Annotated in this window: 47 protein-coding genes and 8 tRNA genes (2 of these 55 cut by a window edge); 42 read left to right on the top strand and 13 right to left on the bottom strand. The window is 74.8% G+C overall.

Annotation, left to right across the window (positions count from 1 at the left end; genetic code table 11):
• A protein-coding gene (locus ABZW14_RS09890; RefSeq protein ID WP_355342714.1) for a hypothetical protein crosses the window boundary here: on the bottom strand, positions 1-1,123 show its 5' portion. Its footprint begins 329 nt before the window's first position; 1,123 of the gene's 1,452 nt are visible here — the first part of the coding sequence; it begins with the start codon at positions 1,121-1,123; its stop codon lies beyond the left edge, outside the window.
• A 138-nt stretch (positions 1,124-1,261) separates the two neighbouring features.
• Here ABZW14_RS09890 and ABZW14_RS09885 point away from each other — a divergent pair, with 138 nt between their 5' ends.
• From ABZW14_RS09885 to ABZW14_RS09860, 6 genes are all read left to right on the top strand, one after another.
• On the top strand, positions 1,262-1,945 hold the full coding sequence (locus ABZW14_RS09885) for a DUF305 domain-containing protein (protein ID WP_355342711.1): 684 nt from the start codon (positions 1,262-1,264) through the stop codon (positions 1,943-1,945).
• A gap of 172 nt (positions 1,946-2,117) precedes the next feature.
• Complete coding sequence (locus ABZW14_RS09880; RefSeq protein WP_355342708.1) at positions 2,118-2,654, top strand: hypothetical protein; 537 nt, start codon at positions 2,118-2,120, stop codon at positions 2,652-2,654.
• Between the two features lie 109 nt (positions 2,655-2,763).
• Entirely contained in the window at positions 2,764-4,008 is a 1,245-nt protein-coding gene (locus ABZW14_RS09875; protein WP_355342705.1) for a histidine kinase, read from the top strand.
• Positions 4,005-4,670, top strand: coding sequence for a response regulator transcription factor (locus tag ABZW14_RS09870; protein WP_355342702.1), 666 nt, complete (start codon positions 4,005-4,007; stop codon positions 4,668-4,670). Before ABZW14_RS09875 ends, ABZW14_RS09870 begins: the two co-directional genes overlap by 4 nt.
• 148 nt (positions 4,671-4,818) lie before the next feature.
• Positions 4,819-5,583 carry an ABC transporter ATP-binding protein gene (locus tag ABZW14_RS09865; RefSeq protein WP_355342699.1) on the top strand — a complete coding sequence of 255 codons (765 nt, stop codon included), beginning with the start codon at positions 4,819-4,821 and terminating at the stop codon, positions 5,581-5,583.
• A 5-nt stretch (positions 5,584-5,588) separates the two neighbouring features.
• On the top strand, positions 5,589-8,069 hold the full coding sequence (locus ABZW14_RS09860) for an FtsX-like permease family protein (protein WP_355342696.1): 2,481 nt from the start codon (positions 5,589-5,591) through the stop codon (positions 8,067-8,069).
• A 142-nt stretch (positions 8,070-8,211) separates the two neighbouring features.
• On the opposite strand, the gene ABZW14_RS09855 is transcribed toward ABZW14_RS09860, so the two are convergent.
• The gene (locus tag ABZW14_RS09855) at positions 8,212-9,615 is read right to left on the bottom strand and encodes a serine/threonine-protein kinase (protein WP_355342693.1); all 1,404 of its coding nucleotides are present in this window, start codon (positions 9,613-9,615) and stop codon (positions 8,212-8,214) included.
• A 557-nt stretch (positions 9,616-10,172) separates the two neighbouring features.
• Here ABZW14_RS09855 and ABZW14_RS09850 point away from each other — a divergent pair.
• The 8 genes from ABZW14_RS09850 to ABZW14_RS09815 all read left to right on the top strand — a co-directional run bounded on the left by ABZW14_RS09850 (position 10,173) and on the right by ABZW14_RS09815 (position 17,346).
• Positions 10,173-10,805: an RNA polymerase sigma factor gene (locus ABZW14_RS09850; RefSeq protein ID WP_355342690.1), complete on the top strand. Its 633-nt coding sequence runs from the start codon at positions 10,173-10,175 to the stop codon at positions 10,803-10,805.
• A 16-nt stretch (positions 10,806-10,821) separates the two neighbouring features.
• Positions 10,822-11,655, top strand: a complete 834-nt coding sequence (locus ABZW14_RS09845) for a hypothetical protein (protein WP_355342687.1) — start codon at positions 10,822-10,824, stop codon at positions 11,653-11,655.
• Positions 11,656-11,821: 166 nt separating this feature from the next.
• Positions 11,822-13,057: an ergothioneine biosynthesis glutamate--cysteine ligase EgtA gene (gene egtA, locus ABZW14_RS09840; RefSeq protein ID WP_355342684.1), complete on the top strand. Its 1,236-nt coding sequence runs from the start codon at positions 11,822-11,824 to the stop codon at positions 13,055-13,057.
• On the top strand, positions 13,054-14,391 hold the full coding sequence (gene egtB, locus ABZW14_RS09835) for an ergothioneine biosynthesis protein EgtB (protein ID WP_355342681.1): 1,338 nt from the start codon (positions 13,054-13,056) through the stop codon (positions 14,389-14,391). The genes egtA and egtB overlap by 4 nt, the downstream gene beginning before the upstream one ends.
• A gap of 16 nt (positions 14,392-14,407) precedes the next feature.
• A complete protein-coding gene (egtC, locus tag ABZW14_RS09830; RefSeq protein WP_355342678.1) occupies positions 14,408-15,154 on the top strand; it encodes an ergothioneine biosynthesis protein EgtC in 747 nt (248 codons plus the stop codon).
• Positions 15,155-15,196: 42 nt separating this feature from the next.
• Entirely contained in the window at positions 15,197-16,162 is a 966-nt protein-coding gene (gene egtD / locus ABZW14_RS09825) for an L-histidine N(alpha)-methyltransferase (protein ID WP_355342675.1), read from the top strand.
• Positions 16,163-16,389: 227 nt separating this feature from the next.
• On the top strand, positions 16,390-16,977 hold the full coding sequence (locus ABZW14_RS09820; RefSeq protein WP_355342673.1) for a TMEM165/GDT1 family protein: 588 nt from the start codon (positions 16,390-16,392) through the stop codon (positions 16,975-16,977).
• 162 nt (positions 16,978-17,139) lie between these two features.
• Positions 17,140-17,346, top strand: a complete 207-nt coding sequence (locus tag ABZW14_RS09815) for a hypothetical protein (protein WP_355342670.1) — start codon at positions 17,140-17,142, stop codon at positions 17,344-17,346.
• A gap of 76 nt (positions 17,347-17,422) precedes the next feature.
• Here ABZW14_RS09815 and nhaA read toward each other — a convergent pair whose 3' ends face one another.
• A complete protein-coding gene (gene nhaA, locus ABZW14_RS09810; protein ID WP_355342667.1) occupies positions 17,423-18,724 on the bottom strand; it encodes a Na+/H+ antiporter NhaA in 1,302 nt (433 codons plus the stop codon).
• Between the two features lie 333 nt (positions 18,725-19,057).
• Between nhaA and ABZW14_RS09805 the strand changes: the two genes are divergently transcribed.
• A complete protein-coding gene (locus ABZW14_RS09805; RefSeq protein WP_355342664.1) occupies positions 19,058-20,512 on the top strand; it encodes a polysaccharide biosynthesis tyrosine autokinase in 1,455 nt (484 codons plus the stop codon).
• On the opposite strand, the gene ABZW14_RS09800 is transcribed toward ABZW14_RS09805, so the two are convergent.
• Positions 20,493-21,080 (bottom strand): low molecular weight phosphatase family protein, encoded by a 588-nt coding sequence (locus tag ABZW14_RS09800; protein ID WP_355342661.1) that lies wholly within the window; start codon positions 21,078-21,080, stop codon positions 20,493-20,495. The two genes, ABZW14_RS09805 and ABZW14_RS09800, sit on opposite strands and share 20 nt — an antisense overlap.
• Before the next feature lie 144 nt (positions 21,081-21,224).
• Here ABZW14_RS09800 and ABZW14_RS09795 point away from each other — a divergent pair, with 144 nt between their 5' ends.
• The 8 genes from ABZW14_RS09795 to ABZW14_RS09760 all read left to right on the top strand — a co-directional run bounded on the left by ABZW14_RS09795 (position 21,225) and on the right by ABZW14_RS09760 (position 31,336).
• Complete coding sequence (locus ABZW14_RS09795; RefSeq protein WP_355342658.1) at positions 21,225-22,442, top strand: glycosyltransferase family 4 protein; 1,218 nt, start codon at positions 21,225-21,227, stop codon at positions 22,440-22,442.
• 127 nt (positions 22,443-22,569) lie between these two features.
• Entirely contained in the window at positions 22,570-24,354 is a 1,785-nt protein-coding gene (locus ABZW14_RS09790; protein ID WP_355342655.1) for a DUF4012 domain-containing protein, read from the top strand.
• Between the two features lie 13 nt (positions 24,355-24,367).
• Positions 24,368-24,988, top strand: a complete 621-nt coding sequence (locus tag ABZW14_RS09785; RefSeq protein ID WP_355342652.1) for a hypothetical protein — start codon at positions 24,368-24,370, stop codon at positions 24,986-24,988.
• A gap of 95 nt (positions 24,989-25,083) precedes the next feature.
• Complete coding sequence (locus ABZW14_RS09780) at positions 25,084-25,503, top strand: protein-tyrosine phosphatase family protein (RefSeq protein ID WP_355342649.1); 420 nt, start codon at positions 25,084-25,086, stop codon at positions 25,501-25,503.
• 23 nt (positions 25,504-25,526) lie between these two features.
• Positions 25,527-26,789 (top strand): serine hydrolase, encoded by a 1,263-nt coding sequence (locus ABZW14_RS09775; RefSeq protein WP_355342646.1) that lies wholly within the window; start codon positions 25,527-25,529, stop codon positions 26,787-26,789.
• Between the two features lie 167 nt (positions 26,790-26,956).
• Entirely contained in the window at positions 26,957-29,302 is a 2,346-nt protein-coding gene (locus ABZW14_RS09770; protein ID WP_355342643.1) for a lysylphosphatidylglycerol synthase domain-containing protein, read from the top strand.
• A gap of 40 nt (positions 29,303-29,342) precedes the next feature.
• Complete coding sequence (locus tag ABZW14_RS09765; RefSeq protein WP_355343148.1) at positions 29,343-30,581, top strand: glycosyltransferase; 1,239 nt, start codon at positions 29,343-29,345, stop codon at positions 30,579-30,581.
• The gene (locus ABZW14_RS09760; RefSeq protein WP_355342640.1) at positions 30,578-31,336 is read left to right on the top strand and encodes a polysaccharide deacetylase family protein; all 759 of its coding nucleotides are present in this window, start codon (positions 30,578-30,580) and stop codon (positions 31,334-31,336) included. The genes ABZW14_RS09765 and ABZW14_RS09760 overlap by 4 nt, the downstream gene beginning before the upstream one ends.
• 24 nt (positions 31,337-31,360) lie before the next feature.
• Here the strand turns inward: ABZW14_RS09760 and ABZW14_RS09755 are convergent, their stop codons facing one another.
• Positions 31,361-32,398 carry a HAMP domain-containing sensor histidine kinase gene (locus tag ABZW14_RS09755; RefSeq protein WP_355342637.1) on the bottom strand — a complete coding sequence of 346 codons (1,038 nt, stop codon included), beginning with the start codon at positions 32,396-32,398 and terminating at the stop codon, positions 31,361-31,363.
• A 4-nt stretch (positions 32,399-32,402) separates the two neighbouring features.
• Positions 32,403-33,056 (bottom strand): response regulator transcription factor, encoded by a 654-nt coding sequence (locus ABZW14_RS09750; RefSeq protein WP_355342634.1) that lies wholly within the window; start codon positions 33,054-33,056, stop codon positions 32,403-32,405.
• 262 nt (positions 33,057-33,318) lie between these two features.
• Between ABZW14_RS09750 and ABZW14_RS09745 the strand changes: the two genes are divergently transcribed.
• From ABZW14_RS09745 to ABZW14_RS09720, 6 genes are all read left to right on the top strand, one after another.
• The gene (locus ABZW14_RS09745; protein WP_355342631.1) at positions 33,319-38,451 is read left to right on the top strand and encodes an IPT/TIG domain-containing protein; all 5,133 of its coding nucleotides are present in this window, start codon (positions 33,319-33,321) and stop codon (positions 38,449-38,451) included.
• 71 nt (positions 38,452-38,522) lie between these two features.
• Positions 38,523-39,782, top strand: a complete 1,260-nt coding sequence (locus ABZW14_RS09740; protein ID WP_355342628.1) for a multicopper oxidase domain-containing protein — start codon at positions 38,523-38,525, stop codon at positions 39,780-39,782.
• 13 nt (positions 39,783-39,795) lie between these two features.
• Positions 39,796-41,097: a multicopper oxidase domain-containing protein gene (locus ABZW14_RS09735; RefSeq protein ID WP_355342625.1), complete on the top strand. Its 1,302-nt coding sequence runs from the start codon at positions 39,796-39,798 to the stop codon at positions 41,095-41,097.
• Between the two features lie 20 nt (positions 41,098-41,117).
• Positions 41,118-44,087, top strand: coding sequence for a multicopper oxidase domain-containing protein (locus tag ABZW14_RS09730; RefSeq protein ID WP_355342622.1), 2,970 nt, complete (start codon positions 41,118-41,120; stop codon positions 44,085-44,087).
• A gap of 56 nt (positions 44,088-44,143) precedes the next feature.
• Positions 44,144-44,611 (top strand): hypothetical protein, encoded by a 468-nt coding sequence (locus tag ABZW14_RS09725; RefSeq protein WP_355342619.1) that lies wholly within the window; start codon positions 44,144-44,146, stop codon positions 44,609-44,611.
• Positions 44,608-46,533 carry a copper resistance CopC family protein gene (locus ABZW14_RS09720; protein WP_355342616.1) on the top strand — a complete coding sequence of 642 codons (1,926 nt, stop codon included), beginning with the start codon at positions 44,608-44,610 and terminating at the stop codon, positions 46,531-46,533. Before ABZW14_RS09725 ends, ABZW14_RS09720 begins: the two co-directional genes overlap by 4 nt.
• A 195-nt stretch (positions 46,534-46,728) precedes the next feature.
• Here the strand turns inward: ABZW14_RS09720 and ABZW14_RS09715 are convergent, their stop codons facing one another.
• Positions 46,729-47,754, bottom strand: coding sequence for a LacI family DNA-binding transcriptional regulator (locus ABZW14_RS09715; RefSeq protein WP_355342613.1), 1,026 nt, complete (start codon positions 47,752-47,754; stop codon positions 46,729-46,731).
• 140 nt (positions 47,755-47,894) lie between these two features.
• On the opposite strand from ABZW14_RS09715, the gene ABZW14_RS09710 reads away from it, so the two are divergent.
• Positions 47,895-48,731, top strand: coding sequence for a M15 family metallopeptidase (locus ABZW14_RS09710; protein WP_355342610.1), 837 nt, complete (start codon positions 47,895-47,897; stop codon positions 48,729-48,731).
• A 37-nt stretch (positions 48,732-48,768) separates the two neighbouring features.
• Here ABZW14_RS09710 and ABZW14_RS09705 read toward each other — a convergent pair whose 3' ends face one another.
• Complete coding sequence (locus ABZW14_RS09705) at positions 48,769-49,806, bottom strand: M36 family metallopeptidase (RefSeq protein ID WP_355342607.1); 1,038 nt, start codon at positions 49,804-49,806, stop codon at positions 48,769-48,771.
• Positions 49,807-49,911: 105 nt separating this feature from the next.
• Complete coding sequence (locus tag ABZW14_RS09700; protein ID WP_355342604.1) at positions 49,912-50,688, bottom strand: alpha/beta hydrolase family protein; 777 nt, start codon at positions 50,686-50,688, stop codon at positions 49,912-49,914.
• A 164-nt stretch (positions 50,689-50,852) separates the two neighbouring features.
• Here ABZW14_RS09700 and ABZW14_RS09695 point away from each other — a divergent pair, with 164 nt between their 5' ends.
• From ABZW14_RS09695 to ABZW14_RS09650, 10 genes are all read left to right on the top strand, one after another.
• Positions 50,853-51,245: a hypothetical protein gene (locus tag ABZW14_RS09695; RefSeq protein ID WP_355342600.1), complete on the top strand. Its 393-nt coding sequence runs from the start codon at positions 50,853-50,855 to the stop codon at positions 51,243-51,245.
• A 146-nt stretch (positions 51,246-51,391) separates the two neighbouring features.
• Complete coding sequence (locus ABZW14_RS09690; protein WP_355342597.1) at positions 51,392-53,398, top strand: translation factor GTPase family protein; 2,007 nt, start codon at positions 51,392-51,394, stop codon at positions 53,396-53,398.
• Between the two features lie 92 nt (positions 53,399-53,490).
• On the top strand, positions 53,491-53,613 hold the full coding sequence (locus ABZW14_RS09685; RefSeq protein WP_355342594.1) for a hypothetical protein: 123 nt from the start codon (positions 53,491-53,493) through the stop codon (positions 53,611-53,613).
• Positions 53,614-53,688: 75 nt separating this feature from the next.
• Positions 53,689-53,760, top strand: a tRNA-Trp gene (locus ABZW14_RS09680).
• Positions 53,761-53,862: 102 nt separating this feature from the next.
• Positions 53,863-53,935, top strand: a tRNA-Pro gene (locus tag ABZW14_RS09675).
• A gap of 31 nt (positions 53,936-53,966) precedes the next feature.
• Positions 53,967-54,039, top strand: a tRNA-Glu gene (locus ABZW14_RS09670).
• A gap of 30 nt (positions 54,040-54,069) precedes the next feature.
• Positions 54,070-54,143 (top strand) — tRNA-Gly (locus tag ABZW14_RS09665).
• A gap of 30 nt (positions 54,144-54,173) precedes the next feature.
• A complete protein-coding gene (locus ABZW14_RS09660; RefSeq protein ID WP_355342591.1) occupies positions 54,174-55,373 on the top strand; it encodes an RtcB family protein in 1,200 nt (399 codons plus the stop codon).
• Positions 55,374-55,414: 41 nt separating this feature from the next.
• Positions 55,415-55,487: transfer RNA gene (locus ABZW14_RS09655), tRNA-Arg, on the top strand.
• Between the two features lie 24 nt (positions 55,488-55,511).
• Positions 55,512-55,584: transfer RNA gene (locus ABZW14_RS09650), tRNA-Gln, on the top strand.
• Positions 55,585-55,590: 6 nt separating this feature from the next.
• Here ABZW14_RS09650 and ABZW14_RS09645 read toward each other — a convergent pair.
• From ABZW14_RS09645 to ABZW14_RS09635, 3 genes are read right to left on the bottom strand one after another with little or no spacing between them, the layout of a single operon-like run.
• Positions 55,591-55,755: a hypothetical protein gene (locus tag ABZW14_RS09645; protein ID WP_355342589.1), complete on the bottom strand. Its 165-nt coding sequence runs from the start codon at positions 55,753-55,755 to the stop codon at positions 55,591-55,593.
• On the bottom strand, positions 55,752-55,973 hold the full coding sequence (locus tag ABZW14_RS09640; RefSeq protein WP_355342586.1) for a helix-turn-helix transcriptional regulator: 222 nt from the start codon (positions 55,971-55,973) through the stop codon (positions 55,752-55,754). The genes ABZW14_RS09645 and ABZW14_RS09640 overlap by 4 nt, the downstream gene beginning before the upstream one ends.
• Positions 55,973-56,452, bottom strand: a complete 480-nt coding sequence (locus ABZW14_RS09635; protein ID WP_355342583.1) for a DUF2975 domain-containing protein — start codon at positions 56,450-56,452, stop codon at positions 55,973-55,975. The genes ABZW14_RS09640 and ABZW14_RS09635 overlap by 1 nt, the downstream gene beginning before the upstream one ends.
• 57 nt (positions 56,453-56,509) lie before the next feature.
• Between ABZW14_RS09635 and ABZW14_RS09630 the strand changes: the two genes are divergently transcribed.
• Positions 56,510-56,582: transfer RNA gene (locus ABZW14_RS09630), tRNA-Arg, on the top strand.
• An 11-nt stretch (positions 56,583-56,593) separates the two neighbouring features.
• Positions 56,594-56,667: transfer RNA gene (locus ABZW14_RS09625), tRNA-Cys, on the top strand.
• A 26-nt stretch (positions 56,668-56,693) separates the two neighbouring features.
• Here ABZW14_RS09625 and ABZW14_RS09620 read toward each other — a convergent pair.
• Positions 56,694-56,891 carry the 3' end of a Gmad2 immunoglobulin-like domain-containing protein gene (locus ABZW14_RS09620; protein ID WP_355342580.1) on the bottom strand. 693 nt of this gene lie beyond the right edge of the window, so the window shows 198 of its 891 coding nt (coding positions 694-891); the start codon falls outside the window, past its right edge — the gene reads right to left on this strand; its stop codon occupies positions 56,694-56,696.

Here is a 56,891-nt window from a genome sequence, read left to right as displayed (position 1 = left end):
AGTTCTCGGTGTCGGCGTTCGCCCGGGGGATCTTGTAGTAGCTGCGGAACGCGAGCCGCCGGTCGTCGCCGCGCCCGGTGATGTCGTAGATGGCGTCCGCGCCGCGGTTCGGCCCGGTGGCCTCGTTGCAGGTCGCGGCGCCGCCGCCGCCCAGCTCGTCGGTGAAGACGACCTTGGTGCCGGAGTTGTTGAAGGTCGCCGAGTGCCAGAAGGCGAAGTTCTCGGTGTCCCGGACCCGCTCGATCACCCGGGGCGCCTCGCGGTCGGCGATGTCGAGCAGGATGCCGTCGCCCATGCAGGCGCCGGCCGCGATGTCCTTCGCCGGGTACGCGGTGATGTCGTGGCAGCCGGTGGTGGCCGACTTCTCACCCGGGATGCCCGGGTAGCCGCCGTCGGGGAACAGGTTCGGGGTGGCCACCACGGCGGCGTCGGTCGGCGACCGCAGCGGCACCTTCACGATCGAGATCGAGTCGTGCGGCGGCTGACAGTCGGGGAACTCGGCCCGCGGGCTGTACGACGACACGTACAGGTAGACGGTCCCGCGGTCCTTGCCCGGCACCAGCGTGTGGGTGTGCGAGCCGCAGGCGGTCTCCACCGACTTGACGTAGCGCGGGTTGCGCTTGTCGCCGATGTCGAAGATCTTGATGCCCTCCCACGACGCGGCCTCCGAGGCGGGCTGGGCGACGCTGCTGCAGGAGTCGTCGCTGCGGGACGAGTCGGTGGACAGGAACAGCAGGTCACCGTGGACGGAGACGTCGTTCTGGGAGCCGGGGCAGAGCACCTGGGACACGATTGTCGGGGCGCTCGGCCGGGAGACGTCGTAGATGACGAAGCCGTCGTAGTTGCCGACGAAGGCGTACCGGCCCTGGAACGCGATGTCGGTGCCGAACGACGTCGAGGTGTCGAACGGCGCCTGCTTCGGCAGGTTGGCGACCTGCCGCAGGTTGGGGCTGCTGGAGATCTCGTCGACACCGGGGACGGCGCTGTCCACGGCGGCCGGCGCGGCCTGTGCCCGGGGGATCTCCTGGGCGCTGCTGGCCGGTGCGGTGACGACGCCGGCGACGAGCAGGGCGGCGGCGGCGAGGCTGACGATCCGGGTTCGGGACGTGCGGATGCTGATCATCGGCGGCACCCTCCGAAAGGGGATGATGATTTTCCACACCTTACCGGCCGATCACATGCATCAATGTGATGCCGGTCACATGTAGGCAGGTTTGTCTATGGATAGGATCGCTGTCACCTCGACCGGAGGGAGTGCCGTATGACCGGCCGGCAGGGACGTGTGTGGCTCGCCGTCACAGTGCTGGTGGTGCTCCTGGTCGTCGGCGCCGTGGCGCTGGCCGGGCGGGGGGAGGGCCGCCCGGCGGTCGCCTCGGCCAGCCCGTCCGTCACCGCGTCACCGGTCGACGCGCCGCCGGTCGTCGTGCCCGGCCGGCCGGGGGAACCGGCGGCCACCCGTCCCGCCCAGGAGGTCCGGGACGCCGCACCACCGCGCTACAACGGCCTCGACGTCTGGTATGTCCGGATGATGATCCCGCACCACCAGCAGGCGGTGGAGATGGCGACCCTCGCCCCCGACCGGGCCGCCGACCCCCGGGTGCGCGCCGTCGCCGACCGGATCCGCGCCGCCCAGGGGCCCGAGATCGGGGTGCTGCGCGGCTGGCTGGGCGAGCGCGACCTGCCCGCCGAGGTCCCCGGGCACGACCACGGCTCGATGCGCGGGATGCAGTCCGCGGAGGCGATGCGGCAACTCGCCGCGGCGCGGGGCGCGGAGTTCGACCGGCTCTTCGTGCGGATGATGACGGCGCACCATGAGGGCGCGGTCATCATGTCCACCGATCTGCTCAAGGTCGGCGCGGACCAGACCCTCCAGGAGTTCGCCAACGCCGTCGCCGTCGAGCAGTCCGCCGAGATCGCCCGCCTCCGCGAGCTGATCGCCGCCTGAGCCGCCGGCTCCCGCGACGGCGCGCTTCGCCCGGTCGCGGGCCGGTGAATCTTGGCGAGTTGTCGTTCGCCGCGAACGGTAAGTCCCCAAGATCGCACCGGTGCCGCCTCGCGACCGTGGCGACCCGCGCATCGATCAGTCCAATTGACACTGGCGACTGCGCGATGTGACGATGGCCGCCACCTCCGACCAAGATCCAGAGAGGATGCCGTTCTTGAGAAACCTGACGACGGTCCTGACGGGACTCGCGCCTGCTCGGCGCGCGGCCAGCGCGGTTCTCGCTCTCGTGACCGCGGTGGCCGTGGTGTTCGCCGCGCCGGCGCCGGCCATGGCCCAGGGGGACGACTTCGCCAACGTCTGCGCGTCTCCCTATGTCAGTTGCCGCAACGGTGTCGAGGCCGGACTGGTGGAGGGCCAGTGCATGACGGCGAACGGCACGGGCAACTACACGCAGGTCTGCGTCAGGTACGACGGTGACTACGTCTACGTCCGGGACGGCCAGGCCGACGGGCACGCGGCGATCGGGGAGATCGCCGGCGGAGACGGAAACATCATCACCCGGCTCTGTCGCAACCCCTTCGGATACGGCACCTGGGCCAAGTGCAACTTCGACTGGACCGAGTCGGGCACCAAGTTCGTCACCGGCGGCTACTTCGAGAACCGGAATCAACTCGCCGGGCAGTTGCTGTGGCAGTTCTCCGGTAACTGAGACGCCCTTTCCCGTCTCTCCCCGGTGGCCGCGGGAGTCCGTCGGTGTCCTCGGCGCCGATCGGGCGTGACTGGGTGAACATCGACGTGGGCACCAGCCCGTACGCTGGGTGACCGTGGATCGCATCGTCTTCGGCCGCCCGCTGCGCAGCGTCGCGTTCGACGCCGCCGTGTCGGGCCTGGTGGCCCTCTTCGCCGTCCTGGGGATCTTCGCCCAGCCCGGCGGCGTGGCGGCCTCCGCCGTCGGCGTGGTGATGGCGGCGGTCCTGCTGTTCCGGCGGATCCACCCGTCGGCGGTGGCCGCCGGCGTGGCGGTGCTCGCGCTGCTCCAGGTGGTCGTCGGCTGGGGCCCGCTGGCCTACGACATCGGCGTGCTCATCGCGCTCTACAGCGTGGTCAAGTACGCCGACCGGCTGCGCGACGGCATCCTGGCCGGGATCGTCGCCGCGATCGGCGTGGCGCTCGCCGCCGCCCAGATGCCCGCGCAGGCGCCCTGGTGGGCCGGCGCGCTCTACTACGGCCTGGTCACCGGCGCGGTCTGGCTCGTCGGGCTGAACGTGCGCACCCGTCGGCTCTACGTGGTCAGCCTCGAGGAGCGGGCCACCACCCTGGAACGGGAGCGGGAGGCCGAGGCCCGGGCGGCCGTCGCCGAGGAACGTACCCGGATCGCCCGCGAGCTGCACGACGTCGTGGCGCACAGCATGGCCGTCATGATCGTGCAGGCCGACGGGGTGCGGTTCACCATCGACCGCGATCCGGCCACCGCGCGGGAGGCGGCCAAGGTGGTGGCGGACACCGGCCGGCAGGCGCTGGAGGAGATGCGGCGCCTGGTCGGCGTACTCCGGGAGCCGAGCCGGCCGGAGCCGGCGGACGCGCCGGCCGCGGCGGGCGAGCCCGACGGCGGCCTGTCCGCCGAGCCCGTGCACCGCCGGCCGGCGCTGGTCGAGCTGCCCGAGCTGCTGGACCGCTTCCGCGCCGCCGGCCTGCGGATCACCGACACCACCACCGGCACGCCGGTAGCCCTGCCGCCCGGCCTGGAGCTGACCGTCTACCGGGTGGTGCAGGAGAGCCTGACCAACGCGCTCAAGCACGCCGGCGTGGGCGCGGCGGTCGAGCTGCGCCTCGACTGGTCCGCGGACACCGTCGTGGTCCGGGCGGTCGACGACGGGCGCGGCCGTCCGGTGGTCCGGCCGGCGCCGTCCGGGGGGCACGGCCTGGTGGGCATGCGCGAGCGGGTCGGCGTGTACGACGGCAGCCTCGCCGCCGGCCCCACGCTGGGCGGTGGCTGGCGGGTCGAGGCGCGGCTGCCGCTACCGTCGGCGTCGGGCAGCGAGGAAGGGAAGGCGGCGGCATGACCGTGCGGGTGGTGATCGTCGACGACCAGGCGCTGGTGCGCGCCGGGTTCCGGATGGTGCTCGACTCCCAGCCCGACCTCGCCGTGGTCGGCGAGGCGATCGACGGCGCGGACGCGCTGCGGGTGCTGGACCGGGTCGAGGCCGACGTGGTGGTGATGGACCTGCGGATGCCGACCATGGACGGCGTGGAGGCGACGAAGCGGATCTGCGCCCGGCCGGCCGGGAACCGCCCCCGGGTGCTGGTGCTCACCACCTTCGACACCGAGGCCGACGCGTTCGCCGCGCTGCGCGCCGGTGCCAGCGGCTTCCTGCTCAAGAACGTCCCGCCCGAGGACCTGCTCGCCGCGATCCGGGTGGTCGCCGAGGGCGACTCGGTGGTGGCTCCGTCGATCACCCGGCGGCTGCTCGACCGGTTCGCCGGGCAGCTCGGGCCGGCGCCCACCGAGGACCCGCGGCTGGCCCAGCTCACCGAGCGGGAACGGGAGGTGCTGCTGCTCGTCGCGCAGGGGCTCTCCAACGCCGAGATCGCCGCCCGGGTGCACGTCGCCGAAGCGACGGTGAAGACCCACGTGGGCCGGATCCTGGCCAAGCTCCAGCTCCGCGACCGGGTCCAGGCCGTGGTGCTCGCCTACGAGAGCGGGCTGGTCACCCCGGGCGGCTGACCCGGTGTACGACCTGAGTCGTACGGGTCGACCCGGTCGGGGGCGACCACCGGCGTACCGAGGTCGAGCGCGCAGGTGGAGATCATCCACGGGGTGCCGCGCATAGCGTCGGATGAGTCAGATGACCCTGTCCGACAGGAGCACCACGTTGTCCGCAACCGCCACCACAGGCGTCGCCGTCACCGCTCGTGAGCTGCGCAAGGAGTACGGCTCGGGGCTGTCCCGGGTCGTCGCCCTCGACGGCGTCGACCTCGACCTGGCCGCCGCCCGGTTCACCGCCGTGATGGGCCCATCCGGCTCCGGCAAGTCCACCCTGCTGCACTGCCTCGCCGGTCTGGACCGGCCGTCGGCGGGCAGCGTCCGCATCGGCGACGCCGACCTGGCACGCCTGGACGACCGCCGGCTGACCCGGCTGCGCCGCGACCGGATCGGCTTCGTCTTCCAGAAGTTCAACCTGCTGCCCACCCTCACCGCCGAGGAGAACATCGTGCTGCCGCTGGCCATCGCCGGCCGGCGGCCCGACCCCGGGTGGCTGGGCCGGGTGGTCGCCGCCGTGGGCCTCACCGACCGCCTCCGGCACCGGCCCGCCGAACTGTCCGGGGGCCAGCAGCAGCGGGTCGCCGTGGCCCGGGCCCTGATCACCCGGCCCTGGGTGATCTTCGCGGACGAGCCCACCGGCAACCTGGACTCCCGCTCCGGCGCGGAGGTGCTGCGGCTGCTGCGCGAGGCGGTCGACACGCTCGGCCAGACCGTGGTCATGGTGACCCACGACCCGAAGGCCGCCGCCCACGCCGACCGGGTGGTCTTCCTCGCCGACGGGCGGCTGGTCGATGAGCTGCACGCCCCGACCGCCGGTCAGGTCCTCGACGCGCTCACCCGCCTCGAGGCCGCCGCGCCGCTGGTGGGGCGGTGACCGGGATGCTGCGCCTGACCCTGCGCCAGGTCCGCGCCGACGGGCTGCGCCTGCTGCTCTCCTCGCTGGCCATCGTCCTCGGCGTCGCCTTCGTGGCGGGCACCCTCATGTTCACCGACGGCATGCGCGCCGGGGCGTACGAGCGGGCCGGCGCCTTCGACCGGCACACCGACCTGGCCGCGTACGCGGGCACCGCGCCGCTGCCGCCCGCCCTGGTCGACCGGGTGCGCACGGTCGACGGGGTGGCGGCCGCCGAGGGGGAGCTGACCGGCACCGCCGGGGTGGTGGGCGCCGACGGGCGGCCCGTGCTCGGTTACGCCGTGCTCGCCGCGATCCCCACCGACGCGGCCCTCCAGTCGTACGACCTGGTCGCCGGCCGGCTGCCGCAGCGGACCGGCGAGCTGGTGCTCGACGAGGAGACCGTGGCCGACCAGCACTTCACCCTCGGCGGCCCGGTACGGGTCGGCGGGAACGGCGGGCCGGCCCGCCCGTACACCCTGGTCGGCGCCGTCGACGTGGCCGGCAGCTCGCGCGACGTCGGCGGACCCTTCATCGGCCTGGCCGGCCCCGACGCCCTCGCGGTCAGCGGACAGCGCGGCTACGACCGGATCATGGTGGCCGCGCGGCCCGACGTCGACCGGGCGGCGCTCGCCGACCGGGTCCGCGCGGCGGTCGGGCCGAAGATCGCGGTCCGGGACCGCGCGGCGATCCTCGACGAGGCGGTGGCGGACGCGGTCCGCGACCGGCGGCAGTTCGAGCTGTTCCTGGGCACCTTCGCCGCGGTGGCGGTGGTGGTCGCCGGCTTCGTGATCGCCAACACCTTCGCCATCGTGCTGGCCCAGCGGTCCCGCCGCACCGCGCTGCTGCGGCTGGTCGGCGCCACGCGGGGGCAGGTCTACCGGGCCACCCTCGGCGAGGCGGCGCTGACCGGGCTGCTCGCCTCGGCGGCCGGGGTGCTGGCCGGGGTGGGAATCGCCGCCGGCCTGGGCGCGCTGCTGTCGGCCCTGGACGCGCCGGTCGCCGGCACCGTCACCGTCACGGCCCGGACGGTGCTGCTCTCGCTCGGCCTCGGCACGCTGCTGACCGTGGTCGCCGCCGCCGTGCCGTCCTGGCAGGGCACCCGGGTCGCGCCGGTGGCCGCGCTGACCGACGCGGCCGTGCAGCCCGCCCGCCGGGCCGGCCGGGTCCGGCTCGCGGCCGGCGCGCTGGTCCTCGCCGCAGGCGTCGCCTCGCTCGTCGGTGCCGGGGTCGTCGGCCAGGTGCCGCTGGTCGCCGCGGGCGGTGTGCTGGCCTTCCTGGGCATCGTGCTGTTCGGCCCGGTGCTGGTGCCCGCCCTGATCCGGGTGCTCGGCCTGCCGGCCCGCCGCCTGCTCGGCGTCCCGGCCGGGCTGGCCGTGGCGAACGCCGTGCGCAACCCGCGCCGGGCGGCGTCCACCGCCACCGCCATGGTGATCGGCATCGGCCTGGTGTCCGCGTTCGTGGTCGGCGCGGGCAGCGCGAAGGTCGGCATCGAGCGCGCCGTGGACGCCGAGATCGGGGTGGACTTCCTGGTCACCGGGATCGGCGGGGACCTGCCGGCGCCGCTGGCCGGCGAGCTGGCCGCCCGGCCGGAGCTGGGCGTGGTGCACGAGCAGCGCAGCCGCGTGGTGGACGGGATCGAGGTGCGCGCCGCTCACCCGGCGCTGGTCCGCCGGACGCTGTCCGCCGTGGACGCCGGTGACCCGGCCGCCCTGGGTCCGGGCACGGTGCTGGTGCACCGCGAGCTGGCCGCCGCCCGCGGGTGGTCGGTGGGCAGCACGGTCCCGCTCGCCGGCCGGTCGTTCCGGGTTGCCGCCGTGGTGGCCGACGACAACCCCACCCTGGCGGGCAGCCCGGTGCCGGCCGGGCACGTGGTGGACGTCGCCGACGCCGACTTCGCCCGCCTCTTCCCGGCCGAGCGCGGATATCTCGCCGAGGTGGACCCCGCAGACGGGGTCTCCACCGACGCCGCCCGGGCCGCCGTCGAGTCGGTGCTCACCCGGTATCCGACGGTCAACCTGCTGGACCAGGCGGCCTACAAGAAGATGCTCACCGGAACCGTGGACCTGGTGCTCGGACTCGTCACGGCGCTGCTCGGCCTGGCCGTGATCATCGCCCTGGTCGGCGTGGCGAACACGCTCACCCTCTCGGTGGTCGAGCGCACCCGGGAGAACGGGGTGCTGCGCGCCGTCGGCCTCACCCGGGGCGGGATGCGGGCCGTGCTCGCCGTCGAGGCGGTGCTCACGGCGCTGGTCGGCACGCTGCTCGGCATCGCGCTGGGCACCGGGGTGGCGGCCGGCGGGATGGCCGTGCTGGCCCGGATCGGCGGGGACTTCACCCTGGTGCTGCCGTGGGAACGGCTCGGCCTGATCGTCGCGGTGGCGGTGGTCGCCGCGCTGGCCGCCTCGGTCCTGCCGGCCCGGCGGGCGCTGTCCCGGCCGGTGGTGGCGGCCCTCGGGGCGGAGTGAGCGCCGGACGCCCGAGACGCGTCGGGCCGGTCCCGCGACAGCCGCGGGGCCGGCCCGACCGGGCATGGGTGCGGCGGGTCGACGGCCGCCCGGGCACGGATGCGGGCGGGTCGGCGGCCAGACGGGTGGGTGGGCCCGCGGGTCAGCGGGCCGACGCCGGCTGGACGCCGCCGCCGTCGGCCCCGCCCTCGCCGCCACCGGCGGGAGCGGTCGTGGTCGTCGTGGTCTCGGTCGGCGCGGTGGTCTCCGCCGGCGGCGAGCTGGTGGTCGGACCCGTGCTCGGCGGGGTCGGCTGGGTCGACGGGACGCTCGACGGGGTCGGCTCGGTGGATCCGCTCGCCGAGGGGCTCGGCGTCGCCGACGCCGAGGCCGACGGCCGCCCGGTGGGGCCCTGCGGGCGGTAGCTGTGGCCGCCCGCGTCCGTCGGCGGCGCCTCGGTGACCGCGGCGTCCGCGACGGAGTTGCTCGGGGCAACCGCCGGTGCCGTCGTGTCGATGTGGGTGGCCGGCGCCTCGGCGTTCTTCGCCGCGCCCAGGGCGGCGCCCAGCGCGGTCAGCGCCACCAGCACCGCGGCCGCCGCGCCGACCAGCGTGCCCCGGCGACCCCGACGGCGGGCCGGTGCCACGAGGGCCCCCTGCGCGGCGGCGGGCAGGTCGTCACGGGTGCGGCTGGACCCGGTCGCGGCGCGCAGCGCCACCGGCACCAGCGCGGTGGGCGACTCGGAGGCGGCCGCGCGGGCCGCGTCGGCCATGGCGGCGGCGGTGGGGAAGCGGTCCGCGGGGTCCTTGGCCAGGGCACGGGCCACCAGGTCCCGGACCGGCTGCGGGATCTCCACCGGCAGCTCCGGCGGCTCGTCGTCGAGGTGCCGGACCGCCACCTGCAGCGGGTTGTCCCCGGTGAACGGCGGGCTGCCGGTGAGGCAGCAGTAGGCCACGGCGCCGAGCGCGTAGATGTCGGTGGCGCCGGAGACCGGCCGGCCGGCGGCCTGCTCGGGGGCCATGTAGAGGGCGGTGCCGGGCACCGCGTTCGTGCTGGTGATGCTGGTGACGTTGGTCGACCGGGCCACCCCGAAGTCCACCAGCACCACGGTGCCGTCGTCCTGCACGAGCAGGTTGCTGGGCTTCACGTCCCGGTGGACGATGCCGCGGGTGTGCGCCGCGTGCAGGGCCTGGGCCACCTGTGCCACGATCGACATCGTCTCGCCGACCTCGAGCTGCCCGGCCGCCTCGATCCGGCGGGAGAGCGGCTCGCCCGCCACGAACTCCATGACCAGGTAGTCGGCCCGGCTGCCGTCGGGCAGCTCGTCCTCGCCGCAGTCGAAGACCTGGACCACGCCCGGGTGGCGCAGCGACGCCATGATCCGCGCCTCGGCGCGGAAGCGGGCGATGAAGTCGGGGTCGGAGACCAGTGCGGGCAGCAGGACCTTCACCGCGACCGGACGGCCGAGCACCAGGTCCGTGGCACGCCAGACGTCGCCCATGCCGCCGGTGGCGACACGGTCATCCAGGCGGTACCGACCGCTGAGTACGACGTCGGAAGTCAACACGTCAATACCGTACCCAGTCGGGCCGCGGAGTATTTCCCGCGATCTCTCCCGTCGCGGCTGGCGGGTGGCCCGACGCGCCTGGGCCGAACGGTCAGCCGCCCCCGCGCCGATCGGCTTACCGTGACGAATCGCGTACGATCGGGCAGGAAAATGTGTCCGGAGGTTCATCTGTCCGGCTCTGGGTAGGTGTTTCGTCCCGGTTAACCGGTCGCGGGGCGCATACGAGGCAAGATTTGTTACGCCGACGCGCCGAGCCCGGCTGTAGACAATTTTCACTCTTTCTCCGGCGCGCGGGACCTTGTCGAACGCGCCGTCCGCTCCTAGGCGTCGGCCCCACTCCCGCCCGCCCCGTGACGCCGGTACGGTATGTCCGCCGACGGCCGTCCTCTCACGGCGGTTCCATACGCGCGCCCGCACCCGCGGTGCTGGTGCCGATCAGGTCAGCGGGGGACTGATGGTGCGGGTGGAGGTCCGGTCGTCCGACCGGGCGGGCGTCGGGCACACCGGCACCGACGGGCGCCGGTCCGGGGCGACGGCACGGCGGGAACGGCGGATCCATGACCGGTGAGCTGAGCGAGGCGGTCACCGCCGCGCAGGACGGCGACGAGGAGGCGTTCCGCTTCCTCTACCGCAGCCTGCAGCCCGGCCTGCTGCGCTACCTCACCGCCCTGGTCGGCGCCGACGCCGAGGACGTGGCCTCGGAGACCTGGCTCCAGATCTCCCGCGACCTGCCCCACTTCACCGGCGGCGAGTTCCGCGCCTGGACGGTCACCATCGCCCGCAACCGGGCCATGGACCACCTGCGCCGGCAGCGGCGGCGACCCGCACTGCCGGTGCCCGTGCAGGCGCTCAGCGAGCTGGCCGGCGACGCGGACACCGCCGAGCGGGCCGGCGAGACCATCGGCACCGAGAGCGCGCTGGCGCTGATCGCCAGCCTGCCGCCCCGCGAGGCGGAGGCCGTGCTGCTGCGGGCCGTGATCGGGCTCGACGCGGAGACCGCCGGGCGGGTGCTCGGCCGGCGGGCGGGCGCGGTGCGTACCGCCGCGCACCGGGGGCTGCGGCGCCTGGCCGCGATGCTGGAGCGGGCCGACGCGGACCAGCCGGCCGACCGGGCCGGGGGAGCGACGCCGCCCCGTCCCCGTGCCGGGCGGGGCCGGCAGGCGCCCAAGGCCGAGCCGGCGGACGGTTGACGTGAGGGGAAACGGGATGAGTGCTGGCCGGTCCGACGGACCCGCCGACCGGGCGGAGTCGGAGCGCCTCCTCGACGCGGCCCGTGCCGGGGCGCGCCCGGAGGTGGCGGCCGATCCGCTCGCGCACCTGCTCGCCGCGGCGGCCGCCCCGGGCACCGCGGCGGAGCTGTCCGGCGAGGAGCAGGCGCTCGCCGCGTTCCGGGCCGCCCGGGCGCACCCGGCCCCGGCCGTCGTACCGCGGCCGCGGCACCGCTTCCGGGTCGGCGCGGTGCTGGCCGGGCTCGCCGCCACCGCCACCGCCGGGGTCGCGTTCGCCACGGTGAGCCTCGACCGGGGGCCCGAACCGGCGCCGCCGCCGGCCCCGACCACGCCGGGCGACGGCACCGGTGGCCCGAGCAGCGCCACGAATGACCCGGGCACGCCGACCGGCCCCGGCCTGACCCCGCCCGGCGGAGCCTCCGGCGGCGTTCCGTCCACCGCGCCGACGCCCGGCAGGTCCGGCGGGCCGGCGAGCGCCGGGAGGCTCGAGGGGCAGTGCGGCGCCTACCTGGCCAAGTCCGACGCGCAGCGGGCCAGGGCGCTGGAGAGCCCCGGGTTCGCCGACCTCGTGGCCGCCGCCGGTGGCGCCGACCGGGTGGAGGGCTACTGCCTGACGCTCGTTCCGGAGAAGTCCCCGAAACCGAAGGGCCCGCCGACGCCGACGTCCGGACCGACCGCCGGGCCGACCTCGGAGTCGAGGGCGAAGTCGACCCCGGAGCCGAAGGTGAAGTCGTCGGCCGCGGTACGCCGTACGGCGCCGGCCGGGTCGCCCGCGCGCTCCGCGAAGCCGAGCGCCGCCCCCGGCCGCTGAGCGGGCGCAGACCGCCCCGCAACCGGATTCCGGACAAATATTCATCTCCTCGGGCGCGCGGATTCCGTCTGCTAGACAGAAGATGGTGGGACCGCCGCCGGCCGCCACGGCAGGGCGGCCGGCCGACAGCGTGGTCACCCGCCCCCCCGGGGAGAGGAGCCGTCTCGTGGTGATGTCGCCGGACCTGGACCGGGCAACCGTCCTGGGAGACGAGGCGGCGGCCCGCGGGCACCTCGCCCGGATCTGCTTCAAGACCGGACCACCCACCCTGACCGGCGTCGAGCTGGAATGGACGGTGCACGACGCCGCGGACCCGACCCGCCCGGTCGACCGCGAGCGACTGCGCCGGGCGTTGGGACGGCACAGCCCCGTCACCCTCGACCCCACCAGCCCGGCCGCCGGGCTCCGGCGCGGTGGCACCGTGACCGTGGAGCCGGGCGGGCAGGTGGAGATCTCCTCCGCGCCGCGACCGTCGATCGCCGCGCTCGTCCTGGCCACCGAGGCCGACATCGCCGAGTTGCGGGCCCTCCTGGACGCCGCCGGCCTCGTCCTGGGCCGCACCGGCATGGACCCCTGGCGTCGCCCGCGCCCCGTCGTGGAGACCCCGCGCTACCGGGCCATGCGCTGCGTCTTCGACCGGCACGGGCCGGCCGGCCGGGCGATGATGTACAGCACCGCCGGTCTCCAGGTCTGCCTGGACGCGGGCGAGCCGGACCGGCTGGCCGAGCGGTGGGCGGCCGCACACGCCGTCGGGCCGCCGTTGCTCGCCGCCTTCGCCACCGCGGACCGGCACGCCGGACGGTCCACCGGCTGGGCCTCCACCCGGATGGCCGCCTGGCTGGCCATCGACCCGGCGCGTGTCCGCCCGGTCTGGTCCCCGGCACGGGCCGACCAGGACCCGGTGGCCGCCTGGAGCGCGTACGCGCTCGCCGCGCCCCTGCTCTGCCTGCGCGGCGACGGTCCGGACTGGACGCCACCCGAGGGCGTCACGTTCGCCGACTGGCTGGCCGGGGCGCTGCCCCACCCGCCGACCACCGACGACCTGGAATACCACCTCAGCACGCTCTTCCCACCGGTCCGCCCGCGCGGCTACCTGGAGCTCCGCTACCTGGACGCGCAGCCCGGCCGGGAGTGGACCGTGCCGCTGGCGGTGCTGGCCGCGCTCTTCGCCGACCCGGACGTCACCCGGGACGCGCTGGCCGTGGCCGGCCCGGTCGCCGACCGGTGGTCCGCGGCCGCCCGGCGCGGGCTGGCCGACCGTCCGCTGGCGACCGCCGCGACGGACCTGTTCGACCTGGCCCTGACGGCCCTGCCCCGGCTGGACCTGCCAGCCGGGATCCACGACGAGACGAGCCGAGCGATCCGGCGGCGCCGCGCCGCCGCGGAGAGGGGACACCGGTGACCACGACCGAGCGGCCGGCGGCCGAAGGCGAGCAGTTGCGCAGCCGGATCGCCGCCGAACTGGAGCGCGCCCGCACCCGCACCGCGCTGCTCACCGACGCGGTGGACGACGACGACCTCGTGCGGCAGCACTCCACGCTGATGTCCCCGCTGGTCTGGGACCTGGCGCACGTCGGCAACCAGGAGGAGCTGTGGCTGGTCCGCGACGTGGGCGGACGCGAACCGGTGCGCCGCGACATCGACGACCTGTACGACGCGTTCAAGCAGCCCCGCAAGGACCGCCCGGCCCTGCCGCTGCTGCCGCCGGCCGAGGCGCGGGCGTACGTGCGGACCGTCCGGGACAAGGTGCACGACCTGCTGGACGGGATCCGGTTCACCGACCGGAAGCTGGTCGAGGACGGCTTCGCCTTCGGCATGATCGTCCAGCACGAGCAGCAGCACGACGAGACCATGCTCGCCACCCACCAGCTGCGCGCCGGTGGCCCGGTGCTGGACGCCCCGCCGCCGCCCGAGCCGCGCGTCCGGGTCGGTGGCGAGGTGCTGGTGCCGGCCGGGCCGTTCACCATGGGCACCTCCACCGATCCGTGGGCGCTGGACAACGAACGCCCCGCGCACACCGTCGACCTGCCCGCGTACGCCATCGACGCGGCGCCGGTCACCAACGGGCAGTACCGCGCCTTCCTGGCCGACGGCGGCTACGACGAGCCGCGCTGGTGGAGCGAGGCCGGCTGGCGGCACCGGGTCGAGGCCGGGCTGAACGCCCCGATGCACTGGCGGCGCGACGGGGACGGCTGGGCGTACCGCCGGTTCGGGCGCTGGTCGCCGGTGCGTGACGACGAGCCGGTGGTGCACGTCTGCTTCCACGAGGCGGCGGCGTACGCGGCCTGGGCCGGCAAGCGGCTGCCCACCGAGGCGGAGTGGGAGAAGGCCGCCCGCTGGGACCCGGCGACCGGCCGCTCCCGCCGCTATCCCTGGGGCGACGCGGACCCGGTGGACGCGCACGCCAACCTGGGGCAGCGGCACCTGTGGCCGGCGCCCGTGGGCGCCTACCCGGAGGGCGCCTCCCCGCTCGGCGTGCACCAGCTCATCGGGGACGTCTGGGAGTGGACGTCGTCCAGCTTCCGGGGCCACCCGGGCTTCGTGGCGTGGCCGTACCGGGAATACTCGGAGGTCTTCTTCGGCGATGACTACCGGGTGCTGCGCGGCGGCTCGTTCGGCACCGACCGGTCGGCCTGCCGCGGCACCTTCCGCAACTGGGACTACCCGATCCGGCGGCAGATCTTCAGCGGTTTCCGCTGCGCCCGCGACGCCCGTCCCGAGGAGGTTCACGCGTGACGGGTGGTGCCGCCTGATGTGCCGCCACCTGGCGTACATCGGTCCGCCGGTCAGCCTGCGCAGCCTGCTCTTCGACCCGCCCCACGGGCTGCTGCGGCAATCCTGGGCGCCGAGGGACATGCGCGGCGGCGGCACGATCAACGCGGACGGGTTCGGGGTCGGCTGGTACCCGGGCGACGGCGAACCGGTCCGCTACCGGCGGGCGCAGCCGATGTGGAGCGACACCACCCTGCCGGACCTGGCCGGGGTGACGGTCGCGGGCGCGGTGCTGGCCGCCGTCCGCTCCGCCACGGTCGGCATGCCGCTGCACGAGACGGCAGCCGCGCCGTTCGCCGAGGGGCGCTGGCTGTTCAGCCACAACGGGGTGGTCCGCGGCTGGCCGGACAGCCTGGTCCCGCTCGCCGCCGGGCTGCCGGTCCGCGACCTCGTGACCCTGGAGGTGCCGACCGACTCGGCGCTGCTCTGGGCCCTGGTCCGGCACCGGCTGCGGGCCGGCGCCCCGCCCGGCGACGCACTGGCCGAGACCGTCGCGGCGGTCTCCGCCGCGGCACCGGGATCGCGGCTGAACCTGCTGCTCACCGACGGCGCCACGGTGGCGGCCAGCGTGGCCGGCCACGCGCTGTCGGTGCGGCGTACCCCGGATTCGGTGCTGCTGGCCTCGGAGCCCTCCGACGACGACCCCGGCTGGCGGCCGGTGCCGGACGGCCGGCTGGTGGTGGCCACCGCCGGCGGGCTGGAGACCCGGGAGCTGACGGTCGCCTGACATCCCTCTCTCCCACACCGGTAGGAACAGGAAGGACTGCTGATGAGCGCGGAGCCACTGGAGATCCACCTGGAGGAGCAGGACCTCGACCGCGGCCTGCGGGAGGACGTCCGGGTCGGTCTGGCCGCGACACCGAAATGGCTGCCACCGAAGTGGTTCTACGACGCCCGGGGCAGCGAGCTGTTCGAGGAGATCACCCGGCTGCCGGAGTACTACCCGACCCGGGCCGAGCGGGCGGTGCTGGCCGCGCATGCCGGCGAGATCGCCGCGCTCACCGGTGCGAAGACCCTCATCGAGCTGGGCTCCGGGTCGTCGGAGAAGACCCGCCTGCTGCTGGACGCCTTCACCCGCCACGGCGACCTGGGCAGCTTCGTGCCGCTGGACGTCTCGGTCAGCGCGCTGCGCGGGTCCACCGAACAGATCGCCTCCGCGTACCCGGGGCTGCGGGTGCGCGGCATCGTCGGCGACTTCACCCGGCACCTCGATCGGCTGCCGACCGGCGGCCGGCGGCTGGTGCTGTTCCTCGGCGGGACCATCGGCAACCTGCTGCCGGTGGAGCGGGCCGAGTTCCTCATCGCGATGCGCGCGGCGCTGGAGCCCGGCGACTGGCTGCTGGTCGGCACCGACCTGGTGAAGGACCCGGCGGTGCTCGTTCCCGCCTACGACGACGCGGCCGGGGTGACCGCCGAGTTCAACCGCAACGTGCTCCGGGTGATCAACCGGGAGCTGGGGGCGGACTTCGACCCGGCGGCGTTCCGGCACGTGGCGGTGTGGGATCCGGAGCACGAGTGGATCGAGATGCGGCTGCGGGCCGAGCGCCCGGTGCGGGTACGCGTGCTCGACCTGGACGTCCGGTTCGCCGCCGGCGAGGAGATGCGGACCGAGGTCTCGGCCAAGTTCCGGCCCGAGGGGATCGCCCGGGAGCTGGCCGCGGCCGGGTTCGCCCGGCAGGCGTTCTGGACCGACCCGCAGGGCCTGTTCGGGGTCAGCCTGGCCCGGGCGGACTGAGCCGCCGGTGAGCCTGTTCACCCCCGGCGACCCGGGTGCCGGTGATCGGCTAGGCTGGGCGGCGCGAAGGGGAGTAGCCCCCAATGTCGTGGTCGACATACTGATGCGTTCCGCATCCGGCCACGCGGCCCCGGTCCGCCGGGGCGGGCGAGACCTTCGACTCAGGCTGTCGCAGCCGGGTCGAGGGCGCCCCCGTACCTCCTCCCGGCTTGATCGGGAAGGTTCACATGGACGGTTTCCTCGTCGCGCTGGTGGTCAGCTTCGGCGTCATCTTCGTCGCCGAACTGGGCGACAAGTCCCAGCTCATGGCCCTGACGTTCGCCACCCGCTTCCGGCCGTTGCCGGTGCTCATCGGCATCACCATCGCCACCGCGGTCGTGCACCTGGCCTCGGTCGCCATCGGCTACGGCCTCCACGCGGCGCTGCCCACCGGCTGGATCTCCCTCATCGCCGGTCTGGCGTTCCTCGGCTTCGGCGCGTGGACGCTGCGCGGCGACAAGCTGACCGAGGAGGAGAAGCGGAAGGCGGAGAAGAGCAGCCGCAACGCCATCGTGGCGGTCGGCGTGGCGTTCTTCCTGGCCGAGCTGGGCGACAAGACCATGCTCGCCACCATCACCCTGGCCACCAAGTACGGCTGGTTCGGCACGTGGCTCGGCTCGACCCTCGGCATGGTCGCCGCCGACGCCCTGGCGATCCTGGTGGGCCGCCTGCTCGGCCGGCACCTGCCGGAGAAGGCCATCCGGTACGGCGCGGCCGTGCTCTTCGCCATCTCCGGCCTCTGGCTCGTCTTCGAGGCGATCGCCGAGCTGACGTGAGCCCGCCGGCCGGTTCCGCCGCACCCGTGGCGGCGGAACCGGCCGCGGATGATCGAGGACCGCGTCCCCTGGGTATGAACATCCGGGCGACGCCGCGGCGGGTGACGACCACCGCCTAGCGTGAGCCACGAGAGGAAACCGGATGACCGGGAGGTCCCAGGCATGAGCAGGCACGACGAGCCCAACGAGTACGGCTTCGCCGGGGAGACCACGGCTCCGGAGCCGCCGGCCGGCGGGCGCCCCGACGAGCAGGACCGGATCGAGGAGATCGCGGTTCCGGGCGACGACCTCACCGAGCCGGTCGCCGACGCGCTGGAGGAGGAGACCGAGGAGCGCGGCGAGGAGCGCCCGGCCGACCGACGCCGCTGAACCGCCGCGCGCCGGCCGCAGGATGGCGGCCGGCGCGACCCGGGCCGGCCGCTGCCGACGGCCTCCGGGTCGCCGGCTAGGCCGGCCGCTCCTGGTAGACGTCCGGGACGCCGTCGCCGTCGGCGTCCCGGCTCTCCCGCTCGCTGATCCGCCGGTAGGCCCGGTTGCGCCGGAGCAGCACCATCGAGGCCAGCCCGGCGGCGACCAGCGAGCCGAGCAGGACGGCCGCCTTCACCCGATCGTCCTCGGGGCTGCCCGGCCCGAACGCCAGCTCCCCGATGAGCAGCGACACGGTGAAGCCGATGCCGGCCAGCAGGGCCAGCCCCGCCAGGTCCGCCCAGGTGATCTCCTCGTCGAGCTCAGCCCGGGTGAACCGGGCCAGCAGGAACGTCGAGCCGAACACCCCGACCGCCTTGCCGAGCACCAGGCCGGCGGCCACCCCGAGGACCACCGGGTCGGTGAGGACGGCGGCCAGGTCGACGTCGACCAGGGACACCCCGGCGGCGAAGAACGCGAAGACCGGCACCGCGAGGCCCGCCGAGACCGGCCGCCACCGGTGCTCCAGCCGCTCCGCGGGCCCCGGTCCCCTGCCACCGGCGGGGCGTACCGGCACCGTGAAGCCGAGCAGCACCCCGGCCACCGTGGCGTGCACACCCGAGGCGTGCACCAGGGCCCAGGCGACCACCGCGAGCGGGAGCAACGCCCACCACCAGGTGGGCCGGCGCCGCACCAGCAGGGCGAACGCGGCGATCGGCAGCACCGCGCCCAGCAGCGGCAGCGGGTGGAGGTCGGTGGTGTAGAAGACCGCGATGATGATGATCGCGAAGAGGTCGTCGACCACCGCGAGCGTGAGCAGGAAGGCCCGCAGGCCCTGCGGCAGGTGTGAGCTGACCACGGCCAGCACGGCGAGGGCGAAGGCGATGTCGGTGGCGGTCGGGATCGCCCAGCCGCGCAGCCCGGACCCGCCGGCGCTGAGCGTCACCGTGACGTAGACCAGCGCCGGCACGACCATGCCGCCCAGTGCCGCCACCACCGGCAGCGCCGCGCGCCGCGGGTCCCGCAGGTCGCCGGCGGTGAACTCCCGCTTGAGCTCCAGACCGGCCACGAAGAAGAAGATCGCCAACAGGCCGTCCGAGGCCCAGGCGGCGAGGCTGAGGTCCAGGTGGAGCCCCGCGCCGCCCGGCCACGGCACCAGGTCGCCCAGGTCCGCGTACGCGGCGCGCCAGGGGGAGTTGGCCCAGACGAGCGCGACCAGCGCACCGAGCAGGAGCAGTGCCCCGCCGACGGTCTCCGTGCGCAGCACGTCGGCCAGGAACCGGGCCTCGGGCCAGGAGCGGCGGGACAGCAGGCGTGGTGGGGGCGGGGTGCGGCCGGTCATGCGGTATCCGTTCCGGGAGCAGGGGTCGGCGGAGTGACCGCCGACCAGACTTCCCGGCACACCGCTTCCGACCCTATCCGGTCCGGCGAACGGGCCGCGAATCGAGGGAAATCCGCCGCACCACCCGTCGGGGTCCGGCGTTAACAGGGAGAGGACGCCACCGGCGGCTCTGGAATGAGGCGATTTAGACCGTCTGTGCGGTTATGGTCGTTTATATTCGTCGAGTCACTCACCGTGATGTATAGGCGTTTGATCGTGGCACGCGTACTGGGGTTTTTAGGGGGCTTTCGTGCAGTTTCATCGGCAGACCGGCGTGTCGCGAGGGGGAGCGTGATGGACGTTCTCGGCTACCTGCGCCTGGTCCGGCGCCACTGGTGGATCGTGCTGGTCACGGTGATGATCGCCGTCGGCGCCGCCGCTCTCGTGACGGTCCGGACGGCGCCCCGTTACGAGGCCTCGGTCACCTTCTTCGTCACCACGCCGAGCCAGGGCGTCACCGACGCCTACCAGGGCAGCCTCTTCCTCCAGCAACGGGTGAAGTCCTACGGTGACCTGCTCACCAGCGACCGGCTCGCCCAGAGCGTCGTCGCCGACGCCCCGCTCGGGCTCACCGCCGACCAGGTCCAGCGCCGCATCACCACCTCCACCGAGGCCGGCACGGTGCTGCTGAAGGCGACCGTCACCGACACCGACCAGACCCGGGCGCTCAAGACCACCGAGACGCTCTCGGCCAAGTTCGTCGAGCTGGTGCAGAAGGTGGAGACCCCACCTGACGGCAAGGCGCCGCCGATCAAGCTGGAGGTCGTCAGCGGCCCCCGGGTGACCGCCAGCCCGGTCTCGCCGCAGCCGGTGCGCAACCTGGTCATCGGCGGCCTGCTGGGGCTGCTGCTCGGGGCGGGGCTGGCCGTGCTGCGCGGGCTGGCCGACGTCCGGATGCGGGACGCCGCCGCGCTCCAGCGGGTCACCGGCAGCCCGCTGCTGGGCGAGATCCCGTTCGAGTCCGGGGCGAAAGCGGCCCCGCTGATCGTCGGTGAGGCGGCCAACTCGCCGCGCGCCGAGGCGGTGCGCAAGCTCCGAACCAACCTGCGCTTCGTCGACGTGCACGAACCGGCCCGGGTCATCGCGGTCACCAGCGCGTTGCAGGGCGAGGGAAAGACCACCATGGCCTGCAACACGGCCATCGCGCTGGCCGAGGCGGGCTGGCGGGTGCTGCTCATCGACGCCGACCTGCGCCGCCCCAAGGTCGCCGACTACCTCGGCCTCGACGGCGGCGTCGGGCTCACCGACGTGCTGGTCGGCGACGTCCAGGTCGGTGACGTGGTGCAGCGGTGGGGCGACAAGTCGCTGCTGGTGCTGCCCAGCGGGGCCACCCCGCCCAACCCCAGCGAACTGCTCGGCTCCAAGGCCATGGCGGACCTGCTGGTGGCGCTGCGCGAGTCGGCGGACATCGTGGTCATCGACACCGCGCCGCTGCTCGCGGTCACCGACGGCGTGGTGGTGGCCGTGCAGGCCGACGGCGCACTCCTGATCACCCAGCAGGGGCGGACCTCGCGCAGCCAGGTGGCCGCCGCGGCACACGCCCTGCACTCGGTCTCGGTGCGCCTGCTCGGCTGCGTGCTGAACATGGCCAAGGTGGCCAAGGCGGACGCCTACCAGTACGAGGCGTACAAGGTGGTCGTGCCGACCACCGGGCCGTCCGTGCCGACCGACCGCGCCGGCGTGGCCCGGCGCGGGGGGAAGGCGCCCGTGGGCGACCACACCCAGGAACTCACCCGGCTGTCCCGATGAGCGCGAGCACCGGTCGGATCGACCGCTCGATCTCCTCGGCGCAGCGCCGGAAGTCGGCGGGCCGCCCGCCGATGGGGTCGCGCAGGTCGTCCGCGTCGGGGGCGGTGGGTTGCAGCCGCCCCCGGACGCGGGCGGCCGCCACCACGGCGGCCCGCAGCGGGGAATCCGCGGCCGCGCCGCCCGGCGCGGCCGGCTCGGTCGCCTCCGCCGCCTCGGCGGTGGCGGCGGCGGCCAGCCGGGCGAACTGGCGGAGCGTGAAGGTCCGGGGCAGCGCGGCCGGCGCCATCGCGGTGCAGACCGAGCGCTGCCGCCGGGTCGCGGTCAGCACCAGGGCGGCCCGGGTCAGGTGCTCCGGGCGGAGCCGGCGGGTGCGGAACGCCGCCGGGTCCGCGCCGGTCCCGGCGGCCACCTCGACCGCGTACGGGTGCATGGCCGCTCCGTCGAGCGCGTCGGTGCCCGCGCTGGCCACCGTGACCGGCAGGTCGCGCAGCAGCCGGCGGGCGATGAACTCCGCCATCGGGGACCGGCACATGTTGGCGTGGCAGACGAAGAGCACCCCGTCGACCATCTGCACCCCTCTCGTCGGCACGGTCGCGGGAAACGGCGCCGCGACGGTGGTGTTCCGGCGGTCACGGCCGGACGCGGAGGGGATGCCGGAATCCTACGGGGTGCCGGGACCCGCGGGTGGGGAAGCCTCGCCGGGAGCGCGGCCATGAAGATCGGCATCCTGTCCTACCACTTCCCGCCCGAGCCCGCCTTCATCCCCGGCAGCCTGGCCGAGGAGCTGGCCGCCCGCGGCCACGAGGTACGCGTGCTCACCGGCTTCCCCGACTATCCCGGCGGGCACGTCTATCCGGGCTGGCGGCAGCGCTGGCGGCACCAGACGCGCAGCGAGCGGCTGACCGTCCGCCGGGTGCCCCGGTACGCGGCCGGTGACGGCTCCGCGCGGGCGCGGATGGCGAGCTGGCTCTCCTTCGCCGGCAGCGTGGCGCTGACCGGCCGGCGCTACCTCGGCGACGTCGACGCCCTCTACGTCTTCCAGCTCCCGGCGGTCACCTTCGCCGCGGCGGGCCTGCTGCGGCTGCTCGGCCGGGTGCCGACCGTGCTGCACGTGCAGGACGTCTGGCCCGAGGAGGAACCGTCCCGGGCGGGCGAGGCGCGCCGGTGGTCGGGCCGGCTGGACGCCACCCTGCGCCGGATCTACCAGGAGGCGGGCGCCGTCGCGGTCACCGCACCCTCCATGCGGGACCTGGTCGTGGCCGGGGGCGCCGACCCGGACCGGGTCCGGGTGGTGCTGAACTGGACCGACGAGCGGATCTTCCACCCGACCGAGCCCAGCCGGGCGGCCCGCACGCTGATCCGGCGGGACGGCCGCTGCGTGGTGATGCACGCGGGCACGATCGGCGTACGGCAGGGGCTGGAGACCGCGGTGCGCGCGGCGGCCGCGCTGGACGGCCGGATGGACCTGGTCCTGGTCGGCTCGGGAGCCGAGGAGCGGCGGGTGCGGGGGCTCGCCGCCGAGCTCCGGGCGGACAACGTGCGGTTCGTCGACCGGCGGTCCCCGTTGGACATGCCGGAGCTGTACGCGGCGGCCGACTACCAGCTCGTCATGCTGCGTGACCTGCCGGAGCTGCGGGGCATGGTGCCCGGCAAGCTGCAGGCCGCCCTCTCCTGCGCCGCGCCGGTGGTGGCGTCGGCGGGCGGCGACACGGTGGCGCTGGTGGAACGGGCGCGGGCCGGGCTGTCCTGCCCGCCGGAAGACTGGGCCGCACTGGCGGACCGGTTCTGGCTCGCCTCCGCGATCCCGCCGCCCGCGCGGGTGGACATGGGTCGTCGGGGACGGGACGCGTACCTGCGGGAGATGTCGCTGCGGGCCGGCGTCGACCGGATCGAGGGGCTGCTGCGCGAGGTCTCGGCCCGCGCTCGCTGACCGGAGCCGCACTCACGAAACCGCCACACCATGACGAAGCGCACGATAACGCCCCGAACGGGTGGAGTTTCGTGCTAGAAAGCGATCAATCGTCAATGGTGTCCGATTTCGAGTGCGGGAGAGTGGTGTGACGGAAAGCGGTGGGACGTCCCACCGGCGGCGGCGCTCCCGGCGCCGCAGCCGGGCCCGGGTACGCCGGGTCCTGCTCGTCGGGCTGGTCGTCGTCTCGGTGCTGCTTGCCGGCGGCGGCTGGGTCGGGTTCCGCGGCTGGCAGGCCCGCGCGCACCTGCTCAACGCGGCCGGTCTGGCCCAGGAGCTCAGCACCCAGGTGATCGGCGGCGACGTGGCCCGCGCCCAGCGCACGCTGGCCGCTCTCCAGGAGCAGGCGGCCGCGGCCCGGAGCGCCACCGGCGACCCGGGCTGGTGGCTCGGCCAGCAGACCCCGTACGCGGGCGACGATCTGGCCGCGGTGCGTCAGATCGCGGTGGCCGTGGACGACCTCGCCCGGCTCGCCTTCCCCACCCTGCTCCGGGTCGACCTCGCCTCGCTGGTGCCGAAGGAGGGGAAGCTCGACCTGGGCCGGCTGCGGGCCGTCTCGGCCGAGGTCTCCGTCGCCGACCAGGCGGTGCGGCGGACCGGGGAGCGGTTGGGCGCGGTCACCACCGACGACCTCGTGGGGCAGGTCCGGGACGCGGTCTCCGGCCTGCGGACCGAGCTGGACCGGCTGGGCGAGCTCACCTCGGCCGCCGACCAGGGCGCCCGGCTGCTGCCGGCGCTGCTCGGCGCCGACGGTCCCCGCAGTTACCTGCTCGTCTCGCAGAACCCGGCCGAGTTGCGCGCCACCGGGGGCATGTTCGGCGCGCACGCGGTGCTGCGGGCCGAGGGCGGCCGGATCCGGATGTCCGGCCAGAACAGTGCGAGCAGCCTGGGCTCGTTCACGCCGCCGCTGCCCGTGAGCCCTGAGCTGCGGGGGCTGTGGAAGGACCTGCCCGGGACGTACCCGGCCGATGTCAACCTCGGCCCCGACTTCCCGACCGCGGCGGCGCTCTATCGCGAGATGGTCCGCCGGCGCACCGGCACCACGGTGGACGGCGTGCTCGCGGTGGATCCGCTGGTGCTGTCCTACCTGCTCGCGGTCATCGGGCCGGTCACGGTGCCGGGCCGGCCGAGCCTGGCCGGCAGCACCGTGGTCCGGACGCTTCTCAGCGACACCTACCGGATGCTGGACACGAGGGAGCAGGATGCCTACTTCGCGCAGGCCGCGTCCGCGGTGTTCGACGCGCTCTTCGCCAAGGCGGTGAGCCCTCGTGCCCTTTTGACCGTTTTCACCCGTTCTATTACCGAACGTCGGATATTGTTCTGGAGTGTCCATCCCACGGAGCAACGCGTCCTCGGCGACAGCCGGTTGACCGGGAAGCTCCGCGACAAGGACACCGTGCCGACCGTCGGCGTGTTCGTCAACGACGGCAGCGGCGCGAAGCTCGGCTACTACCTGAGGTTCTCGGCAACCGTGACGGCCGGCGACTGCCAGCCGGACGGGCGCCGGGAGCTGCGGCTGCGGGTCACGGTCCACTCCACCGCCCCGAAGTCGGGCCTGGCCAGGTCGGTCACCGGCCTCGCGCTGTCCGGCGATCCGTACACCGCCCGCACCCTCGTGTCGGTCTACACGCCGACCGGAGGGGCGGTGCTCGGCGGCCGGCTGGACGGCCGGGACACCGCGATGGGCAGCGGGACCGCCGGCAGCCGACAGGTGACCGTGGCGAGCGTGGAGGTCAAGCCGGGTCGTACCCGGACCCTCGACGTCACCCTGCTCACCGGCAAGACGAGCGCCGGCACGGCCGAGCTGGTGCTCACACCCACCGTCACCCCATGGACCACCCACGTTGTTTCCGCACCAAGCTGTGATCAGTAGGAGGGAATCCATCATGCGGCTATCCCGCATCTTCATGGCGCTCACGGTCGGCCTGGCCGTGGCGGCCGTGCCGACCGCGGCCGGCGCGGCACAGCCGCAGCCACCCGTGTACCCGCCGACGAACCCGTCGCTCACCATCTCGCCGCCGACCATCCGCCTCGGCGAGACCTTCACGATCCGGGCCGAGGGCTTCCTGCCCGGCGCGGTCGCGATCACCGTGGCGATCAGCGGCAACCCCAACGCCGCACCCGCGCAGGGGTCGGTCCGTCGCAGCGACGGCAGTGCCGTCGCAATGACCGCGGTGGCCTACCAGCAGCCGCAGCCGGCGCCGACCGCGTTCAGCGCGACGGCGGACGACAACGGTGAGTTCACCATCACCTACCGGCCCACCCGGACCGGGCGGCACACCTTCACCGCCACGCAGGGGAACCGGGTGGACAGCGCCACGGGCATCGTCCTGCCGGCCCGGCCGGACCGGCCGGGCCGGCCGGGCGGCGGCAACCTGCCGGTGACCGGTGACAGCCTCGGCACGCCGGTGAAGCTCGGCGGCGGCCTGGCCGGCGCGGGTGCGGTGCTGGTACTGCTGTCCCTGGCCTGGCGCCGGCGCGGTCGCTTCGGGGTCGGCTCCCGCTGACCCGAGGCGCCCGGACCGCTCGTGGCGGTGCCCGCCGGACGTGGTCCGGCGGGCACCTCCACGCCGTCCGCTCCGCGAACCCGCACAATGTCCGGATGGACCCGACGCCGCCGTGGACGGACCGCACCGGCCTGCTGGTGCTGCCGCGCGGCGCCGCCGTACGCGGGCGGCGGATCGCCGCGCCCGCCGCGCCCGCCGACTTCGCCCTGCTGCTGGCGCCCGGGCCGGACCCGGCCTGGCCGGCCCGCCGGATCCGCTGGCCCGACTTCTGGCTGCCGCTCGACCGCGCCGACGCGCTCGACGCGCTGCGCGAGGCGTGGCGCCGGGCGTACGCGGGGGAGCGGGTCGAGGTCGCCTGCCACGGCGGCGTCGGCCGCACCGGCACCGCCCTCGCCGCGCTGGCCGTCCTCGACGGGCTCGCTCCCGAACCCGCCGTGGCCTGGGTCCGCGCGGGCTACCACCCGCGGGCGGTGGAGACGCCGTGGCAGCGCCGGTGGCTGCGCCGCGTGAGCTGATCGACTGGGTAGGGTGCCTCTTCATGAGCGCACGGGTCCTGGCCGCCACCACCGTCGTCGCCCTGCTCGCCGCCGCGGCGCCCGCCCCGGCCAGCGCCGCGCCGCCGGTGACCGCCGCCCCGGCCGCGGTGCCCTGCCCGCGCCTGCCGGCGCCGAAGGTCACCCGGCCACCGCGCCCCACCCCGCCCCCGTCCGTGCCGCAGGACCAGGCCGTCGGCGGCGAGGCGCTGGCCACGCCGGGCCTGGTGACGCCGGCCGGCAGCCCGGCGCCCCCGGCGGTCACGGCCACCACCTGGCTGGTCGCCGACCTCGACACCGGCGCCGTGCTCGGCGCCTGCGGCGCGCACGAGTACGGCACCCCGGCGAGCACCCAGAAGCTGCTGCTGACCGCCACCATGCTGAACCGGATCGATCCGAAGCAGGTGGCTACCGCGACCCGGGCCGACCTGGACATCGAGCGGGGCAGCTCGGCCGTCGGCCTGCTCGTCGGCGGGCGCTATCCGGTGGAGACCCTCTGGCTGGGGCTGTTGCTCCAGTCCGGCAATGACGCCGCGAACATGCTGGCCCGGCTCGGCGCCGGCAGCGCCCGCGCGGGTGTCGCCGAGATGAACGCCGAGGCGCGCCGGCTGGGCGCCCGGCAGACCCACGCCGTGACGCCGTCCGGGCTGGACGGTCCGGGGCAGTTCACCAGCGCGTACGACCTGGCGCTGATCGGCCGCGCCTGCTTCGCCGACGCGCGGTTCCGCCGGTACGCGCTCACCGAGCGGGCACAGATCCCCGCCCAGCCCGCGCTCAAGGCCGGCGGGTTCCAGATCCAGAACGAGAACCAGCTGATCCACCGCTATCCGGGCGCCCTCGGCGGCAAGACCGGCTTCACGGAGCTGGCCCGGCACAGCTTCGTCGGTGCGGCCCAGCGCGACGGCCGGCGGCTCGTGGTCACCCTGCTCGGCGCGGAGGCCCGCCCGGTACGCGGCTGGCAGCAGGGCGCCCAGCTGCTCGACTGGGGCTTCTCGCTGCCCCGGGACGCCTCGGTCGGCCGGCTGGTCGAGCCCGGCGAACCGGATGCCGAGCCGGCCGCACCCAAGGGCTCCCCGGCCGGGGCCCACCCGACCCCGCCGCCGGCCTGGCGGGGGCCGGCCGGGACCGCGCTGCACCGGATGGCCGACGGCGACTGGCGGGTCATCGTGCCGGCCGCCGGCCTCCTCGCGCTGATCGTCGGCGGCGTGGTGGCCGTGCTGACCGCCCGCCGGGGCCGGTCCCGCCGGGTCGGCCGCCGCCGCGCCTGACCGGCAGGTTCCCCCCCCGACCGGGCGGATCGCGGCGTTGCCGCCCGCCCCGGCCGCGGGCCGCCCTATGGTCGTCTCATGCGCGACACCGGGGCAGCCGTCGGGACGACGGACCCGGCCGCGCGCCCGGCCGCCGGTCGCCCGCCCGCCCGCCGCTGACGCCGGCGATGCCCCGGACCCACCGGCCGTCACCGGCGCTGGTCCTCAGCCTGCTCCTGTCCGGCGGACTGTTCGCGCTGGTCAGCTCCTGGGCGCGGCACCGGCCGCCCGGCCGCTGGGAGCGGGACCTGTTCGCGCTGGTCAACCAGGTCCCGGGCCCGGTCGGCCCGGTGCTGGTGCCGGTCATGCAGCTCGGCGCGTACCCGGCGATCCTGGTCGCGGCGGCGGGCGCGGCGGTGGCCCGGCAGTGGCGGCTCGCCCGGGACCTGCTGATCGCCGGGAACCTGGCCTACTGGGGAGCCGTGCTGGCCAAGCTCGTGGTGGGCCGGGCCCGGCCGGCCGCCTTCCTGGCCGAGATCCGGTTCCACGAGACCGTCACCGGGCGGTACGGCTACCCGTCCGGGCACATGGCGGTGGCGACCGCGCTCGTGGCGGTCCTCGCCCCGGTGCTGCCCCGGCGGCTCCGCCCGTTCGCCTGGCTCGCGGTGGCCGCCGTCGGGACGGCCCGGATCTACGTGGGCGCCCACCTGCCGGTCGACGTGCTGGGCGGGTTCCTCGTCGGCTGGTTCATGGCCAGCCTCACCCGGGTGATCGTCGGCGACGTGGGGCCGGGCGGCACGCTGGGGCGGCTGCGACAGGTGCTCCTCGGTCGCGGAATCGAGGCGGTCGAGCTGTTCCCGGTCCGTGGCGACGCCCGGGGCTCCCGGCCGTTGCGGGTCACCACCGAGGACGGCCGGTGCCTCTTCGTCAAGGTCACCGGGGGCAGCCAGCGGGACGCCGACTGGCTCTACAAGCTCTACCGCCGCCTGCGCTACCGGGGCATCGTCGACGAGCCGCCGTACGTGACCGCGAAGCAGAAGAGCGAGCACGAGGCGTACCTCCTGCTGCGTGCGGAACGGGCCGGGGTGCGGACGCCGCGGCTGGTCGCCACCGCGACCGACCCGGCCGGGGACGCGCTGCTGGTGCAGGAATTCGTGCCGGGCCGGCCGCTCGACGCGCTGGACCCGGCCGAACTCGATGCGGACCTGCTCGACGACGTCTGCCGGCAGGTGGCCCGCCTGCACCGGGCCGGCCTGGCCCACCGGGACCTGCGGGCGGCCAACGTGCTGGTCGCGGACTCCACCGCCTGGCTGGTCGACCTCGGCTTCGGCACCGACGAGGCGACCGCCGACCAGCAGGCCCGGGACCTGGTGGAACTGCTGGTCACGCTGGCGGCACTGGCCGGCGTGCGGCCGGCCGTGGCAGCCGCCGTCGGGCAGCTCGGCGCCGCCGCGGTGGCGGACAGCCTGCCGTGGCTCCAGCCGGCCCTGCTGTCCCGCGCCGGTCGGGCGCTCGCCGACCGGCGCCCCGGCCTGCTCGACGAGCTGCACGAGGAGATCGCCCGTCGCTGCCCAGGCCGGCCCCACCGCCTCGCCCGGGTCGTCCGGATCACCCGCCGGGACGTCTTCCTGCTGGTCATGCTCGGCCTGCTGGTGCACTTCCTCTTGCCGCAGGTCGGCCAGGTACGCGCCGCCCTGCACGCGGTGGTCCACGCCGCCCCCCTCGCCGTGACCGGGGCGCTGCTCGCCTCGGCCGCCACCTACCTGCTGAGCGCGCTGGCCCTGCGGCTCGCCGCCGCGGGGCGGGTGCCGCTCGGCCGGACGGTCGCGGTCCAGGTGGCCGCCTCGTTCGTCAACCGGCTCGCGCCGGGCGCGCTCGGCGGCGCCGCGCTGAGCATCCGCTACCTGCGCCAGCAGGGCCTGCCCGTACCGGCGGCGGCGACCGCGGTCGCCGTGGACCGGGTCGCCGGCGTGCTCGGCGTCCTGCTCCTGCTGCCGGTGCTGCTGCCGTTCGCCCGGGGCACCCGGCGGCACCTGATGAACGCCGCCACCGGGCGGGGCCTGACGGTGCTGCTGATCGTGCTCGGCGTGCTGCTGGTCGTCGCCGTGGCCTTCGCCGTACCCCGGTGGCGGGTCTGGTTGCGTTCGGCCCGGCGGCAGGCCGTGGACGCGCTGCGCGCGCTGGCCCGCGGCGGCCGGATCCTCCCGCTGCTGACCGTGAGCGTGGCGCTCACGATCGCCTACGGGGCCGCGCTGTACCTGGCCCTGCTCGCCGTCGGCCTGCCGACCGACCCGGCGCTCATCGCGCCGGTGGTGCTGGTGTGCGTGGTGGGGGAGGGGGTGTCGTCGGCCGCGCCGACCCCGGGCGGGCTGGGCGCCACCGAGGCGGCCCTGGTCTCCGGCCTGCTGCTCTACGGCGTCGCCGTGGACACCGCCGTCGCCGGCGTGCTGGTCTACCGGCTCGCCACGTTCTGGCTGCCGGTGCTGCCCGGATACGCGGCGTTGCGCCTGCTCGTCCGCCGCGGGGCCGTGTGATCGCGGCGTGGAACCCGCGACCGTGGGTATGCGCCGCGGCATGGAGCGCCCCGGACGGATCGTGGTGGTCTCCGCGGACATCGGCGCCGGCCACGACACGGCCGCCGCCGAGCTGGCGCGGCGGCTGCGCGGCCGGGGCCTCGTGGTGGACCGGCTGAACCTGCTGGAGTTGCTGCCGGCCCCGGCGCGCTGGGCGGTCCGGGAGGCGTACCGGGGCATCCTGCGGTCGCTGCCCTGGTGCTACGACGTGCTCTTCAACCTCACCGGCCGGACCCGGGTGTCCGCTTCGGTGCTCCGGCTGCTGCTCCGGCCGGTTCGCCGCCGGATGCGCCGCGCCATCCCGCCGGACACGCGCGCGGTCGTGACGACCTACCCGTTCGCCAACCAACTCCTCGGGCCGCTGCGCCGCCAGGGGCGGCTCGTCGTCCCGGTCATCAGCTACGTGACCGACTTCGTCGTCCATCCGACCTGGCTGGCGCCGGGCGTGGACGTCTACTGCGCGGTACGGCACGCCGAGGTGCGCCCGGAGGGCGCGGCCGACGACGTCGAGGTCGCGGTGGTCCAGCCCCTGGTCTCCAGGGCCTTCGCCGCCTCGGCGGCGGTCGACCGCCGGAACGCCCGGCAGCGCTTCGGCCTGCCGCCGGACGAGCGGCTGGCGCTGATCGTCGCGGGTGCCTGGGGCGCCGGGGACATCGCGGCCACGGCGGCCGAGGTCCGGGCCACCGGGTCCGCGCGCCCGGTGGTCGTGTGCGGCCGGAACGCGGAGCTGTACGAGCGGCTACGCGGCCGCGAGCACGTCTTCGGCTGGGTGGACGACATGCCGACGCTGATGCGCGCGGTGGACGTGGTGGTGGAGAACGCCGGTGGCCTCACCTGCCAGGAGGCACTGGCCTGCGGGGTGCCGGTGGTGACGTACCGGCCGATCCCGGGGCACGGGCGGGCGAACGCCTCGATCCTGGCGCGATCCGGCCTCACCCGGTGGGTGCCCGGACCGGACCAGCTCGGACCGGTGCTGGCCGCGCTGTTCGGCGAGCCGGACGGTGAGCGGCCGGACCGCGCCGCCGACCCGGGGGCCCACCTCCGGCCCGCGGCGGCCGGCCGCCCGTCGCGCCCCGACCTGGAGCCGCCCACCGACCCGGCGGGCCTGGTGGCCGAGGCGGCCAGCCGGGCCGGCAGCGCGGGCGCCGAGGCGCGTGGTCGCCGGACCGTCCTCGACTCCGTCGGTGACGCGGTGGCGGTGGTGGCCGCGTTGCTCCAGTCCACCGGCGGCCCGCGGTGACCGGTGGCCCGGTACGGGCCGGCCGGGCCATGGCCGTGGCGCTTCCGGTGCTGCACCTCGCACCGGCCCTCACCGCGCTGCCCGCCGTCCGGCGTCGGTTCTTCCCCGGCCTGCACGGTCTCGGCCCGCCCGACCGGGTCGCGCTCACCTTCGACGACGGCCCCGACCCGGAGTCGACCCCGCGGTTCCTGGAGGTGCTGGCGGCGTACCGGGTCCGGGCCACCTTCTTCCTGCTCGGCGCGATGCTGGACCGGGCCCCCGACCTCGGGCGGGAGATCGTCGCCGCGGGCCACGAGGTGGCGGTGCACGGCTGGCGGCACGACGACCTGCTGCTGCGCGGGCCGGTGGCGACCGTCCGTGACCTGGCCCGTGCCCGGTCACTGATCACCGCCGTCACCGGCGCGACCCCACGGTTCCTGCGACCGCCGTACGGGCTGCTCACCGGCACCGCCGTGCTGGCCGCCCGCCGCCTGAAGCTGGAGCCGGTGCTGTGGAGCTGCTGGGGGCGGGACTGGACCCGCACGGCCACCGCCGACTCGGTGTACGAGACGGTCCGGTCCGGCCTGGCGGGCGGCGGCACCATCCTGCTGCACGACTCGTCCTGCGCGGGCGCGCCCGGGGCCTGGCGGGCCGGGCTGGCCGCCCTGCCCCGGTTGCTCGCCGAGTGCCGCCGCCAGGGCTGGACGGTCGGGCCGCTCGGCGACCACCGGAGCCTGCCCCGGTCCGCCGCGCGGAGCCGGCCGGTCGGCACCTGACCGTCCCGGCCGGAACGGCGGTGGTCAGGCGACCGGCTGCCCGGCGGCTGCCGGGCGGACCGGTTCGAGGCGCACCGGGGCGGGGTCGGGCACCCGCAGCCCGACCCGGGCGCCCCCGTCCGGTCCGGCGCCGATGGTGAGCCGGCCACCGAGCGCGCCCGCCACCGCGCGGACGATGGCCAGGCCGAGCCCGGTGCCGGTGGCGGTCGGGTGTCCCGGTCGCCCGTCGAGCAGGTCGGCGACCGCCTCCGGCGCGATGCCGGTCCCCGAGTCGACCACCTCCACCGTCCACCCGGTGGCGTCCCGGTGGCCCAGCAGCGCGATCCGGTCCCCGGGACCGGTGAACTTCACGGCGTTCTCGACGAGGCAGTCCAGTGCCGCCTCCAGCCGCTCCGGATTGACCCGGGTCGGCCCGACCGCCGACCGGCAGGACCAGGCCCGGTCGGCCGCGGGCGCCCAGCGCCGGGCGATCCGGGACAGCTCGACGTCCAGGTCGACCGGGCGGACCGGATGCTGCTGCTCCAGTTGCATCAGGGTGACCAGCCGGTGCGCGATCCGGGTCGCCTTGTCGAGTTCTTCGAGGATCACCGCGGTGTCCGCCACGGTCGACGGGTCGTCGTGGGTGCCGCGCAGCAGCTCGGTGTAGCCGCGGGCGATGGTCAGGGGCGTCCGCAGCTCGTGCGAGGCGAGCCGCACCAGCAGCTCCTGCCGGTGCGCCCGCTCGCGGTCCGCCTCGCCGATCCGCCGCATCTCGTGGAGCAGCACGTGCCGGCGGTGCACGTGCCAGGCCATCACGATGAAGATCACCGCCATGAGCGGCTCCTCGGCGGTCTCCTCCCAGCGGATCTCGCCGACCGCCGCGTGGTGCGCCAGGATCACACCGGTCGTGCTGGTGACCCCGGCCAGCGCGCCCACCATCCACCGCAGCGGCCAGGTGGTGAAGCCGTAGACCAGCGCCAGACTGATCCAGACCAGGTGGAACGGCACGGTCTCCTGCCCGGGCAGGAGCCACATGAGCGCGACGTTGACCGTGGCGAAGAGCAACCAGGCCCAGGCGAGCACGCGGTCAGTCGACGGCGTACGCATAGCCCACGCCACGCACCGTCTCGACGCGGTCCGGCCGGTCCAGCCGCCCGCGCAGCCGGCGCACCGACACGTCGACCACGTTGCTGCCCGGGTCGAAGTCCAGGCCCCAGACGTCGGACAGCAGCTCCTCCCGACTACACGGCCGGCCGGCCCGGGTCATGAGGTGCTGCAACAGCAGGAACTCCCGCAGCGGCAGGTCGACCCGGACCCCGTCCACGGTGGCCCGCCGCCGGTGCAGGTCCAGCTCCACCGGGCCGACCCGCAGCCACCGGCCCGCGTCACCGGCCGGCCGGCCGCGCATCCGGGCGCGTACCCGGGCCAGCAGCTCGGCCACCGCGAACGGCTTGCCCAGGAAGTCCGCCGCGCCCGCCTCGAGCACGGCGACGCGGGTGCTGACCTCCGGCACCGCCGAGAGCACCAGCACCGGCTGCCCGGGCCGCTGCGCCAGCAGCCGGTCCAGCACCTGCCGGCCGTCCAGCCCGGGCAGCATCAGGTCCAGCACGACCAGGTCGAAGTCCCGGCGCAGCGCGGCGTCCAGGCCCGCCGTCCCGGAGGCGGCCCGCTCGGTGAGCAGGCCCCCGCCCTCCAGTGCCCGCGTGACCAGCCGACCGATCCGCTCGTCGTCCTCGATCACCAGTACTCGTCCCACCGTGCCCCCACAGACCTCGGCGATTGTCTGGTGACTCAATGAAGCGCGTCCGATCCGGACTCACGCCACCGCCGAACGGGGTGGATTCCTGTCGCCGTTCCGACACGACCAGTAGCCGCCCGGATGACGATCACATGACGGCGTGGTCATAAGCGGTCGCCGACGGCCGCACGCTGCCCATGCTCCTGTCACCGGCCCGGCCGCGCGTCGTCGCGGCCGGCTTCCGCTGACCGAGGGGGGTGAGGGCATGCCGCGTCGTTCCGTCTGGCCGCGCTGGTTCGTGTCCGCCAGTTGCCTGCTGCTCGTCGGGTTCGTGGTGCCACCGGGCCCGGCCGCCGCCGAGCCGACCACGGGCGCCGTCACCCTGGCGGTGGTCAGCGCCCGCACCGTGGGTCCGGCGCCGCAGATCCAGCAGGGCGACCCGGTGACCGACTACCGCTGGATGATCACCGCGGACGACACCGGCGACCCCCACGACGCGCCCGAGCACTGCCTGCCCGCCCGGGCCGGAGTGGCCAGCGCCCCCGACTTCGCCGACCACTGCCGCTGGCCGTCCATCCGCAACACCCCGGGCGCGGTCCCGGTGGTCGCCCAGGGCGACCAGGACACCCTCTCCCGGGGTACGGCGCTGGACGGCCTTCCCGCCGGCCGCTACCTGATCTCGGTGACCGCCGACGGCTACAAGATCGACGGCGAGCACTTCACCGTCATCTCGGGCCAGACCGGCGCGGTGACCGTCGGAATGCAGCCGTACCCGCTGCCGCTCGGCACGGTCCGGCTGCGGATCTTCGAGGACAGCGTCCCGGTCGACGGCACCTACGAGGTGGGCGCGGAACGCGGGCTCGCCGGTTTCACCGCCCACCTGGCCGACGTGATGGGCGAGGTGACGGTCGACTACTACGGCAACCCGCTCTGCACCGAGTACCGGCACACCGCACCGGACGCCACCCACCCGGCCGGTCAGGTCGTCTTCGACGACGGCCGGCCGGTCATCGCCCGGGAGTCCACCGGCTGCCGCAGCGACGCGCACGGTGACATCGTCATCCCCAACCTCGGCCCCGACCGGTACGCGGCCTCGGTGGTCGCGCCGAGCGGACAGACCTGGGTGCAGACCACCACCCTGGAGGGCGGCCACGACTGGGACGTCTGGGTGCAGGAGGCCGACACCGGCTACGACACCGAGCAGAGCCTGGGCGGCGAGCCGGTCCCGTACGTCGACTTCGGCTTCGTCGCCCCGAAGCCGCTCGGCGGCACCGCCGCCGGCGGGATCACCGGCACGGTCGTGCAGGCGTACACCTATGTGGGCGGTCAGGGCGGTGTGACCCTGCCGGCCGACGGGGTGGCCGGCGCGAAGATCGCCGGCCCGGTCGCCCGGCCCTGGGTCGCCCTGTCCGACCTGGGCGACGGCGACCGCATGATCTACCTGGACCGGGGCGCCGCCGACGGCACGTTCCGGATCCCGCACGTCCCCGACGGCGACTACCAGCTCACCCTCTGGGACGGCCCGCAGGAGATGCTGCTCGACTCGTTCAACGTGACGGTCAGCGGCGGGAAGACCGTCGACATCGGCGCGAAGCCACTGGTCGGCTGGTTCACCGAGATCACCGGCACGGTGTTCGTCGACACGAACGGCAACGGCCGGCAGGACCCGGGCGAGAGCGGCGTGCCGCGCTTCCCGGTGGTGCTCAAGGAACGCGACAACTCGCTGATGGACCAGGGCACCAACAGCGTGGTCACCGACAGCGCCGGCCACTACGCCATCAAGGAGGCGTACCCGCTGACCAAGTGGCTGGTGCTGGAGGCGTTCAACACCCGCTACAAGACGACCGGCATCACCTACCAGGCGCCCAACGAGCCCGAACCCACCACCCTGCTCGGCGCGGCCGTCGACGTGGACGTGCTGCCCATCATCGGCCTGTCCGGCCGGGTGGACTGGGGCGTGCTGCCGTACCAGGGCGCGGAGAACGGCGGCATCGCGGGCACCGTCACCTACGACACCACCCGCAACGAGCTGGACCCGGCGAACGCGGCGACCGAGCCGTACCAGCCGGGCATCCCCGGCATCAAGGTCCACCTGTACGCGGTGGCCCGGGACGCCGACGGCGACCCGGTACGCGAGGCGGACGGCTCGCTGCGGAAAGGCCCGGAGCTCAACGACGCGTACACCTCGGAGACCTGGCAGCCGGGGCGGGGCTGCACCGCCCGGATGTTCGACGGGCGCCCGCTCACCGACCAGCTCGCCCTCCCCGACTTCGGGAGGGAAGCGGACCGGATGTGCGTCGAGGCGCCGATGATGGGCTTCCAGGCCGCGCCGACCGATAACGACCCGACCAACTTCGGGCAGACCGTCAACGGCAACTACGCGTTCGCCGACTCGAAGCTGAACCTGATCCCGCCGGGCGACCCGGCCAACCCGGGCGCGGATCACGACCTGCCCCTGTACGCGCCGCTGCCCGACGGCCAGACGCAGCCGTTGGTGCCGGACGACTACCTGGTCAGCGTGGAGAGCCCGACCAACCCGGTCGGCGGCGGCGCGATCTACCAGCCCACCCGCGAGGAGGACGTCAACGTCTTCGACGGCGACGGCTTCCTGCCCCAGGAGAACTTCCCGCCCGCGCCCGACCAGGCCGCCGACCAGCCGGCGCCGCCCGACCCGCAGCCCGACCCGGGCGAGCCGCCGTCGCAGGGCAACGGCATCACCTCCGCCTGCGCCGGGGCCCTGCACACGGTGCACGTCACCGACGCCGGCTTCCTCGACGGCGGCGGCAGCCCGTTCGAGGGCCAGCGCCGTCCGCTCTGCGACACCAAGCTCGTCGAGGTCCGCGGCGGGCAGGCCAGCGCTCCCAACTTCAACCTGTTCACCCCGGTGCCGCTGCCCACCCACTTCTGGGGCCTGGTGATCAACGACCTCGGGCTGACCCACGACAAGCGCAGCGCGAACTACGGCGAGGCCGAGGGCATCCCGAACCTCCCCGTCGGTCTGTACGACTGGGCCGGCCGCCTCGTGGACACCGTGGACACCGACTTCAACGGCATGTACGAGGCGATCGAGCCGTCGACCAGCACCTACAACTGCCCGCTGCCAGCCGGCCCGTGCCCGAACATGTACCGCTTCGTCGGCAACGACCCCGGCCAGCCGGGCCACCTGAACGGCAACTACAACCCCCGCTACCGGACCATCGCCACCAACTTCCAGGCCTGGCCCGGCCTGTACACGGTCACCGACACCGCGCCCACCGCGGTCGCGGCCGTCGGCATCTCGCCCGGGTCCGGGCAGCTCGGCGCGGTGCAGTGCGACCCGGCCGGGGACGCCCCCCAGCTCTTCGCGGTCTCCCGGCCGTTCCTGCGCAGCACCGACACCGACCGCCGGGTCACCATCACCGGCACCGGATTCGGCACCCGCGGCCCGGGCAGCGCCGTCGTCGTCGACTCGGCGGGCACCGATCCGACGGTGACCATCACCTCCTGGTCCGACCGGAGGATCGACGTGACCCTGACCGGCGGCTCGGTCGGCCCGGCCGAGCTGCGGGTGACCGCCGCCAACGGCCGGCGGACCACCAACGGCCTCACCTTCCAGCTCCTCGGCGCCACCACCGGCACCGGAGTCGGCGGCGCGGCCAACCCGCGGCTGTTCCAGGTCAAGCCGCCCGGCTGGGCGGTCCGCGCCGGGGAGACCACCTACGGCACGGTGCAGTCGGCGCTGGAGGCGGCGGCCACCGCCGGCGGCATCGCGGTCGTCGCGGTCTGGCCGAACACCCCCGGGCCGGACAACCCCGCCGGCGCCTACTACGAGAACGTCGTCGTGCACTCCTCGGTCCGCCTCCAGGGCGTCGGCCCGGGCGGCCGGTACGCCGACAACACCACGGTCGCCGGGTCCGTCCTCGACGGCCGCGCGTTCGGCATCGACAACCCGACCGGCACGGCCTGGCTGAACCTGGTCGGCTCCCTGCCGCACCTCGGCCCCGAGTCGGTGCCCGACGGCGCGGTGGTGACCGTGCTGGCCCGCTCGGGCCAGTTCGGCTCCGGCAACCCCGTCATGATCGACGGCTTCCGGATCACCGGCGGCAACCAGTCGGACTTCGCCGGGAACGTCAACGACGTCACCGGTGGGGTGACCACGCCGTACGGGGCACCCGGCGCGGTGGTCACCCAGGGCGGCGGTGTCTACCTGCACGCCGGCGCCGACTACACCCGGATCACCGACAACGTCATCGTCGCCAACAGCGGCTCCTACGGCGGCGCGATCCGGATCGGCACCCCCTACCTGAACACCAGCAACGACCACGTGAGCATCTCCCGCAACCAGATCCGCGACAACGGCGGCACCAACCTGGCCGGCGGGATCGGCATCTTCGCCGGCAGCAACGCGTACTCGGTGGACCACAACGCCATCTGCGGCAACTTCTCCGCCGAGTACGGCGGCGGGATCAGCCACTACGGCCTGTCCTACAACGGCCGGATCGCCGCCAACCGGATCTGGCTCAACCAGTCGTACGACGAGGCCGGCGGCATCATGGTGGCCGGCGAACTGCCGCCGGACCCGACGCGGCTGTCGCCCGGCTCCGGGGCCGTCGAGGTCGACGCCAACGTGGTGGAGGCGAACCTCGCCAACGACGACGGCGGCGGCATCCGGCTGCTCCAGGCCGGCAACGTGCCGATCTCGCTGACGAACAACATGGTGGTGGACAACATCTCCACCCACGAGGGCGCCGGCGTCGCGCTCGACGACGCGCCGGACGTCCGGATGGTCGACAACACGGTGGCCGGCAACATCACCACGGCGACCGCCGCCACCAGCAACGGCCGGGCCGCTCCCGCGGGTCTCTCCACCACCGCCAACAGCGAGCAGCTCCAGGCCACCCTCCCGGACGGCTCGCCCACCTTCAGCAAGCCGAAGCTGTTCGACAACATCTTCTGGGACAACCGGGCCGGGGAATGGAACGGCGTGCGGGTCACCGGCATCGGCGCCGCCGACGCGCCCGCCGGGGAACCGGTCCGGCACTGGGACATGGGCGCCGCCGACGGGGTGGGCCCGCTGACCCCGACCAACTCGGTGCTCCAGGACACCACCGGCACCACCCTCAGCGGCACGAACCGGGTGGGTCTCGACCCGGCGTTCCGCAGCCCGTTCCCGGTGTCGGTGCAGATCCTGACCTCGCGCACCTTCCCGTCGTTCCGCCAGGCGGTGATCGTGCTCCAGCAGGTCCCGCTCACGCAGATGGGCGACTGGCACCTGGCCGGGGCCGGCTCGTCGGCCAACGGCCTCGGGGTCACCTCGCGCACGTACGGCTCGTTCACCCTCACCGCCCCGACGGTCGACATCGACGGCCAGTCGCGCAGCACCACGCGGCCGGACGCCGGCGCCGACGAACTGCCCTGACCGTCCGCGGGCGGCCGGCCCACACCGGACGCCCGCGGATCCCGCCCGTTCCCACCGATGGAGGAGAGATCGTGACCGATCCCGTACGGCAGCCGAGCGTCAGCCGGCGTGCCCTGCTGGCCGGCGTCACCGGTCTGGGCACCTGGGCGGTCCTGCCGGAGCGCGGCTCCGACGCCCAGCTCCGCCAGCCGGCCGCGGTGCTTCCCCGCGCGGTCCCGAACCCGACCGCGTCCCTGCACCTGGCCGCCACCGACGGCTGGGTCTCCATGCCGCAGGGCGCCCCGCCGATCAGCCCGTTCTGGCCGGACCCGCTGGCCCCGGCCGGTGCCGACCTCTACGTCTTCGGCTTCCGCGACGTCACCGGCCTGTCCGCCACCCAGGTCACCGCCCAGCGCGGCAAGGCGCAGGTCAGCGCCCCGCTGCTCGGCTTCGACCAGGAGACCGACATCAGGATCACGCTGACCAATCTCGGCCTGTCGGTCCGCCCCGACCTCACCGACGGGCACACCGTGCACTGGCACGGCTTCCGCAACGCCATCCCGCTCTTCGACGGCGTGCCGGAGCTGTCCATCTCGGTGCCGATCGGCCGCGACTTCACCTACTTCTACCGCCCGCACGACGCCGGCACCTACATGTACCACTGCCACTTCGAGGACGTCGAGCACGTGCAGATGGGCATGACCGGGATCGTCTACGTCCGCCCCGCGCAGAACGCCGGCACCGCCGACGTGCCACCCGGCAGGTACGTCTACAACGACGGCGACGGCACCACCCGGTACGACCGCGAGTTCGCCCTGATGCTCACCGAGGTCTGGGCCGAGGCGCACTACCGGGACGCGCACATCCAGACCACCGACTGGACCGACTACCGGCCGTCCTTCTTCGCCTTCAACGGCCGCTGCCACCCGGACACCCTGGCCCCGAACGGCGACCCGATGAGCGCCGCCGCCGGCCGGCTGCGCTACCAGCCGATCTCCTCGCTGATCACGGCCAACGCGGGGGAGCGGGTGCTGCTGCGGCTGGCCAACCTCGGCTACCAGAACCACACCGTCACCGTGGACGGCGTCGACCTGCTGGTGGTCGGCAAGGACGCCGCGCTGCTGCGCGGCCGCGACGGCAGCGCCGAGTACCAGGTGACCAACACCGTGCAGATCGGGCCGGGGGAGAGCCGGGACGTCATCTTCACCGCGCCCGACCCCGGCACGTACCTGCTCTACGACCGCGACCTGATGTCGCTGGCCAACGCCGGCGGCGGACGGGGCGGGCAGCTGACCGAGATCCGGGTCTCGCCGCCGGGCACGCTGCCGGCACAGACCCGGGCGAACGCCTGAGATGGGGGTTCCGATGCTTCGTCTCGACCGCGGCCGGTGGAAGCGGCTCAGCGCGGTGCCGCTCGTCGCGGCCATCGTCGCCGTGCTCGTCGTCCCCGGACCGAGCCAGTCGGCCGCCAGCCCGCCCGCCGGCCTGGAGTGCCTCACCGCCGGCGACAACGCCTTCGACCTCACGGCCACCGGCGGGTACGCGGCCATGCCGGACGGCAACACCATCTACATGTGGAGCTACGCGGCCGGCGGCGGCGCCTTCCAGCTGCCCGGCCCGACGCTCTGCGTCACCTCCGGGGTGCCCGTGACCGTGGTGCTGCACAACAGCCTGCCCGAGCCCACGTCGATCACCTTCCCCGGCCAGGTCCAGGTGCTCGCCGACGGCCGGCCGGCGCAGCCGGAGACCGACGCCGCCGGCACCCTCACGTCGCTGACCACGACGGCCGCCGCCAACACCGGCTCGGTCACCTACACCTTCACGGCCGGCCCGCCCGGCACCTACCTCTATGAGTCCGGCACGGACGCCCAGAAGCAGGTGCAGATGGGCCTCTACGGCGCCCTCGTGGTCCGCCCGGCCGGCCACCCGGAGCGGGAGAACGACCGCGCCGACTCGGCGTTCGACCCCGACCGCGAGTACCTCTACCTGCTCGGCGAGATCGACCCGGACCTGCACCTCGCCGTCGAGCGGAAGCGAGCCTACGACTTCACCCACTACAAGGCCCGATACTTCACCATCAACGGGCGCAGCATGCCGGACACCATCGCGCCCAACCACGCCGACTGGCTGCCCGCCCAGCCGTACGGGGCGCTGATCCACATCCGCCCGTACGACCCGGTCGGCAACCCGAAACCCGCGCTGATCCGCTATCTCAACGCCGGCTCGGTGAGCTACCCGTTCCACCCCCACGGCAGCGACGAGCAGCTCATCGCCCGCGACGGCCGGCCCGCGCAGGGCCCCGGCGGGCAGGACCTGTCCTACTCCAACTTCCTCATCGACGTGGCTCCCGGGCAGACCGTCGACACGCTGATGATCTGGAAGGACGCCGAGCACTGGGACCCGCAGGGCAATCCGATCCCGGTGCCGCTGCCCTCGTTGCAGGACCAGATCGTCGGCCCCGGCCCGGAGACCTGGTTCGCGGAGAACCCGTACCTCGGCGGCGAGCCCGGCGAGCTGCCGCCCGGCGTGGTGCAGAACAACCAGTGCGGCGAGTACTACCACGTCGCGCACAGCCACGCGCTGGAACAGGCCACCAACTACGGGGCGAGCTTCGGCGGAATGATGACGCTGATCCGCATCGACCCGCCCGCCGGATGCCCGGCGTGATCAGGCAGGGGAGGGCGACGATGACACTGACCCGTACGCCTCGGCTGGTCGCCGGGATCGCGGCCGCGCTGCTGGCCCTCGGCCCGGCCCCGGCGAACGCCGCGGCACCGCACGCGGCTCCCACCGGGCGGGCGCCGGCCACCCTCGCCGGGGAGCCGGCCCCGCCGCAGGGCGTGCTGCCGCAGACCGGCTGCCAGCTCGCCGGTGGCACGGCCACCTGCGAGCTGTGGGCCAAGCCGGGCTCGGTGGTGCTGCCCGGCGCCGCCGCGCCGGTGCCGATCTGGGGCTTCGCCTCCACCGGCGCCGCCCCGGCCACGCTGCCCGGGCCGGTGCTCGTGGTGGACCAGGGCGACCGGGTGACGATCACCGTGCACAACGGACTCGGCGACGACCTGGCGCTGGCCCTGCCGGCGGTCACCGGGCTCGCCCCCGACCGCACCGGCGCCGCACCCGGCGGCACCCGCAGCTACGCCTTCACCGCGTCGCGCCCCGGCACCTACCTCTACGAGGCCGGGCACACCGCGCTCGGCCCCCGGCAGGTCGCCATGGGCCTGGTCGGCGCGCTGGTGGTCCGCGCTCCCGCCGTCGGCGGGCGGCCCAGCGCGTACGGGGACGCCGCCTCGGTCTACGACGACGAGGCGGTGCTGGTGCTCACCGAGGTCGACCCGGCCTTCAACGCCGCCCCGCGCACCTACGACATGCGCGCCTACGCCCCGGCCTACCGGCTGATCAACGGCAAGGCGTTCCCGGAGACCGACGTGGTCGCCACCGACGTCGGCCGCCGGGTGCTGCTGCGCTACGTCGCCGCCGGGCTCCAGCCGCACCCCATGACCCTGCTCGGGCTGGACCAGTCGGTGGTCGGCCAGGACGCCCGTCCGGCCGCGTACCCGGAGGCGGCGGTGACCGTGCCGCTGCAACCCGGGCAGGCCGTCGACGCGGTGGTGGGTGTGCCGTCCGGCCCGGACGGGCGCCGCTTCGCGCTGCTGGAGTCCGGCGGGCGGCTCAACAACGCCGGCCAGCGCTACGGCGCCACGGTCACCGGGGTCAGCCCCCAGCAGGCGTTCGGCGGCATGCTCACCTTCCTGGACACCAACCCGCCACCCGTCAGCGGCGACCACGCCGGCCCGACCGCGGCCAACGTCCGGGCCGCCCCGAACCCGGCCAGCGTGCGCGACGCCGTGACCGTCACCGCCGACTTCACCGACGCCCGCAACGGCAACTCGGTGGTGGACCGGGCCGAGGCGGTCGTCGACGACCTGCGGGTCGCCGAGGGCACCGGCATCCCGTTCACCGCCGCCGGCTTCGGTGCCGGCCCCACCGTCACCGGGGCCACCGCCGCCCTTCCCGCCGACCTGCTCACCACCCTGGCCCAGGGCCGGCACACCATCTGGGTACGCGGCCACGACGTGGCCGGCAACTGGGGCGTGGTGGGCAGCACGACGCTGAACCTCGCGGTCACCGGGGCGGTCACCACCGGGGTCACCCTCAGCCCCAGCCCGACCGCCGGCACCGGCGACATCGCGATCTCCGCCACCGGCGACGACCGCGGCCTCGGCGGCACGGTCACCGGGGCCGAGTACTTCGTGGACACCACCGGGGCCAACGGCACCGGCAACCCGCTCGCCCTGGGCAGCCCGGGCGCGGCGGTCAGCGCCGAATCCGGCACGGTGCCCGCCGTGGTGGCCGCGGCACTCGCCGAGGGCCGGCACACCGTGCTGGTGCACACCCGCGACTCCTTCGGGCTCTGGGGCCCGTACGCCACCGCCGACCTGGTCGTGGACCGCACGGTGCCGACGCTGCTGTCCGCGGCGGTCGACCCGGCCGCCACCGACGGCCGCACCGGATCGTCGTCCGACCCGACCGACCTGCGCATCAACGCCGCCTTCACCGACCCGGCCGGCGGCGGGACCCACTCCGTCATCGCCGGTGCGGAGGGCTTCCTCGACGCGGGCGGCGCGGACGGCACCGGCTTCACCTTCGTGGCCCTCGACGGGTCGTTCAACGGCGGCACCGAGAACACGTACGGGCTGCTGCCGCTGAGTGAGTTGACCGGGCTCGCCGACGGCGCCCACCAGGTGCTGGTGCACGCCCGCGACTCGGCCGGCAACTGGGGCCCGCTCGCCGCGGTCGGCTTCGTGCTGGACCGCACCGGGCCGGTGATCAGCGCGGTCACCGCCGCCCCCAACCCGACCGCCCGGGCGGCGACGCTCACCCTGAGCGCCACCGCCACCGACGCGGCCTCCGCGGTCGCCGCCGCCGAGTGGTACGAGGGCGCCGACCCCGGCGCCGGCCACGGCCACCTCATGACGGTCAGCGGCGCCACCGTCTCCGCCACGGTCGCCCTCAACGGGTTCAGCCGGGGCAGCCACACCCTGCGGGTCCGGGCCCGGGACGCGCTGGGCAACTGGGGCACGGCCGGCAGCGTGACGGTCACCGTGGACCCGCCGAACGCGATCTTCGCCGACGCCTTCACCGGCGGCACGAGCGCCTGGTCACAGGTGAGCGGCACGGTGTCGGTCAGCGGTGGGCAGCTGGTCGCCGGCACCGTCGGGTACGTCGTGGACACCACCCCGGCCGCCGAGCGGACCGTCCACACCAGGGCCGACGTCATCCTCGGCACCGTCAACCCGCAGAGCGCCGTGGTCACCGTCCAGCAGCTCCGCAACGCCTCCGGCGGGGCCCTGGCGGTGGTGCAGTACCGGCGCAGCAACGGTGTCGACCAGTTCCGGCTGGGGCTGCTGCGGCCGGCGGGCTGGGCGTACACCGGCTGGGTTGCCGCGGGCGGCGGGACCGTGCGGCTCGACTGGGCCTCGGCCACCGCGGGCTCGGCCACGCTCAAGGTCGGCGCCGTCACGGTCGGCACGCTGACCGGCGACACCAGCGGCTACACGGTGGAGTCGGCGGCGCTGGGCCTGGTCGCCCGTACCGCCACCACCAGCGGGTCGCTGCGCTTCGACAACTACGCCGCCACCCGCTACACCGCACCCTGACGCCCATGGGGGCCGGGCGCCCGCCCGGCCCCCATCCTCCCCGAGGAGTCCTGACCATGGTCGCGATCCCGTTCCGCATCCCGCGCCCCCGCCCCGGCCGGCTGGTCCTCGCGCTGCTCGTGCTGGCGCTGGTCGCGGTGTCCGTCGTCCGCTTCGGCGGGTACGCCGACGCCCGCCAGGGCTACGCCGTCCCGCACGACGGGCAGCTGGAGGCCACCCTCGGCATCCGCTTCACCCAGGCCGCCGTCGTCGGCGACGGCGGCCTCGTGGAGCTGCGGTACGTGGTGCTGGACACCCAGAAGGCGTCGGCCTTCCAGAACGACACGAAGCATCCGCCACGACTGCGCAACGAGCGCTCCGGCAAGCTGGCCTGGCGGGCGGCGCTGATGAAGCAGGGCCACGAGCTGCGCCCGGGGCAGAGCTACTACCTGCTCTATCTGAACAACGGCAGCGCGATCAAACGTGGCGACAAGATCGAGATCACGTCGGGGCAGCGCCGGCTGGCCCACGTGCCGGTGCGGTGAACGCCGTGCGCCGCCGGTTCGGCCGTCTCCTCGCCGCCCTCGCCGTGGCGGGCCTGACCGTGCTGGCCGGGCCCGCTCCGGCGCAGGCCCACGCGTACCTGGCGAGCAGCGCGCCCGCCGACGGCGCGGTGCTCGACCGCGCGCCCGAGACGCTGACCCTGGCCTTCACCGAGCACGTCGAACTGTCCGCCGCCCGGGTGGCCCTGGTCGACGGCGACGGCCGGCACTGGGCGGTGACCGGGCTGGCGCTGCGCGGCGAGGACGGGGAGCCCGCCGCCGCGGACGCCGACACCGAGGAACCGGTCAGCCTGGTCGCCGGCCTCCCCGCCCTCCCGCCGAACACGTACCACGTCTCCTGGCGCACGCTGTCCAGCGACGACCTGCACACCACGAGCGGGACACTGGTCTTCGGCGTCGGCCGGCAGGTCACCGCCGCCGGCGCCGCCGGTCCCGTCGGCCCCGGCCCCCGGGAGACCGCCGCCCGCGCCGCCGGCCTGCTCGGGCTCGCCGTCCTGCTCGGCGGCGCCGCCCTCACCCTCCTCGCCGGCCGCCGCCGGCCGCCGGGGCCGGCGTTGGACCCCGCGCTCCGGCGGCGGATGCTCGTGGTGTCCGGGTACGGGGGAGCGGTGGCGCTGCTCGCCGCGCCGCTGCAACTGGCCATCCAGCTCGCCGGAGCGGCCGGCGGGTGGCGGCTGCTGTCCGACCAGCTCACCGGTGGCCGCTGGCTGCTCCGCGAGGCCGGCATCGCGGCCCTGCTCGCGGTCGTGCTCGGCGCCGCCCACCGGCTCCGTACGGCGCCCGACGCGCGGATCGCTCCCGTGGGTGTCGTCGTCGGGCTGGCCGGGGCGCTCGCCGCGGCGGCCGGCACCGCGCTGCTCGGCCACCCGGCGGGCAGCCCGGTCCGCACCGCGCTGGTCGGCGGCGGGCACGTCCTCGCGGCCGCCGGCTGGGCCGGCGCGGTGCTGGTCGCCGTGCTCGCCCTGCTCCCCCTGGCCCGCCGCGCGGCGGACCGGGCCGCCCAGCTCCGTGCCCTGCTGCGGGCGTTCGCCGCCCTCGCGGTCGGCTGCGTCACCCTGCTCGTGCTGACCGGACTGCTGCTCACCGGCCCCCAGGTGGCCACCGTGGACGCGCTGCTCGGCACCCCGTACGGGCTGCTGCTGGTGGCCAAGGCCGGGGTGGCCGGGTTCGCCGGTCTGCTGGGGTTGCGGACCGCCCGGCGGCTGCGCCGTGCCGACCTGCCCCGCCGGGGCCTGCTCGCCGAGGCCGGGGCGCTCGCGGTCGTCCTAGGCCTGGCCGGGGCGCTGGCCGCCGCCGGGCCCGCTCGGGGGCCCGCCTTCCCGGTGGCCGGCGCGGCCCGGGCCGAACCGCAGGTGGGTGGCCAGATGGCCGACCTCGTCGACACCGTTTCGGTCCGCCCCAACCGCCCCGGCCGCAACATCGTGAGCATCACCGTCGGGGACACCCGGCGGCCGGCGCCCGGGCCGGTGACCGGGATGTCGCTCCTGCTCACCGGGCCGAACGGGGAGCGGGCCGTGCATCCGGTGACCCGCACGGCCGACGGCTGGGTGGTGGCGGTGGACGACATCCGTACCCCGGGCACCTGGCGGGTGGGGGTCACGGTGCTCCGCGACGGCCTGCCCCCGGTCACCGCCACCCACCCCTGGCTGGTGCCGGCCGGGGAGAGCGCCACCGTCCCGGTCCGCGTCTCGGCGGCCCCGCTGCGGCCGGCGCTGGACCGGGCGACGCTGGCTCTGGCCGTGGCGGCGGCGCTCGCGCTGGTCCTCGCCGGTGCCCGGTGGTGGCGACGCCGGCGGCGGCCCGGACGGAACGGCGACCAGCCACCGCCCGCCCCCACGCCCGCAGCGGCCGGACACCCCGGCGAACCGGTCGGGGCCGGCGCGCGGGTGGTCAACTCCGGGTGACGACCGCGCCGGGCCGGGGAGCCTACCCCGCACCGCCGTTCGCGCGCCGCGAATCCTGGCCATCGAGCCGGCAGGCTCGGCCGTGGGGCTGGCCGCGGGCGGGCGGTGTCGCATCGAGACGATCTGGCTGGGGCTGCCGCCCGGTGCGACCCGTGCCGGCGCGGAGGTTCCGGAGGACGACTGAGAGGGCTCGGCCTACCGGCCGGCCGGGCGCGCGGTGCTGTCCCGCACCACCAGCTCCGTGGCAAGCTCCACCCGCGGCGACTCGATCTCCTCGCCCTGGGCCAGCCGGAGCACCGTGCGGGCGGCGAGCCGGCCCATCTCCACCAGCGGCTGGCGCACCGTGGTCAGCGGCGGGGAGGCCCACCGGGCCTCCGGCAGGTCGTCGAAGCCGACGACGCTCACCTCGTCGGCGACCCGCAGCCCGCGCCGGCGGACCGCCTCGTAGACCCCGAACGCCATCTGGTCGCTGGCCGCGAAGATCGCGGTGGGCGGGTCGTCGAGGTCGAGCAGCCTGGTGCCGGCGGTGAAGCCGGAGGCGTGGTAGAAGTCGCCGGGCTGCACGAGCCGGTCCTCCGGCGGCACGCCGGCCGCCTCCAGCGCGGCCCGGTAGCCGTCCAGCCGGGCGCGGCTGCACAACAGGTGGGTTGGCCCGGCCACGAAGCCGATGCGGCGGTGGCCCAGCCCCAGCAGGTGTTCGGTGGCGGCCAGGCCGCCGGCCCAGTTGGTCGCTCCGATCGCCGGCACGTCCGTGCCCGGCACCCCGGTGGCGGGGTCGACCACCACCATCGGCACGTTGAGCCGGCGCAGCTGGGCGTGCACCGGCGGGGCCAGGTGGGAGGTCACCACGATGACCCCGTCCGAGGCGCGGGTCCGCAGGTTCTGCAACCACGTGCGGGTCGAGGTCGACTCGCTGTGGATGGCCGAGACGACGGTACCCACCCCGGCCGCGTGGCCGACGTCCTCCACGCCGCGGATGATCTCCACGGCCCACGGGCTGTCCAGGTCGTTGAAGACCAGGTCGACCAGCTGCGCCCGGCGCACCGTGCGGCTGCCCCGGCGCTGGTAGCCGTGGTGGCGCAGCAGTTCCTCGACCCGTTCCCGGGTGTCCGGCGCCACGTCCGAGCGCCCGTTGAGCACCCGGGACACGGTGGGCACGGAGACACCGGCCTCCCGTGCGATCGCGGTGATGGTCACCCTCGGCTCGTCGTCCGCGTTCACCCGTGTCTCCTCCGCCGGCCGGAGGTGCCGGCCGCCCGGGACGGCGGGCCCGCCCCAGCGGCCATCTTGCCGTACGGGCGCCGGTTGACGAACCGCCGATGCCGGCCCGGGGCACGGGCGGTGCTGGTAGACACGGCAGGGTGGGGACCGGGACACGGGTGGCCGCGGCCCTGGCCGCGCTGGCCACGGCGCTCGCCGCGGGCTGTCAGCGGCCCGCCCCGCGCCCGGCCCCGTCACCCACCCCACCCCCCGCGCCGTCGGCGAGCCCGAGCGGCCCCCGCGCCCCGGCCGACGTCGTCGACCTGGCCGCCGTCGACCCGGGCATCCGCACCGACATCCGGTACGCCTCCGCGCACAACTTCGTCGGCCGGCCGGTCAGCGGCTATCCCGAGCCGCTCTGCCTGCTCACCCGCCGGGCCGCCGAGGCGCTGCACCGGGTGCAGGCCGCCGCCCTGGCGCAGGGCCACAGCCTCAAGGTGTACGACTGCTACCGCCCGCAGCGGGCGGTGGACGAGTTCGTCGCCTGGGCGAAGCTCCCCGGCGAGCAGCAGATGAAGGGTGAGTTCTATCCGGACGAGCCGAAGAGCCGGCTCTTCGCCGACGGCTACATCGGCGCGCCGACCGCGCACAGCCGGGGGAGCACCCTCGACCTCACGCTGGTCCCGGTGCCCACCCCCGACCAGCCGGCGTACGTGCCGGGTCAGCCGCTGACCGCCTGCACCGCTCCGGCCGGACGGCGCTTCCCGGACAACTCCGTCGACATGGGCACCGGCTTCGACTGCTTCGACCCCCGCGCGCACACCGCCGACCCGCGGATCACCGGGGTGGCCCGGGCCAACCGGGACCTGCTGAAGCGGCTCATGACCGCGCAGGGCTTCGAGAACTACCCGCGCGAGTGGTGGCACTACCGGTACGTCGACGAGCCGTACCCGGACACCTACTTCGACTTCCCGGTGGCCCGGTCGTCGCTGCGGTGAGCGCCGCCCCGGCGGGGAGCGGCGCCCACCGCGGCGGTCAGAGGATGCCGCGCGCGACGAAGGCGGCCCGGGTCGCGGTCGCGGCCTGGGCGCCGTAGAGACGCTGCGCGGCGGCCACGGTGGCCAGTGCCGCGTCCCGGAACGTGACGTCCGTGGTGAAGGCGAACTGCGCCTCCACGATCAGCGTCGTGGCCCGGCGGTCACCGAGCGCGGTGCGGATGTCCCACAGCGCGCGGGACCAGATCTCGCCGTCGGCGTGCACCTCGCCCACCAGGTCGGCCGGGTAGACCTTGGTGCCGTCGAGGCGGCGCAGGCAGTGCGGGGCGGTGCGGGTGTAGGAGACCGAGTCCCAGTCGGCCACGCAGGCCTCCGGGGTCCTCGTCGGCACGCCGGTGGCCCAGCTGGTCACGGCCACCGCCAGGTAGTCGCCGAACGCCTCGCCGATCGCGCCGGACTCCAGCGTGGTGCCGAAGCCGGGCACCTGGCCGTCCTGCACCGAGTGGCCGTACTCGTGGACGATCACCTCGGCGTCCTCGCCGTCGTCGACGCCGCCCTTGCCGAGGGTGATGTTGGCCTTGTCCTCGCGGAAGAACGAGTTGTCGCCGCCGTACTGGTCGATGCGCAGCTCGATCTGCCGCTGGTTGACCGGCCGAAGCGTGCTGCCGAAGCCGAGCGACTGGAGGTACGCCTGGGCGGTGTTCACCCAGTGGTAGCCCATCACCTGCTCGAACTGGTCGGCGTCGCGGTGCACGGCCGGGTACGCGCCGTCCACGGCACGGGCCGGGGTGCCGGTCTTGCTCTTGACCACCACGTACTTCCCGCTGAGGGTGCCGGAGCCGTCCAGGTTGGTCAGCAGCACCGGCCGGTACGCCCCGGCGAGCGCCGGGTAGTCCGCGTCCTTCTGGTCGGTCAGCGACTGGTCCCCGAGCTGCTGGACGGGGTTCGGCGCGAAGACGGTGGCGGTCGCGGTGTGGTCGTAGGTGTCGCCGGCGGCCTGGACGGTGGTGCCGCCGGCCACGAGCGCCGCGGTGACCGCCGAGGCGACCAGCGCGGTACGTCGGATGTGGGGGTGCATCGTGATCCCTTCGGAGGCGGATCGATCCGCCGAGACTAGGCTCCCCCGGGAGCACTGCCAAGCACCGCGGAGCAGGTCGCCCGGCCTGCGAAGAGGGAGCTCTCGTCAGCCGTCGCGGCGCAGCGGCAGCCAGCCCAGCACGTCCTGGATCCGCGCGTCCCAGTACGCCCAGTCGTGGTCGCCGGGGGAGAAGTCCACGGTGACCGGTACGCCCCGGCCGCGCGCCGTCGCCACGAAGCGGGTGTTGTCCTCGTAGAGGAAGTCCTCGGTGCCGCAGGCGACGTAGAGCGCGGGCAGGTCGTCGCCGGCCCGTTCCAGCAGTGCCACGGTGTCGTCGTCCGGACCGGCCACGTCGCGGTCGCCCCAGACGGTGTGCCAGACGGCCGGGTCCATGGGGCTCGTCGGATGGTGGCGTCGCCGGGCGACGTTCAGGGCGCCGGAGAGGCTGGCCGCCGCCGCGAACCGGTCCGGGTGGCGCAGCGCCCACTTCATCGCCCCGTAACCACCCATGGACAGGCCGGCCACGAAGGTGTCCGCGCGCCGGTCGGAGAGCCGGAAGAACGACCGGCACACCTCGGGCAGTTCCTCGCTGAGGAAGGTCCAGTACCGGTTGCCGTGCGCCTCGTCGCAGTAGAAGCTGCGCTGCACCTGCGGCATGACCACGGCCAGCCCCAGCGGCGCGACGTACCGCTCGATCGAGGTGCGCCGGGTCCACACGGTGTCGTCGTCGGTCAGGCCGTGCAGGAGGTAGAGCACCGGCGGATCCCCGGCGGTGGGCGCGCCGGCCATGCCGATACCGGCCGCGTGGTCGGGCAGCAGCACGGTCATGGACGTGCCCATGCCGAGCGCCGTGGAGAAGAAGTCGCACCGGATCCTGGCCATGGAGCGGGAGCGTACCCGGCCCCGGACGGGGGCCCGATGGTGGTCGAATCGACCGTTCCTATTGCCGTGGGGCGTCCAGGGGGGACAGGATGACCATGCGCGCCGGAAACACACCCGTAACCTGCGTGCTGCTGGTCTCTGTCACAAGGAAGTGGGAGTCAGTCATGAGCGACGTGTCGACGGCACTGGGTGTGCGTCTCTACCCGGATCTGGTCGAGCCGGGCGGCCTGGCCCCCGCCCTCGTGCAGACGGCGGCCCGGCACCAGCTCGACATCGGCCGGGTCACCGCTCCCGAGCAGGGCCGCAGCCGGTTCACCTGCGCGGAGGCGACCTCCGACCGGGGTGTGGTCTGCGTCAGCCTCGGCGCCCAGGCCCGCTACTTCATGATCGACCTGCGGATCGACGGCGAGGTCCAGGCCCGGGGTGACGCCACCGACCTGCTCCAGGTCGCCCAGGTGGCCGCCGCCTGGCGGGCCGGGTGCACGCTCGCCGAGCTGACCACGCGCTACCCCTTCATGGAGGAGATGAAGCGCCACCCGGTGGCGCACGCCCAGTAGCGCACCGCAGTTAATCGGTTGCCGGCGCCCCGCGCCGGTTGCTGCAATCGACCACGACGCACATGGGAAGGAGGAGCTCGAGATGCGAGCCGCGTGCATGTCCCCGCAGAAGCGAACCACCGCCGACCTCAAGGACATGACGCTGCGTGAAAACCCTCAATCTCGGCATCCTCGCCCATGTCGACGCCGGTAAGACGAGCCTGACCGAACGGCTGCTGCACAGCGCCGGGGTCATCGACGAGCCCGGCAGCGTCGACGCCGGCAACACCCGCACCGACACACTGGCGCTGGAGCGGCAGCGGGGCATCACCATCCGCTCCGCCGTGGTCTCCTTCTCCGTGGCCGGGACCACCGTCAACCTCATCGACACGCCCGGCCACCCCGACTTCATCGCCGAGGTGGAACGCGTGCTCGGCGTGCTCGACGGCGCCGTGCTCGTGGTCTCCGCCGTCGAGGGCGTCCAGGCCCAGACCCGGGTGCTGGCCCGCACCCTGCGCCGCCTCGGCATCCCCACCCTGTTCTTCGTCAACAAGGTGGACCGGGCCGGCGCCGACCCGGACCGGGTGCTGCGCCAGCTCGCCGACCGGCTCACCCCCGACGTGGTCGCCCTCGGCCGGGTCGACGCCGCCGGCACGCCGGACGCGGAGTGGATCCCGCACCCGCCGGGCGACCCCGGCCGCCACGCCCGGCTGCTCGACCTGCTCACGGCGCACGACGACGCGTTGCTGGCCGCGTACGTGGCCGACGAGCGGGCCGTCACCCCGGCCGCGTTGCAGACGGCGCTCGCCGCGCAGACCGCCCGCGCCCGGGTGCACCCGGTCCTCGCCGGCTCCGCCATCACCGGTGCCGGGGTCGCCGACCTGATCGACGCGGTCACCGGGCTGCTCCCCGCCACGGCCGGGGACGACCACGCCCCGCTCTCCGGCGCCGTCTTCAAGGTCGAGCGCGGCCCGGCCGGGGAGAAGGTGGCGTACGCGCGGATCTTCGCCGGCACGGTGCGGGTCCGCGACCGGATCCGCCACGGCGACGGCCGGGAGGCCCGGGTCACCGCCCTCGGCGTGTTCGACGGCGGCGACGCGACGCCCGGCGACGCGGCCGGGGCCGGCCGGATCGTCCGGCTGCACGGTCTGGGCGGCGTCCGCGTCGGCGACGTGCTCGGCGTCCCGCCCGAGCGCCCGGCCGCCCGGCGCCACTTCGCCCCGCCCACGCTGGAGACCGTCGTCGAGCCGGTACGCCCGGCCGACCGCCCGGCCCTGCACGCCGCCCTGACCCAGCTCGCCGAGCAGGACCCGCTCATCAACCTGCGCCAGGACGACCGGCGCCAGGAGATCGCCGTGTCCCTCTACGGCGAGGTGCAGAAGGAGGTCATCGAGGCCACGCTCGCCGACGACTACGGCGTCCCCGTCACCTTCCGGGAGACCACCACCGTCTGCGTGGAGCGGGTCGTCGGTGCCGGCGCGGCCGTCGAGTGGATCGGCCGGGACCCCAACCCGTTCCTCGGCACCGTCGGCCTGCGGATCGAGCCCGGGCCGGTCGGCGGCGGCGTCGAGTTCCGGCTCGGCATCGAACTCGGCTCGATGCCGCCGGCCTTCCTCAAGGCGATCGAGGAGACGGTCCGGGAGACGCTGCGGCAGGGTCTGCACGGTTGGGCCGTCATCGACTGCGTGGTCACCCTCACCCACGGCGGCTACTGGGCCCGGCAGAGCCACGCCCACGGCGTGTTCGACAAGAGCATGTCCAGCACGGCCGGTGACTTCCGGAACCTCACCCCGCTGGTGCTGATGACCGCCCTCACCCGCGCCGGGACCCGGGTGCACGAGCCCGTGCACCGGTTCCGGCTCGACCTTCCCGCCGACCTGGTCGGCACGGTCCTGCCCGCGCTCGCCGGGCTCGGCGCGGCGCCCCGCACCAGCACCCTGCGCGGCGCCTCCTACCTGGTCGAGGGGGAGGTACCCGCCGGGCGGGTGCACGCGCTGGACCAGCGGCTGCCGGGGCTCACCCGCGGCGAGGGCACCCTGGAGGCCGAGTTCGACCACTACCGGCCGGTACGCGGACCGGCTCCCAGCCGGCCGCGCTGGGACCACGATCCACTGCACCGCCGGGAGTACCTGCTGGCCGTGGCCCGCCGGGTCACCGGCCGGTCGGCGCGCTGACCGGCCGGGAAATATCCGTTGCGGCCCTTCCCGGCCGGCCCGTACCGTGAACGGGCCAACATCAACCGGTTCCACCACCCAGGGAGCACACCGTGTCGCAGCAGAACCGCACCCAGGCCGAGCGGCCCGCGCCGCGCGGCGGTGCCCTGCTGCCCGAATCGGGCCTGGGCCGCTGCCGACGGCAGCAGTGGCAACCGGGGTGGTGGCGCGACTAAGCGCCGGCGCGACGCACACGCGCAGCCGCCCGCCCCGACACGGGGGACCGGGCGGCTTTCTCGTCACCGGGTCCGAGGGGCGTAGCTCAACGGAAGAGCACCGGATTCCAAACCCGACGGTTGCAGGTTCGAATCCTGCCGCCCCTGCGTCACCTCGTCCCGGCCTCCGGCCGGCGACGCCGCATCTTCTCAACTCCACAGTGGACGGCATGAGCACGATCCCGGCCGGCGCTCGCGCCGGCCGGGCGACCGGGACGAGGGAGCTGGCTGACCCGCTCGCCTTGGGCGCGAGAGACACGCGGTTCGATTCCGCGGTCCCGGACCTCACGCGGACGGCACCCGCCGTCCCGCACGGGCCGTTGGAGCAATTGGCAGCTCACCCGGTTCTCACCCGGGAGGCTACGGGTTCGAGTCCCGTACGGCCTACGCCTGGTCCCGGGACTCCGGGACCACCACGCGGTTGTAGCGCAGTCAGGCAGCGCGTCACCTTGCCATGGTGGAGATCGCCGGTTCGAATCCGGCCAGCCGCTCGAACACACCCCTGAACCGAGGAGACGACGATGGGTTTCACCCCGCTGGCCGGTACCCGGGCGCCGGTCCGGGTCTGGACCGACCCGTACACGATCGAGGCGCAGGCGGCCCGGCAGCTGCGCAACATCGGCACGCTGCCCTGGGTGCACGGCGTCGCCGTCATGCCGGACGTGCACTTCGGCAGGGGAGCCACGGTGGGCTCGGTGATCGCCATGCGGCAGGCCGTCTCGCCGGCCGCCGTCGGCGTGGACATCGGCTGCGGCATGTCCGCGGTCCGTACCTCGCTCACCGCGGCCGACCTGCCCGACGACCTCGGCCCGCTGCGCAGCGCCATCGAGGCGGCCATCCCGGTCGGCTTCGCCATGCGCGCCGACGCGGTCGACCCGCGCCGGGTACGCGGGCTGGAGCAGGGTGGCTGGGACGAGTTCTGGCGGCGCTTCGGCACCCTCGACCGGAAGGTGGCGCAGCTGGAGACCCGGGCCCAGCGCCAGCTGGGCACCCTCGGCGGCGGGAACCACTTCATCGAGGTCTGCCTGGAGCACGGCGGCCCGGACGACGGCCGGGTCTGGCTGATGCTGCACTCCGGCTCCCGCAACATCGGCAAGGAGTTGGCCGAGCGGCACATGGCGGTGGCCCGCCGGCTGCCGCACAACGTCGACCTGCCCGACCGGGACCTCGCCGTGTTCCTGGCCGGCACTCCGGAGATGGACGCCTACCGCCGGGACCTCTGGTGGGCGCAGGAGTACGCGCGCCGCAACCGGGCCGTCATGCTGGCCCTGCTCTGCGGCGTGGTCCGGGACGAGTTCCCCCAGGTCGGCTACGACGAGGCGATCTCCTGCCACCACAACTACGTGGCGGAGGAGAGCTACGACGGGGTCGAGGTGCTGGTGACCCGCAAGGGTGCGATCCGGGCCGGTCGCGGCGACCTGGGCATCATCCCGGGGTCGATGGGCACCGGGTCGTACATCGTGCGCGGCAAGGGCAACCTCGACGCGTACTGCTCGGCGTCGCACGGCGCCGGGCGGCGGATGTCGCGGGGGCAGGCGAAGCGCACGTACAGCACGGCCGACCTGGCCGCGCAGACGGCGGGCGTCGAGTGCCGCAAGGACGCCGGGGTGGTCGACGAGATCCCCGGCGCGTACAAGGACATCACGCAGGTGATGGCCCAGCAGGAGGACCTGGTCGAGGTGGTCGCCCACCTCAAGCAGGTCGTCTGCGTGAAGGGTTGAACCGATCGGCGCCCCGGGAGGGGGAGGGGCGCCGATCGTCCGCCCCGGTGGCGCAGCGGAGAGCGCGCCGGTCTACGAAACCGGAGAGCCCAGGTTCGAATCCTGGTCGGGGCACGGTCCGCGGAGCCGCGGATCCCATGCGAGCTGGTGCAACCAGGCAGCACATCCGACTCTGGATCGGAGAATTGAGGTTCGAATCCTCAGCTCGCAGCGACGGCTACCGGCTGCGTCGGGCGATCCGCACGCCGATCGCGACCGCGCCGATGACCAGCAGGCCGGCCAGGAGCTGGAGGCCGGGCGAGTCGTCGGCCTCCCCGTAGACGAGGCCGGCGGCGCCCAGTGCGACGGCGAGGACGGCCACGAGGCCGAGCACGTATCTCATCGGTCCTCTCCCGGTTCGTCGACCCATTCGAGGAGGTCGCCGGGCTGGCAGTTCAGCACCCGGCACATGGCCTCCAGCGTGCTGAAGCGGACGGCCTTGGCCCGGCCGTTCTTCAGCACCGCGACGTTGGCCGGGGTGAGCCCGACCCGCTCGGCGAACTCACCGACGCTCATCTTGCGCTTGGCCAGCTCGACGTCGATGCGGACGACGATGGGCATCAGATCACCGCTTCCATGTCGGTGCGGAGCGTGGTGGCCTGCCGCAGCAGCGCGCGCATCACCACCATGAGGAGCCCCAGCGCGGTCACCCCGGTCACCAGCAGGAACAGCAGCAGCGGAAGTCCCGGGTCGTCGGCGTGGAAACCGACGTAGAGGAACACGCCCACCAGCACCGCCCACGCGGCGGCGATGGCCCACACGATCGCGTCGACCCAGGCCAGCGACGCCTCGCTGAAGATCTGGTCCTTCTTCACGAGGGTGAGCAGCTGCCAGGTGCACACGATCACCGCCTGCACGCAGAGCACCCAGAACACCGTCACCGCGGTCGCCGGCCAGCGCAGGTACGCCAGGTCGGGGTTCTCCCGGGCCATGTGCGCGAACTGCCCGGGCAGCGCCATGGTCTGGAACAGGACCAGGATCCCGAACAGCAGCACGAGGAAGAGTCGCAGCGGGGTCACCGCTCGCTGGGCTGTGAACATGCATCGACTATCGCGCGGAACCTATCGAAAGTCAATCGGTTCCGCGCGACAGCTCAGGCCCCCGTGGCGCAGCGGAGAGCGCGTCGGATTCCGGATCCGAAGGTCGCTGGTTCGAATCCAGCCGGGGGCACGCACCGACCCGACCGAATGCCCGAGCGGCCAGGGAGCGGACTGCAACTCCGCGCACCGGGGTTCGAATCCCCGTTCGGTCTCCACACCGCCGTCCGCTGTGGGGGTCGCGTCACCGGGCGGCGGCCAGGTCGACCGGGATGCGGACCACGTTGATCCGGGAGCCGTCGCGGGCCGACACCTCGTAGACCTCAACCGTGCCGCGTCCGGCCGCCGCGTGCCGGTAGCGGACGTCCAGCCGGTAGGCGCCGCGGCAGCCGGAGCCGCAGGAGGCCGTGGTGAACGCGGTGCCGATCTCCCGGCCCGCCGC

The sequence above is a fragment of the Micromonospora sp. NPDC004551 genome (assembly GCF_040609975.1).
GTDB lineage: Bacteria > Actinomycetota > Actinomycetes > Mycobacteriales > Micromonosporaceae > Micromonospora.
Note: the sequence above shows the minus strand (reverse complement) of the source record. Positions and strands in the feature narration are given on the sequence as shown.

Excerpts from the sequence above, each read along its gene's own strand:
- ABZW14_RS09660 (WP_355342591.1), top strand. The coding sequence starts at position 54,174 with ATGGGTTTCACCCCGCTGGCCGGTACCCGGGCGCCGGTCCGGGTCTGG.
- ABZW14_RS09635 (WP_355342583.1), bottom strand. The coding sequence starts at position 56,452 with ATGTTCACAGCCCAGCGAGCGGTGACCCCGCTGCGACTCTTCCTCGTG.
- ABZW14_RS09880 (WP_355342708.1), top strand. The coding sequence starts at position 2,118 with ATGGCCGCCACCTCCGACCAAGATCCAGAGAGGATGCCGTTCTTGAGA.
- ABZW14_RS09770 (WP_355342643.1), top strand. The coding sequence starts at position 26,957 with ATGCCCCGGACCCACCGGCCGTCACCGGCGCTGGTCCTCAGCCTGCTC.
- ABZW14_RS09885 (WP_355342711.1), top strand. The coding sequence starts at position 1,262 with ATGACCGGCCGGCAGGGACGTGTGTGGCTCGCCGTCACAGTGCTGGTG.
- ABZW14_RS09870 (WP_355342702.1), top strand. The coding sequence starts at position 4,005 with ATGACCGTGCGGGTGGTGATCGTCGACGACCAGGCGCTGGTGCGCGCC.
- egtC (WP_355342678.1), top strand. The coding sequence starts at position 14,408 with ATGTGCCGCCACCTGGCGTACATCGGTCCGCCGGTCAGCCTGCGCAGC.
- ABZW14_RS09645 (WP_355342589.1), bottom strand. The coding sequence starts at position 55,755 with ATGAGATACGTGCTCGGCCTCGTGGCCGTCCTCGCCGTCGCACTGGGC.
- ABZW14_RS09800 (WP_355342661.1), bottom strand. The coding sequence starts at position 21,080 with ATGGTCGACGGGGTGCTCTTCGTCTGCCACGCCAACATGTGCCGGTCC.
- ABZW14_RS09775 (WP_355342646.1), top strand. The coding sequence starts at position 25,527 with ATGAGCGCACGGGTCCTGGCCGCCACCACCGTCGTCGCCCTGCTCGCC.
- ABZW14_RS09795 (WP_355342658.1), top strand. The coding sequence starts at position 21,225 with ATGAAGATCGGCATCCTGTCCTACCACTTCCCGCCCGAGCCCGCCTTC.
- ABZW14_RS09730 (WP_355342622.1), top strand. The coding sequence starts at position 41,118 with ATGACACTGACCCGTACGCCTCGGCTGGTCGCCGGGATCGCGGCCGCG.
- egtD (WP_355342675.1), top strand. The coding sequence starts at position 15,197 with ATGAGCGCGGAGCCACTGGAGATCCACCTGGAGGAGCAGGACCTCGAC.
- ABZW14_RS09745 (WP_355342631.1), top strand. The coding sequence starts at position 33,319 with ATGCCGCGTCGTTCCGTCTGGCCGCGCTGGTTCGTGTCCGCCAGTTGC.
- ABZW14_RS09780 (WP_355342649.1), top strand. The coding sequence starts at position 25,084 with ATGGACCCGACGCCGCCGTGGACGGACCGCACCGGCCTGCTGGTGCTG.
- ABZW14_RS09725 (WP_355342619.1), top strand. The coding sequence starts at position 44,144 with ATGGTCGCGATCCCGTTCCGCATCCCGCGCCCCCGCCCCGGCCGGCTG.
- ABZW14_RS09805 (WP_355342664.1), top strand. The coding sequence starts at position 19,058 with ATGGACGTTCTCGGCTACCTGCGCCTGGTCCGGCGCCACTGGTGGATC.
- ABZW14_RS09850 (WP_355342690.1), top strand. The coding sequence starts at position 10,173 with ATGACCGGTGAGCTGAGCGAGGCGGTCACCGCCGCGCAGGACGGCGAC.
- ABZW14_RS09705 (WP_355342607.1), bottom strand. The coding sequence starts at position 49,806 with ATGCACCCCCACATCCGACGTACCGCGCTGGTCGCCTCGGCGGTCACC.
- ABZW14_RS09815 (WP_355342670.1), top strand. The coding sequence starts at position 17,140 with ATGAGCAGGCACGACGAGCCCAACGAGTACGGCTTCGCCGGGGAGACC.
- ABZW14_RS09860 (WP_355342696.1), top strand. The coding sequence starts at position 5,589 with ATGCTGCGCCTGACCCTGCGCCAGGTCCGCGCCGACGGGCTGCGCCTG.
- ABZW14_RS09640 (WP_355342586.1), bottom strand. The coding sequence starts at position 55,973 with ATGCCCATCGTCGTCCGCATCGACGTCGAGCTGGCCAAGCGCAAGATG.
- nhaA (WP_355342667.1), bottom strand. The coding sequence starts at position 18,724 with ATGACCGGCCGCACCCCGCCCCCACCACGCCTGCTGTCCCGCCGCTCC.
- ABZW14_RS09765 (WP_355343148.1), top strand. The coding sequence starts at position 29,343 with ATGGAGCGCCCCGGACGGATCGTGGTGGTCTCCGCGGACATCGGCGCC.
- ABZW14_RS09845 (WP_355342687.1), top strand. The coding sequence starts at position 10,822 with ATGAGTGCTGGCCGGTCCGACGGACCCGCCGACCGGGCGGAGTCGGAG.
- ABZW14_RS09735 (WP_355342625.1), top strand. The coding sequence starts at position 39,796 with ATGCTTCGTCTCGACCGCGGCCGGTGGAAGCGGCTCAGCGCGGTGCCG.
- ABZW14_RS09785 (WP_355342652.1), top strand. The coding sequence starts at position 24,368 with ATGCGGCTATCCCGCATCTTCATGGCGCTCACGGTCGGCCTGGCCGTG.
- ABZW14_RS09820 (WP_355342673.1), top strand. The coding sequence starts at position 16,390 with ATGGACGGTTTCCTCGTCGCGCTGGTGGTCAGCTTCGGCGTCATCTTC.
- ABZW14_RS09695 (WP_355342600.1), top strand. The coding sequence starts at position 50,853 with ATGAGCGACGTGTCGACGGCACTGGGTGTGCGTCTCTACCCGGATCTG.
- ABZW14_RS09700 (WP_355342604.1), bottom strand. The coding sequence starts at position 50,688 with ATGGCCAGGATCCGGTGCGACTTCTTCTCCACGGCGCTCGGCATGGGC.